The organism is Nemorincola caseinilytica (assembly GCF_039540515.1).
Lineage (GTDB): Bacteria > Bacteroidota > Bacteroidia > Chitinophagales > Chitinophagaceae > Nemorincola > Nemorincola caseinilytica.
On record NZ_BAABFA010000011.1, the window covers coordinates 230,687 to 288,357 of the forward strand.

The 57,671-nt window shown below is 51.7% G+C and carries 41 protein-coding genes (1 of these 41 cut by a window edge); 25 read left to right on the top strand and 16 right to left on the bottom strand.

The annotated features are described in order from the left end of the window. The 4 genes from ABD843_RS10355 to ABD843_RS10370 all read left to right on the top strand — a co-directional run. Positions 1 to 141, top strand: partial view of a tail fiber domain-containing protein gene (locus ABD843_RS10355; RefSeq protein ID WP_345082585.1) — the final stretch only. It extends 3,858 nt beyond the left edge of the window; the window shows 141 of its 3,999 coding nt (coding positions 3,859-3,999); the start codon falls outside the window, past its left edge; its stop codon occupies positions 139 to 141. An 83-nt stretch (positions 142 to 224) separates the two neighbouring features. After that, the gene (locus ABD843_RS10360) at positions 225 to 4,202 is read left to right on the top strand and encodes a tail fiber domain-containing protein (RefSeq protein WP_345082587.1); all 3,978 of its coding nucleotides are present in this window, start codon (positions 225 to 227) and stop codon (positions 4,200 to 4,202) included. A gap of 94 nt (positions 4,203 to 4,296) precedes the next feature. Beyond that, on the top strand, positions 4,297 to 7,734 hold the full coding sequence (locus tag ABD843_RS10365) for a tail fiber domain-containing protein (RefSeq protein ID WP_345082590.1): 3,438 nt from the start codon (positions 4,297 to 4,299) through the stop codon (positions 7,732 to 7,734). 44 nt (positions 7,735 to 7,778) lie between these two features. Beyond that, a complete protein-coding gene (locus ABD843_RS10370; protein WP_345082593.1) occupies positions 7,779 to 13,349 on the top strand; it encodes an Ig-like domain-containing protein in 5,571 nt (1,856 codons plus the stop codon). A gap of 72 nt (positions 13,350 to 13,421) precedes the next feature. Here ABD843_RS10370 and ABD843_RS10375 read toward each other — a convergent pair whose 3' ends face one another. Beyond that, positions 13,422 to 14,306, bottom strand: coding sequence for an NAD(P)H-binding protein (locus ABD843_RS10375; protein ID WP_345082596.1), 885 nt, complete (start codon positions 14,304 to 14,306; stop codon positions 13,422 to 13,424). A gap of 77 nt (positions 14,307 to 14,383) precedes the next feature. Here ABD843_RS10375 and ABD843_RS10380 point away from each other — a divergent pair, with 77 nt between their 5' ends. Further along, the gene (locus tag ABD843_RS10380; RefSeq protein ID WP_345082599.1) at positions 14,384 to 14,761 is read left to right on the top strand and encodes a winged helix-turn-helix transcriptional regulator; all 378 of its coding nucleotides are present in this window, start codon (positions 14,384 to 14,386) and stop codon (positions 14,759 to 14,761) included. Positions 14,762 to 14,788: 27 nt separating this feature from the next. Here the strand turns inward: ABD843_RS10380 and ABD843_RS10385 are convergent, their stop codons facing one another. Both ABD843_RS10385 and ABD843_RS10390 read right to left on the bottom strand, forming a co-directional pair. Then, the gene (locus ABD843_RS10385) at positions 14,789 to 16,444 is read right to left on the bottom strand and encodes a T9SS type A sorting domain-containing protein (RefSeq protein WP_345082602.1); all 1,656 of its coding nucleotides are present in this window, start codon (positions 16,442 to 16,444) and stop codon (positions 14,789 to 14,791) included. Positions 16,445 to 16,620: 176 nt separating this feature from the next. Then, positions 16,621 to 17,373, bottom strand: a complete 753-nt coding sequence (locus tag ABD843_RS10390; RefSeq protein WP_345082604.1) for an SDR family NAD(P)-dependent oxidoreductase — start codon at positions 17,371 to 17,373, stop codon at positions 16,621 to 16,623. A gap of 131 nt (positions 17,374 to 17,504) precedes the next feature. Between ABD843_RS10390 and ABD843_RS10395 the strand changes: the two genes are divergently transcribed. The 3 genes from ABD843_RS10395 to ABD843_RS10405 all read left to right on the top strand — a co-directional run bounded on the left by ABD843_RS10395 (position 17,505) and on the right by ABD843_RS10405 (position 22,027). After that, positions 17,505 to 18,887: an MBL fold metallo-hydrolase gene (locus tag ABD843_RS10395; RefSeq protein ID WP_345082607.1), complete on the top strand. Its 1,383-nt coding sequence runs from the start codon at positions 17,505 to 17,507 to the stop codon at positions 18,885 to 18,887. Between the two features lie 151 nt (positions 18,888 to 19,038). Then, positions 19,039 to 19,590 carry a hypothetical protein gene (locus tag ABD843_RS10400; protein WP_345082610.1) on the top strand — a complete coding sequence of 184 codons (552 nt, stop codon included), beginning with the start codon at positions 19,039 to 19,041 and terminating at the stop codon, positions 19,588 to 19,590. Continuing rightward, positions 19,574 to 22,027, top strand: a complete 2,454-nt coding sequence (locus ABD843_RS10405) for a heavy metal translocating P-type ATPase (protein ID WP_345082612.1) — start codon at positions 19,574 to 19,576, stop codon at positions 22,025 to 22,027. The genes ABD843_RS10400 and ABD843_RS10405 overlap by 17 nt, the downstream gene beginning before the upstream one ends. A 124-nt stretch (positions 22,028 to 22,151) precedes the next feature. Here ABD843_RS10405 and ABD843_RS10410 read toward each other — a convergent pair whose 3' ends face one another. Next, a complete protein-coding gene (locus ABD843_RS10410; RefSeq protein WP_345082614.1) occupies positions 22,152 to 22,532 on the bottom strand; it encodes a hypothetical protein in 381 nt (126 codons plus the stop codon). Between the two features lie 182 nt (positions 22,533 to 22,714). On the opposite strand from ABD843_RS10410, the gene ABD843_RS10415 reads away from it, so the two are divergent. After that, positions 22,715 to 22,939, top strand: coding sequence for a DUF2158 domain-containing protein (locus ABD843_RS10415; RefSeq protein ID WP_345082617.1), 225 nt, complete (start codon positions 22,715 to 22,717; stop codon positions 22,937 to 22,939). A gap of 3 nt (positions 22,940 to 22,942) precedes the next feature. On the opposite strand, the gene ABD843_RS10420 is transcribed toward ABD843_RS10415, so the two are convergent. Continuing rightward, entirely contained in the window at positions 22,943 to 24,271 is a 1,329-nt protein-coding gene (locus tag ABD843_RS10420) for an acetyl-CoA hydrolase/transferase family protein (protein ID WP_345082620.1), read from the bottom strand. 229 nt (positions 24,272 to 24,500) lie between these two features. Between ABD843_RS10420 and ccoS the strand changes: the two genes are divergently transcribed. From ccoS to ABD843_RS10465, 9 genes are all read left to right on the top strand, one after another. Beyond that, a complete protein-coding gene (gene ccoS / locus ABD843_RS10425) occupies positions 24,501 to 24,659 on the top strand; it encodes a cbb3-type cytochrome oxidase assembly protein CcoS (RefSeq protein ID WP_345082623.1) in 159 nt (52 codons plus the stop codon). Between the two features lie 11 nt (positions 24,660 to 24,670). After that, on the top strand, positions 24,671 to 26,824 hold the full coding sequence (ccoN, locus tag ABD843_RS10430) for a cytochrome-c oxidase, cbb3-type subunit I (protein WP_345082626.1): 2,154 nt from the start codon (positions 24,671 to 24,673) through the stop codon (positions 26,822 to 26,824). Positions 26,825 to 26,831: 7 nt separating this feature from the next. After that, on the top strand, positions 26,832 to 27,005 hold the full coding sequence (locus ABD843_RS10435; protein WP_345082629.1) for a CcoQ/FixQ family Cbb3-type cytochrome c oxidase assembly chaperone: 174 nt from the start codon (positions 26,832 to 26,834) through the stop codon (positions 27,003 to 27,005). 23 nt (positions 27,006 to 27,028) lie between these two features. Beyond that, positions 27,029 to 28,150 (top strand): cbb3-type cytochrome c oxidase N-terminal domain-containing protein, encoded by a 1,122-nt coding sequence (locus ABD843_RS10440; RefSeq protein WP_345082632.1) that lies wholly within the window; start codon positions 27,029 to 27,031, stop codon positions 28,148 to 28,150. A gap of 14 nt (positions 28,151 to 28,164) precedes the next feature. Beyond that, positions 28,165 to 29,571 carry a cytochrome c oxidase accessory protein CcoG gene (ccoG, locus tag ABD843_RS10445; protein WP_345082635.1) on the top strand — a complete coding sequence of 469 codons (1,407 nt, stop codon included), beginning with the start codon at positions 28,165 to 28,167 and terminating at the stop codon, positions 29,569 to 29,571. Between the two features lie 16 nt (positions 29,572 to 29,587). After that, positions 29,588 to 30,037 (top strand): FixH family protein, encoded by a 450-nt coding sequence (locus ABD843_RS10450; RefSeq protein WP_345082639.1) that lies wholly within the window; start codon positions 29,588 to 29,590, stop codon positions 30,035 to 30,037. Continuing rightward, on the top strand, positions 30,034 to 30,744 hold the full coding sequence (locus ABD843_RS10455) for a sulfite exporter TauE/SafE family protein (protein WP_345082642.1): 711 nt from the start codon (positions 30,034 to 30,036) through the stop codon (positions 30,742 to 30,744). Before ABD843_RS10450 ends, ABD843_RS10455 begins: the two co-directional genes overlap by 4 nt. Before the next feature lie 141 nt (positions 30,745 to 30,885). After that, positions 30,886 to 32,517 carry a sensor histidine kinase gene (locus ABD843_RS10460; protein WP_345082645.1) on the top strand — a complete coding sequence of 544 codons (1,632 nt, stop codon included), beginning with the start codon at positions 30,886 to 30,888 and terminating at the stop codon, positions 32,515 to 32,517. Positions 32,518 to 32,525: 8 nt separating this feature from the next. Continuing rightward, complete coding sequence (locus ABD843_RS10465) at positions 32,526 to 33,584, top strand: response regulator (protein WP_345082648.1); 1,059 nt, start codon at positions 32,526 to 32,528, stop codon at positions 33,582 to 33,584. Positions 33,585 to 33,614: 30 nt separating this feature from the next. Here the strand turns inward: ABD843_RS10465 and ABD843_RS10470 are convergent, their stop codons facing one another. Together ABD843_RS10470 and mnmE are read right to left on the bottom strand one after the other, a co-directional pair. Further along, the gene (locus ABD843_RS10470) at positions 33,615 to 34,361 is read right to left on the bottom strand and encodes a Fic family protein (RefSeq protein ID WP_345082651.1); all 747 of its coding nucleotides are present in this window, start codon (positions 34,359 to 34,361) and stop codon (positions 33,615 to 33,617) included. A gap of 62 nt (positions 34,362 to 34,423) precedes the next feature. Beyond that, complete coding sequence (gene mnmE, locus ABD843_RS10475) at positions 34,424 to 35,815, bottom strand: tRNA uridine-5-carboxymethylaminomethyl(34) synthesis GTPase MnmE (protein ID WP_345082654.1); 1,392 nt, start codon at positions 35,813 to 35,815, stop codon at positions 34,424 to 34,426. Between the two features lie 87 nt (positions 35,816 to 35,902). Here mnmE and ABD843_RS10480 point away from each other — a divergent pair, with 87 nt between their 5' ends. From ABD843_RS10480 to ABD843_RS10495, 4 genes are all read left to right on the top strand, one after another. Continuing rightward, a complete protein-coding gene (locus tag ABD843_RS10480) occupies positions 35,903 to 36,391 on the top strand; it encodes a hypothetical protein (RefSeq protein WP_345082657.1) in 489 nt (162 codons plus the stop codon). Positions 36,392 to 36,430: 39 nt separating this feature from the next. Beyond that, entirely contained in the window at positions 36,431 to 36,883 is a 453-nt protein-coding gene (gene dtd, locus ABD843_RS10485) for a D-aminoacyl-tRNA deacylase (protein WP_345082661.1), read from the top strand. 453 nt (positions 36,884 to 37,336) lie between these two features. Next, positions 37,337 to 46,024 (top strand): T9SS type A sorting domain-containing protein, encoded by an 8,688-nt coding sequence (locus ABD843_RS10490; protein WP_345082665.1) that lies wholly within the window; start codon positions 37,337 to 37,339, stop codon positions 46,022 to 46,024. 129 nt (positions 46,025 to 46,153) lie between these two features. Beyond that, positions 46,154 to 47,011, top strand: coding sequence for an MBL fold metallo-hydrolase (locus ABD843_RS10495; protein WP_345082667.1), 858 nt, complete (start codon positions 46,154 to 46,156; stop codon positions 47,009 to 47,011). A 5-nt stretch (positions 47,012 to 47,016) separates the two neighbouring features. Here the strand turns inward: ABD843_RS10495 and ABD843_RS10500 are convergent, their stop codons facing one another. From ABD843_RS10500 to ABD843_RS10510, 3 genes are all read right to left on the bottom strand, one after another. Then, positions 47,017 to 47,451 carry a hypothetical protein gene (locus tag ABD843_RS10500; RefSeq protein ID WP_345082670.1) on the bottom strand — a complete coding sequence of 145 codons (435 nt, stop codon included), beginning with the start codon at positions 47,449 to 47,451 and terminating at the stop codon, positions 47,017 to 47,019. Further along, complete coding sequence (locus tag ABD843_RS10505) at positions 47,448 to 47,882, bottom strand: hypothetical protein (RefSeq protein ID WP_345082673.1); 435 nt, start codon at positions 47,880 to 47,882, stop codon at positions 47,448 to 47,450. Before ABD843_RS10505 ends, ABD843_RS10500 begins: the two co-directional genes overlap by 4 nt. Before the next feature lie 131 nt (positions 47,883 to 48,013). Then, positions 48,014 to 48,985: a GlxA family transcriptional regulator gene (locus tag ABD843_RS10510; protein ID WP_345082676.1), complete on the bottom strand. Its 972-nt coding sequence runs from the start codon at positions 48,983 to 48,985 to the stop codon at positions 48,014 to 48,016. Between the two features lie 181 nt (positions 48,986 to 49,166). Here ABD843_RS10510 and ABD843_RS10515 point away from each other — a divergent pair, with 181 nt between their 5' ends. Together ABD843_RS10515 and ABD843_RS10520 are read left to right on the top strand one after the other, a co-directional pair. Continuing rightward, positions 49,167 to 49,598: a VOC family protein gene (locus ABD843_RS10515; RefSeq protein ID WP_345082679.1), complete on the top strand. Its 432-nt coding sequence runs from the start codon at positions 49,167 to 49,169 to the stop codon at positions 49,596 to 49,598. Beyond that, a complete protein-coding gene (locus ABD843_RS10520) occupies positions 49,595 to 49,819 on the top strand; it encodes a hypothetical protein (protein WP_345082682.1) in 225 nt (74 codons plus the stop codon). The genes ABD843_RS10515 and ABD843_RS10520 overlap by 4 nt, the downstream gene beginning before the upstream one ends. A gap of 8 nt (positions 49,820 to 49,827) precedes the next feature. On the opposite strand, the gene ispF is transcribed toward ABD843_RS10520, so the two are convergent. The 3 genes from ispF to hutU form a co-directional block, all read right to left on the bottom strand. Next, a complete protein-coding gene (gene ispF, locus ABD843_RS10525; protein WP_345082685.1) occupies positions 49,828 to 50,307 on the bottom strand; it encodes a 2-C-methyl-D-erythritol 2,4-cyclodiphosphate synthase in 480 nt (159 codons plus the stop codon). A gap of 8 nt (positions 50,308 to 50,315) precedes the next feature. Beyond that, positions 50,316 to 51,830 (bottom strand): T9SS type A sorting domain-containing protein, encoded by a 1,515-nt coding sequence (locus tag ABD843_RS10530; protein ID WP_345082688.1) that lies wholly within the window; start codon positions 51,828 to 51,830, stop codon positions 50,316 to 50,318. A gap of 95 nt (positions 51,831 to 51,925) precedes the next feature. Continuing rightward, on the bottom strand, positions 51,926 to 53,575 hold the full coding sequence (hutU, locus tag ABD843_RS10535; RefSeq protein WP_345082691.1) for a urocanate hydratase: 1,650 nt from the start codon (positions 53,573 to 53,575) through the stop codon (positions 51,926 to 51,928). 224 nt (positions 53,576 to 53,799) lie between these two features. Here hutU and ABD843_RS10540 point away from each other — a divergent pair, with 224 nt between their 5' ends. After that, positions 53,800 to 55,644: a sensor histidine kinase gene (locus ABD843_RS10540; protein WP_345082693.1), complete on the top strand. Its 1,845-nt coding sequence runs from the start codon at positions 53,800 to 53,802 to the stop codon at positions 55,642 to 55,644. Positions 55,645 to 56,196: 552 nt separating this feature from the next. Here ABD843_RS10540 and ABD843_RS10545 read toward each other — a convergent pair. The 3 genes from ABD843_RS10545 to ABD843_RS10555 are packed head-to-tail and all read right to left on the bottom strand — an operon-like array spanning position 56,197 to position 57,647. Beyond that, positions 56,197 to 56,676, bottom strand: coding sequence for a hypothetical protein (locus ABD843_RS10545; RefSeq protein WP_345082696.1), 480 nt, complete (start codon positions 56,674 to 56,676; stop codon positions 56,197 to 56,199). Then, complete coding sequence (locus ABD843_RS10550; RefSeq protein WP_345082699.1) at positions 56,676 to 57,131, bottom strand: hypothetical protein; 456 nt, start codon at positions 57,129 to 57,131, stop codon at positions 56,676 to 56,678. Before ABD843_RS10550 ends, ABD843_RS10545 begins: the two co-directional genes overlap by 1 nt. 48 nt (positions 57,132 to 57,179) lie before the next feature. Next, positions 57,180 to 57,647: a hypothetical protein gene (locus tag ABD843_RS10555; protein ID WP_345082703.1), complete on the bottom strand. Its 468-nt coding sequence runs from the start codon at positions 57,645 to 57,647 to the stop codon at positions 57,180 to 57,182. Between the last annotated feature and the right edge of the window lie 24 nt (positions 57,648 to 57,671).

The window sequence follows — 57,671 nt, forward strand, 5'->3', positions numbered from 1 at the left end:
GACCTGCGCAAAGAGAATAAGGTGATAGTGAACAATAACGAAGCTATACTAAAAGACAATGCGACCCTGAAGGCAGAGATAAATGACCGAATGCAGAACATGGAAGCACTGCTGCGTAAGGCCAATACTGCTACCCGGTAAGTGATGCGCGCCAGCATACCGGCAAAAGAAATAATTATAGTTACATAAAGAGAATATCGTTCCCAAAGTAGATCATACACGCTATGAAAATAAAATATACTCGTAAGATGCAGTTGTATGGCTGCATTTGCATGTTGGTGATGGCTGCCAATAAAGCCAATGCACAGGGCATAGCCATGAATAACGATGGTTCTGCAGCACATAGCTCTGCAATGCTGGACATCCAGTCTACCACGCGCGGTCTTTTGGCCCCGCGTATGACACAGGTCCAGCGCGATGCGATACCCGCACCCGCTACGGGCCTGCTTATATACCAGGTAGACGGTACTGCGGGTTTCTACTATTACAATGGTACCGGCTGGACCGCCTTTAGCAGCGGCGGCGGCGATCATTGGGGATCGGAGGCCGGTCACATATTCAATACCAATACCGGAAATGTGGGAATAGGTACGACCGAGCCCACTGCCAGGCTGCAGGTCTTTGGTAATGCGGCCTTTGGCCTGTATAGCCTGGCCGCAGGGTTTCATTCTACTGCCATGGCAGATGGTATAGCTTCGGGGGAGAACTCTGTGGCCATGACCGGTGGTACCACAAGCGGCGGGGCATTCCATGCTACAGCCATGAGCGATGGCGCGGCAAACGCAGCAGGTGCCGTAGCTATAGGACGTGCCGACTTTATGACACGTTCTGTTGCCAGCGGGGAAAACTCCTTTGCTGCAATGGGTGGGCAGGCTACGGGTCTTAGCGCGGTAGCCATAGGTAACCTGAGCGGTGCGTGGCCTTCTGTAGCCTCGGGCAGGGCTGCTACAGCCCTGGGTGGTGGCAATGCCACAGGTGATTATTCGGTGGCTATGGGTATGAGTGGCCCCTTTTCCACTGCATCGGGCATGTACTCAACTGCCTTTGGCGGTGGTAATGCCAGCGGTACAAGCGCTACCGCGTTCATGGATGGTACAGCCAGCGGCGACCGTTCATTTGCGGTGAATGGTATTGCCAGTGGCAATGGTGCATTTGCGTTAGGTGGTGCTGCCAGTGCCGATAATGCTATATCCATTGGTTCAGGATATACGGTCGCGACAATGGCATCTGCTCCATCGGCGGTGGCGATAGCAGGTGGTACTGCCAGTGGGCAAAGCTCTGTGGCCATAGGCCGAACTCCCGGCGGATGGGATGGCGCTACTGCTGGTGCTGATGGCGCAGTGGCCATAGGCACCAACGGTTCAATGTCATCGCGAGCCACAGGGCTCAATGCTACGGCTATGGGTGGTGGTAATGCCAGCGGTATAAATGCAGTGGCAATAGGTAGTATGGGGCCGGTATACTCTGCGGCATCGGGCGACTTTACTACTGCGCTGGGTGGTGGGTCGGCTATTGGTGCCGGCTCTATCGCAATAGGAAATTCAGGTGTGGAATTCGGAGGCTTTCCTGCTTATGCCAATGGCATACGATCGGTAGCGATAGGGGCCGGCACCGCTAATGGAACAGATGCGGTAGCATTGGGTAGCTATAGCCTGGCACAGGGAGATGTATCTTTCGCTACAGGATATAGCCGGACCGGCAGTACAGCATATGGGGCCACAGCATTGAGCGGTGGTATAGCCGATGGCGCCAACTCATTGGCAGCAGGCAGGTATGCAGCAACAATATCTTTCGCATCGGGCACAAGCTCCATAGCATTGGGCGGTGGAAATGCAATGGGAGAGGCATCTGTAGCGATAGGAACCACCCCTGATGGATTAATAGGATCTGCTGCAAATGGTACCTTTTCCACCGCTATAGGTGGTGGTATGGCAGAAGGAAGCAGTGCGGTGGCCATAGGTGTCGGTTCATTTGCTGGTTCGTTGACATATTCGAGGGCAACTGCAGAAAGGTCTTACGCTTTAGGTGGCGGTCATGCTTCCGGTGTTAATTCTCTTGCTTTTGGTCCTCTTGCTTATACTGTTGGAGAAGGGGCTGTAGGGCTTTGGGGCAATGCAAGCGGAGCAGGTTCTGCAGCGTTCAGCAATGGTATGACGGGAGGTGATGGTGCTACTGCAGCAAGTGCAGGGCAGGCATATGGAGAGTATTCAGTAGCTATGGGGCGCAGTAATGTGGCCGGAACAAGCGCTGCCTCGGTCGGCCCAGGTTCTTTGGCCCTGATAGGTGGATATGCTACGGGAGCAGATGCGGTGGCAGTAGGTAGTGATGGCATTTATACACAGTCGCGAGCATATGGTAATGGCGCTACGGCTCTGGGCGGCGGATATGCCATAGCGAATGGCTCACTGGCTGTGGGCAGTGATGGTGTGACCGAAGGAAATAATTCTGTGGGTATACATGGTATTGCGAACGGACCGTATTCTCTTGCTACCATGAATGGTGTCACAGGGCCAGATGCGTCATATGCAATGGCATTAGGCGGTAGTTTCGCCAATGGGCCGGCATCGGTGGCCATCGGCCAATCGGGCGGTTGGGGCTCTTTCGCCAATGGCGCTAGTTCTACAGCTATAGGCGGTGGCCAAGCCGATGGTTCTCAGGCGGTGGCCATAGGTAGTTATATCGGACGATCGTATGCCGCTGGAATGCTTTCACTGGCTATGATGGGCGGCTATGCCACCGGCGAGAATGCTGTGGCAATAGGGTCCGGCATGTGGTCGGGATCGCAGGCAAGTGGTAATAATGCCACTGCTATTGGAGGAGGCACTGCAGGTGGTGATAATTCATTTGCGGTAGGTAACAGCAGTAGTGCAGGTGGAAATGGTTCTACAGCGCTGGGTGGAAGTACTACGAGTGGCGACCTAGCTGTCGCTATGAGTGGCGGGTTTGCCAGTGGACCTTGGTCTACAGCTATGAGTGGGGGCAATGCCAGTGGCGAAAAGGCCGTGGCTATAGGCATCAATTGGTTCGGTCCGGCCAGTGCCAGCGGGCTGCATGCTATTTCTCTCGGCGGCAATGCCATAGGCTCTGATGCTATAGCTATGGGCACCCAGGGTGGATACATAGCGGCGGCCACAGGCAACAGCTCTATAGCAATTGGCGGTGGTCATGCAAGTGGTTTCGAGGCTATAGCTATCGGTGGTAGTGTTTATGGCTCATCCGGAGCTGCCGGCGACAACTCTATAGCTATGGGTGGAGCCACAGTCACAGGTTATAGGGCTTTTGGTGTGGGCTATGGCGCTTCTGTGAACGGAGAGAACTCGGTGGGATTATTTGGTTCTACAAATGCGCCGAATTCTGTAGCCATGAGCAGCGGCAGCATTATGACGGAGGCTTCTTATGCCACTGCTATGAGTGGCGGCCTGGCATACGGGCCATATAGCGTTGCCATTGGGCGCAGTTCAACATATATATCCAATACCGGTGGGGTCAATGCTTTTGCAGCAGTAGGGGGTGGCGCCGGTGGGCAGGATGCGATCGCAATGGGCGAACAGACCCAGGCGACAGGAAGAAGCTCTGTGGCCATAGGCAGCTTTGTATCGACCAATGACAGACCAGGCTCTTTTGCGCTGGGCGACTATTCTACCGGTATGTCTACCATCAACGATGCCGACAACCAGATGATGATGCGCTTTGCAGGCGGCTACAAGCTGTATAGCGATGCCGATGCTACCGTGGGTGCGCAAATGGCGCCGGGCGGCAATAGCTGGAGCACTATAAGCGACCGCAGGAAGAAGGAGAATTTCTCGGTGGTGAACGGTGAAGAGTTCCTTGATAAGATATCGAAATTCAGGCTGACAAGCTGGAACTATAAGGGGCAAGACCCCAAACTGCACCGCCACTATGGCCCTATGGCGCAGGACTTCTATGCGGCCTTTGGCCACGACAAATATGGTACTGTAGGTAATGATACCACCATCAACCAGGCCGATATGGAGGGCGTGAGCTTTGTGGCCATACAGGCACTGGAAAAACGCACCCGCGACCTGCAGGACCAGGTAGACCGCCTGACCAAGGAGAATACTGCGCTGAAGGAGAACAATAGCCAGGTGCTAAGAGCGAATGAAGAGCTAAAGGCAGAATTGGGTGGCCGTATAGAGGCCATAGAGAACGAACTAAGAAAGACGAAGACCACCGGTAAATAACGAAGAAAATAACTCTTACAAAAAAGGAAAGGATATAAAATAATTACTCCTAAAAAAATAATATTATATTTTAATTTTAATCCCCTTATAAAATATGAAAAAGTACAGATCGGTCTGCATGCTGGTAATGGCCATGGCTGCATATGAGACTCACGCCCAGGGCGTTGCCATTAATAATACAGGCGATCCCGCACATGCCTCGGCCATGCTGGATGTACAATCGACAACGCGCGGCTTGCTTGTGCCCCGTATGTCCACTGCCCAGCGCGATGCCATAACAGCACCCGCTACCGGCCTGATGATATTTCAGACAGATGGCACCGAAGGTTACTACTACTATAATGGCACCGTATGGACCGCCCTCGGCGGTGGCGGCAGCACCAGTAGCTTCTGGGATGCTATGGGGCCGGATATATATAACAACAATTCCGGCAATGTGGGTATAGGTACGTCAGTGCCTAGCGCTAAACTTCATGTAGATGGTACCTCGATCATTTCGGGAGGATATATAACTCCGGGTCGTTTCGGCTCTACGGCCATCAGTGGTGGTAGTGTCTTTGGCGATAACGCTACTGCCATAGGTATGTCGATGTCAGGACCGTCCTTTGCCGGTGTGCAGTATTCAACAGCACTTGGCGGTGGGCAGGCCACCGGTTTTGGCTCGTTGGCAGCAGGTAGCGATGGCTTCATACCTTCAGAGGCCAGTGGCCAGTATGCTACAGCTATGAGTGGTGGCGTTGCTACGGGCACTACTTCGGTAGCGCTGGGCGGCAGTGAATACTGGCGGTCGCGGGCTGAAGGTAATTATGCTACGGCGCTTGGCGGTGGCCAGGCAATGGGCAGCAACGCTACGTCCATAGGCGTCAATTCCAGCGCCTATGGTTATGGCAGTGTAGCTCTTGGCCAGTCTGCGGCACAGGGCGATTATTCTGTAGGCATCAATGGTTATGTAGGTTTCGGTGTTATGAGCGCTACGGCTATCAGCGGTGGCCAGGCGATGGCCAATAACTCTACTGCCATAGGCATGTCAATGGCCGGGCAGTCTACCAGCAATGCGCAGTATGCGGTAGCAATAGGCGGAGGCCAGGCCAATGGTATAAGTTCATTTGCGGTAGGTAATTATAACGGCTATACGCCATCAGAGGCCAATGGCCAGTCTGCAGTAGCTATGGGCGGTGGCCGTGCCACCGGCTATGGTTCGGTAGCTATGGGCGGCAGCGATTATTCGCGGTCGCTGGCTGAAGGTAATTATACTACGGCGCTTGGCGGTGGCCAGGCAATAGGCAGTAACGCTACGTCCATAGGTGTCAATTCCAGCGCCTATGGTTATGGCAGTGTAGCCCTTGGCCAGTCTGCGGCACAGGGCGATTATTCTGTAGGCATCAATGGTTATGTAGGTTTCGGTGTTATGAGCGCTACGGCTATCAGCGGTGGCCAGGCCATGGCCAATAACTCTACCGCCATAGGCATGTCGATGGCAGGGCAGTCTACCACTTCGGGGCAGTATGCGGTAGCACTCGCCGGTGGCCAGGCCTACGGTACGAGTTCATTTGCGGTAGGTAACTATAACAGCTATACGCCATCAGAGGCCAATGGCCAGTCTGCAGTAGCTATGGGCGGTGGCCGTGCCACCGGCTATGGTTCGATAGCTATGGGCGGCAGCGATTATTCGCGGTCGCTGGCTGAAGGAAACTATGCTACGGCACTTGGCGGTGGCCAGGCCATGGGCAGTAACGCTACGTCCATAGGTGTCAATTCCAGCGCCTATGGTTATGGCAGTGTGGCTCTTGGGCAGGCTGCGACACAGGGCGATTATTCTGTAGGCATCAATGGTTATGTAGGTTTCGGTATTATGAGCGCTGCGGCTATCAGCGGTGGCCAGGCAATGGCCAATAACTCTACTGCCATAGGCATGTCAACGGCAGGGCAGTCTACCACCAATGCGGAGTATGCGGTAGCAATAGGCGGAGGCCAGGCCAACGGTACGAGTTCATTTGCGGTAGGTAACTATAACGGCTATACGCCATCAGAGGCCAATGGCCAGTCTGCAGTAGCTATGGGCGGTGGCCGTGCCACCGGCTATGGTTCGATAGCTATGGGCGGCAGCGATTATTCGCGGTCGCTGGCTGAAGGAAACTATGCTACGGCGCTTGGCGGTGGCCAGGCAATAGGCAGTAACGCTACGTCCATAGGTGTCAATTCCAGCGCGTATGGTTATGGCAGTGTAGCCCTTGGCCAGTCTGCAGCACAGGGCGATTATTCTGTAGGCATCAATGGTTATGTAGGTTTCGGTGTTATGAGCGCTACGGCTATCAGCGGTGGCCAGGCAATGGCCAATAACTCTACTGCCATAGGCATGTCAACGGCAGGGCAGTCTACTACCAATGCGCAGTATGCGGTAGCTCTAGGCGGTGGCCAGGCCAATGGTACGAGTTCTTTTGCGGTAGGTAACTACAACGGTACTGCGCCATCAGAGGCCAGTGGCCAATCTTCTACCGCCCTGGGTGGTGGCCGTGCCTACGGTCATAATTCGGTAGCGCTGGGTGGCAGCGAATACTGGCAGTCGCAGGCCAACGGCAGCTATGCTACGGCGCTTGGCGGTGGCCAGGCTCTTGCCATGAGCTCTACAGCCATAGGCGCTTATGCTAATGCGAGCGGCAATAACAGTATAGCCCTTGGCCAGTCTGCTGCAGCACAAGGCGATAATTCGGTCGCCCTGAACGGGCAGGTAGCGCCCGGTGCTAACAACTCTACGGCTATCAGCGGCGGTCGAGCGGGGGCCAGCAGTTCTACGGCCATAGGCATAGGGAGCTCAACATGGTCTACTACCACAGGTGAATACGCGGTAGCTATAGGTGGCGCCCAAGCCGCGGGCACGAGCTCGTTCGCAGTAGGTAATACTACAGCAAGCGGCAACAATTCTAGCTCAATGGGTAACTCGGTATCTACAAACTTCATGAACGGCGCTTTTGCTATAGGCGATAATTCTGCTGTTGCTGCTTTTACCAACAACGATGCCGATAACCAGATGATGATGCGTTTTGCGGGTGGTTATAAGCTGTATTCTGATGCTTCTGCTACCGTGGGTGCCGAAATGATGCCCGGCAGCAATAGCTGGAGCACTATAAGCGACCGCAGGAAAAAGGAGAACTTTGCACCGGTGAATGGTGAGGAGTTCCTGAGCAAGATATCTCAGTTCAAGCTCACTAGCTGGAACTATAAAGGACAGGAAGTTGCCAAACACCGTCACTATGGCCCAATGGCGCAGGATTTCTATGCAGCCTTCGGCCATGATAGCTATGGTGCTGTGGGTAACGATACTACCATCAACCAGGCCGATATGGAAGGTGTAAGCTTCGTAGCCATACAGGCGCTTGAGAAGAGGACACGCGACCAGCAGGCAGAGATAGAAGAGCTGAGGAAAGAGAATGCCGCACTGAGGGCCCGCTCTGAAAAGGTAGCTGAACTGACCCAAAGGCTTGAGGTGATAGAAGCAAGCCTCTCTGGTTTCAACGGTATGACTAAAAAATAATTATGCATACCCACCAGGGAATGCTAACGCATAAAACAAATCATATGAAAAAAATATTATCTCTTGCCATTTGCCTGTGCAGTACCCTGTTGCTGCAAGCCCAGGTGAAAATGAACATAGAGAGTGGCGCCCACGTTGTTGCAACAGGTGCCCCCCATTTTGTGATGGAGGCGGGCAGCTTTGAGAACAACGGTTCGTATCATGATGATGCGGGCACGTTCAAGGCCAGTGGAGGTATCATCTTCACAGGGTCGGGCACTACGCAGCTCTATAAGCTGGTAGTGGACAATGCCGACCATAGTCTTATGAACAGCCTTATCTCGGTATACGACCTTACCACTCTCTTGTCGGGTTCGCTAGATGCGAATGCGAAGTTGCACGTCCGTTCGGATGTAAGCCCCACTGCCAGGATGGAAGTGACCGGCGTACTGACGAACGACGTTATCGGTATCATTACACGATCTACTGAGCCCATTGGTACATGCCCCAGCTATACTACCGACCTGAGCCTGAACATATCGGGCCCGGCCATGGTGTACCAGTGGCAGACGTCTCTGGATAACGTATCGTGGACAGATGTGCCGGGTGCTACATCTGCGACGTACACAGCTACCATCACCGGTAACTGTTATTACAGGTGCTATACTACTACCAACAATAGTAGCTATGGCCAGGCCACCTCTGTAGTGTTCCAGGAGTTCATCAACTCTGCCGCGCCTATATCAGCGCCACCCAGTGTGTGCGTGGGGCGTACCGAGGTATTGAGCAATCCTGTGCCGGGCGGTACATGGTCTTCATCTACACCGGCAGTAGGTTCTATCTCTGCTACAGGCGTAGTGAGAGGTCTGAGCGCCGGCACCACTACCATAGTATATACGAATCCGTACGGCTGCTCATCTTCTGCTGTTATGGAAGTGCTCGCGCCTCCGGCCTCTATAACCGGTACACTGTCGGTGAATATAGAAGCTACCACGACCCTCAGCAGTACTACTCCTGATGGTCTATGGAGTAGTTCCAACGAGGATGTCGCCCTGGCGGATGCTATGACAGGTGTGGTGACAGGTGTAAGCGCAGGTACTGCGAACATCACCTACAGTATGGTCACTGGCTGTTATACTACTGCGGTAGTGACAGTGAACAACACCACACCTATCACAGGCGCGTCGGCAGTATGTGCCGGTTCCAGCATCACACTTAGCAACGCCACTAGCGGCGGTACATGGTCTTCGCTGTCATCGAACGTGACGGTGAATGCAAGTACAGGTATGGTAACAGGTGTAACGGCGGGTTCGGCCACCATTACCTATACTGCTCCGGCAGGCTGGGCAGTAACTGCACCGATAATGGTAAATGCTCTGCCGGAGGCTATCACAGGTACACTGTCGATATGCGCCGGTACCAATACTACACTGACCAGCGCTACAGCAGGCCAGACATGGAGCAGTGCCAATGAGGCCATAGCTACCGTAGCTACGGGTACACCTACTACCGGCATAGTGACCGGTCTTGCTGCAGGCTCTGTGAACATCAGCTATACCAATGCTGCAGGCTGTTCCCGTTATGCGACAGTTACTGTGAACGCTATCCCGGCTCCCATATCGGGCAGCAGCGAGGTGTGTACAGGCAATACTGCTACATACACCAGCTCGGGCAGCGGTACATGGTCTTCATCTGCACCGGCTGTAGGTTCTATATCGGCCGGCGGTGTCCTGACGGCGCTTAGTTACGGAATGACCACTGTTGTTTACACCAACGCGGCTTCCTGTACGGCTTCAAAGCTCGTGTTAGTGAACGAGAGCCCAGCGCCTATAACCGGTACATTGCTGGTGAATATTGCAGCTACCACATCGCTCAACAGTACCACTACCGGCGGTACATGGTTCAGCAGCAATACTGATGTCGCAACGGTGAATACTACAGGTGTAGTGACCGGCCTGACCGGCGGTACTGCAACTATTACCTACAAGAAGCTGACCACAGGCTGCTATACTACCGCGATAGTTACTGTTAACAACAGTACGCCTATCACAGGTCCGTCGTCGGTGTGTGTTGGCTCTACCATCACACTTGGCAATGCCACTACCGGCGGTACATGGTCTTCACCATCATCGAACGTAACGGTGAACGCAAGTACAGGTGTGGTAGCAGGGTTAGCGTCAGGTACGGCCACCGTGAGCTATACTGCCCCCACAGGCTGGGTGGTAACCACCCCGATAGCAGTAAATGCTGCGCCGGGCACCATTGGAGGTACACTGTCGGTATGTGTGGGCGCTACTACTACGCTTAACAGCGCCACAGCGGGCCAGACATGGAGCAGTGCCAATGAGACCATAGCTACCGTAGCTACAGGTACATCTACTACCGGTATAGTGACCGGTGTAGCTCCAGGCTCTGTGGACATCAGCTATACCAATGCTGCGGGTTGTTCGCGTTATGCGACGGTCATAGTGAGCGAGACGCCAGCCGCTATAGAAGGTAGTAATACCGTTTGCGTTGGCAGTAATACATTGTATACGAACACTACGCCAGGTGGTACATGGGTGAGCTCTGTAACGACCTACGGAACTATCTCTGCAGGCGGCGTGCTGTCGGGGCTATCGGCGGGTAATACTACTCTGAGCTACAATATGCCCGGCGGCTGCCGTACCATAAAAGTAGTGAGTGTAAGTGCTGCGCCGGCTGCCATTGGAGGTACACTGTCGGCATGTGTGGGTACTACTACTACGCTTAACAGCGCTACTGCAGGCCAGACCTGGAGCAGCAGCAATGAAGCAGTAGCTACTGTAGTGTCTTCAGGCAGCTCTACTGCAATAGTTACCGGTGTAGCAGCAGGTACTGCCAGTATCAGCTACGCTAATGCAGCCGGTTGTGCAAGGGTAGTGACGGTCACTATCAATTCATCTCCCGATCCTATATCGGGTAGCAATGCTATATGCGTAGGCGACGTGTCTTCTTACACTTGTGCTACTCCCGGTGGTACATGGTCCAGTTCTGCAGGGGCTGTAGGTACTGTATCTGTTGATGGTGCGCTTAGAGGCATCGCTGCAGGTTCTCTCACGCTCAGCTACAACATGGCCGGTAGCTGCCGCTCTACCAAGGTAGTAAGCGTAAATGCGGTTCCGGGCGCTATATCGGGTACATTGTCGGTCTGTGAGGGCGCCAATACCACTTTGGGCAATGCTACCTCTGGCCTTACATGGAGCAGTGCTGACGACTCGAAGGCTACTGTAGTAACGGCCTCAGGCCTTACCGGTACAGTAACGGGTGTATCTGCCGGTACGGTAGATATCAGCTACACTACTGCCGGCGGTTGTGCTAGCGTTGTGAATGTGACGGTGAACACTACTCCTGCAGCCATCACCGGCAGCAATACCGCATGTGTGGGTCTCCCATCTAACTACGCCAATGCAACACCAGGAGGTACATGGGTAAGCTCTAACACCGCAGCAGGTACTATCACCGCAGCTGGTGTGCTCACCGGTGTAGCATCGGGTAATACCACTCTTAGCTACAATATGCCGGGTGGTTGCCGCGCTACCAAGGTAGTGACCGTGAATATAACTCCGAACGGTATCACAGGTACACTGTCGGTGTGCATTGGTGCCACAACTACGCTCACGTCTACTACGGCCGGCCAAACATGGAGCACCGCTGACGGCGGCATAGCTACAGTAACTACCGGTACTACTACCACAGGTATCGTTACGGGTATATCTGCCGGAGCGGTGAACATAAGCTATACCAATGCTTCAGGCTGTTACAGTTATGCGACAGTTGTTGTGAACGCGGTGCCCTCAACTGTGACCGGCAGCAATAGTGTTTGTATTGGCAATACGGCAATGTATACCAATACGACCTCAGGCGGTACATGGGTAAGCTCTACCGCTTCCGTAGGTACCATCACTACAGGTGGTGGTGCGCTTACGGGTGTTGCTGCAGGCACTACTACGGTGAGCTATGTAGCGCCCGGTGGCTGTGTATCAACGAAAGTGGTGAGTGTGGTAGCTGCACCAGCGGCCATCACCGGTACACTGGCTGCATGTACATCGCTGACCACTACACTGACCAGCACTACTGCCGGCCAGACATGGAGCAGCGCTGACGAGACAATAGCTACAGTAGCTACAGGTACCTCTACTACCGGTGTAGTTACCGGTGTAGCGCCCGGTACTGTAAACATCAGCTATACCAATGCTTCGGGTTGTGTGCGTATGGTCAATGTGACGATCAATTCGTCTCCTGCGGCTATATCGGGCCCTACAGGTGTTTGTTTGGGTAGTACAGCTACCTATACCAATACTACGCCCGGTGGTACATGGAGCAGCTCGACAGGTGCTGTAGGTACTATTACCCCCGGCGGTGGTGTCTTGTCGACCTTCAATGCGGGTAGCACTACCATCTACTATAATATACCCGGTGGTTGCCGTGCGGCACAAGTGGTGAGCGTAAATACAGCGCCTGCTGCTATAACCGGTACTACCGGATTGTGTGTGAACAACACAACTTCACTGGGTAGCACTACTGCCAGCCAGATATGGAGCAGTGGCGATGCGACCGTAGCTACAGTAGTAGCATCAGGCGCCAATAATGCTGTAGTTACAGGTGTTGCACCCGGTACGGCCGTTATCAGCTATGCGTTTTCCGGTGGCTGTGCGCGTACTACTACTGTAGTAGTAAGTCCTGCTGTATTGCCTATAGTCGGCGACAATCTGGTATGTATAAGCGGCGGTACGGTGACGCTGAGCAATGCTACCGGAGGTGGTACCTGGATAAGCAGTGTGACCAGTAGGGCCACGATAAATAGTACAACGGGTGCTATAACAGCACTCACGGCAGGTACTACTGTTATCACTTATCGTATCAGCAATACATGTTTCAACACTACAATAGTGACCGTGAATGCAGCAATGGCTACGACCACAGGGCCCACTGCGGTATGTGTAGGCAGCGACATCACACTGGCGAATACCACTACCGGTGGTACATGGACGAGCAGCAATGCTTCCCTGGGTTCTGTGGATGCCGGTACGGGTGTAGTGAGAGGTGTGGCTAACGGTACGGTGAATATCACTTACGCGCTCAGCACGGGTTGTGTCAGAACAAAACCTGTGACCATAAATGCGGTTCCGGCATCTATCACCGGCTCACTTAACCTTACAGTAGGACAGACCTCAACACTCGGCTGTGCTACTACAGGTGGTACATGGCTTAGCAGTAGCTCGGGTATCGCTTCCATAGGTTCGTCCACAGGTGTGATGACCGCCGTTAGTGCAGGTGCAGCAACAATAACCTACAGGCTCACTGCCACAGGTTGTTTCTCTACCGCACCGGCTAGTATATCTACATTAAGGCCGGCTGTGATAGGTGGTCCGTCCATTGCTCACATAAAGATCTATCCTAACCCCACATCGCGCTATGTATCGATAGAGGCTCCTGTAAATGGTACCTTCGTTGTATATGCGATGGATGGTAAGAGGGTAGGTGTTTACAATGTTGTTACTCCTGTTACCGCTATATCACTGCCCGGCGATCTGGCCGCTGGCATGTATACTTGCCGTTTCGAGGGCGAGGATGGCAGCAACAGTATGATAACGTTGGTGTATACGCCCCAGTAAAATGAGTAGTTAGTATAAAAAGGAAAGCCGTTCTCATCTTGGGAACGGCTTTCTTCATTTCAGATAATATCATTAGCTGTTATACGCCGCTGCGAATTCTTTTGCAAAATCCTCGAGCCTGGTAGGACTCATTGCGGGCCTGTTGGCCAGGTAGTCGCTTGCCATTTTGCCACTGGCCATGGCTGCGCCCATTTCTGTATAGTTGGCAGCTACCTCCTGCGAAAGCCCTGCCTGTATCATGCCGTTCAGTGCATCCTCATCACGAAAATTGACCCATGGCAGCCCGGGTCTACCTATAGCAGTGCCCAGTACGCGGGCTATGTCGTGGGTAGTGCGCTCATCACTTACTATATAGCGAACGCTCTTTCCTGTATGCGCCAGGCTTAGCAGCGCATCGCCGGCCACAGTAGCTATGTCGGCGGGGTGTACCAGTGCCATTGTGGTGTTCTCGCCATAGTTGCCACCAATGATGCCCATATGCTTTATCATGCCTATGTTGGCCAGCAGGTTGTAGTAGAAGAATGCCGGGCGCAGGTGCAGCACATCTGTGCCTTCCAGTGCATTCAGTTCGGCCTCTACTCCATATAGGCCGCTTACCGGGCCACAGCCCTCCGGCATATGAGCGCCTATGCTGCTCAGGTTCACTACTTTTTTTACCCCTGCCGCCTTTATGGCCGCTGCATAGTTCTTTCCTATGCTGTGAATGTGCTCTTTCCAGTTCTGCGCATCCCATTTTGGTGGAACCATTGTATATACGGCATCGACCCCGGTGAATGTGCGGGTAAGAAAGCCCGTGTCCTCTACGCGCCCTACGGCAGCTTTTGCGCCTAGCGCCTCTATCTCCTTTACCCTGTCGGCGCTGCTGGTTATGACGGTGACATCGTGTGCTGCCTTTACGAGGCGTGTAACGAGTGGTTTGCTGATGTGGCCCAGCGAGCCTGTGATAACATATCTCATTGTGTTTGTTTTTTTGATAAGGCAAAGGTATTTTTGTACTTACTTTTCAGCAAGTACTAACAAAAAAGTAAGTATATATGTACAGTGTTAAAACTTCCTCAACGAACCAGGCCAACAAGCAGGGGGAACTAAGTAAATGCCCTGTCACCTTTACGCTGGACCGTATAGGTGGCCGGTGGAAGGCGCTGATACTATACAATCTTACGGGCGGACCATTGCGGTATGGAGCGCTGAAGAAAGCCATGCCCGCCATAACCGAGAAGATGCTGATACAGCAACTGAAGGAACTGGAAGCAGATGCCCTTGTGCGGCGCGAGGTAAAGCCGGTAGTGCCACCACATGTTACATACAGTCTCACCACGGCCGGTATGGACCTGGCACCGGTGATGCAGGCTATGGCTGCCTGGGGCTTGAAATATACGCAGAGCGATGTATACCGACCGGCAGAGCTATGATGGCAGCCGATGTATGAGCTGCATCTATCAGCGACGCACTATCATTTTTCGTGCCTGTATATGGCCTTCGCTATCATGAAGGGAGCAGTTGTAGATGCCCGGGGGTATGCCGCCCATATCTATCGTAGTGGTCTGCTGCCGCAGGGTAGCGTGTAGTACAGGGCGCCCTGTCATGTCGTACATGTTCAGATACCATCCCTTTGTAGCGCTGGGGCAATGTATCGTTACGGTATTGCCTGCGGGCAGGGGATATATATGCACATCTGCGCTTGCAGTGGTGTGGGGCACTTTGGTCTCACACTCCTTTACGATAATATCTTTCGTGATAGCACAGCCGCCCTCGCCCATGGCATAAGTGATGGTGACGGTACCTGCACTTATACCATATACTTTGCCCGAAGAAAAGTCTATGGTGGCCACTGCGGGTGCGCTGCTGGTCCATATGGCGCCGGGCACGCTACTGAGGAGCGTTATGCTGTCGCCGGCACATACCTCGGCAGGGCCTGTTATCTCAGAGCCTACACCATGTACCTTCCATACCATGTTGGGCATGCCCAGCGATACAAAGCCGGGAGCTATGTTCACAGCTTTATGCTCGTAATTACATGCAAGCCCCGCAGCATCAGGGTCGGCTATGCGGTGAAGGAAAGTGTCTCCCATCTGCGATATATATATCTTGCCATCAGGGCCCAGCCTCATGTCGCCATACACACTATATGTGCCCGTTATCTTCTTCTTCGATGCTATCTGTGCAGCGGTAGAGGGTAATGAGAGATCGTACTGAAATATGGCAGATGAGTCTACATTGAATGCATATAACTTGCTGCTATTGGCAGAGAATTCGCAGTAGTGGTGCGCGAGATTGTTCGTCATTTCGCGGCAGTTGCTCACGGCTCCTGTTGCAGGGTCGAAGTCATAAAGCTCGCCTGCACCGCGTATGGGCGGTGTATAAAAGGCGAGTAAACAAGTAAGGAATAACTTGCTCCTGTCGGGGCTGCACTTCATTGCCCCCAGGTGATAGCCATTTCCATAGGTCGCCATTCCGTAAGGTGTGGAGAAGAACCCTGTATTGTATGTATCAGGCCCGCTGATGCCTCCGGGGGTAACATTAAAAACATGGAACAGTGAAGTGTCCGACCGGTGAACAATGAGCCATACATTACAGTCATTACCTGCTACAGTTGTCATTTTTTCACTGAGGCTGTCTGCAAGCTCTATACCTGCGCTATCGGGCATTATATCGCCAAGGCCGCCGTTAAGGGTCATGTCTACTACAGAGTAGAACAAATGGCACATAGTATACGCGCCAATGGACTCATACGCAAGGGAAAAGATATAGTATTTGCTTGTGTCGTTGATGAATGGCACTATAGCTGCGGCCTGTGTAGTGCTGGATACATCGTAAGGTACGATAGCGCTTCCCGAGGGCATAATGGAGCCAGTATGTGTATATACCGTCTTGCCATCGGTATAGAATAGCAGACCGCCCATGGCGTTGCATACGCTGGCATTACCTTCCAGTGTACTGAGCGAAGAAGTGCCGCCTACAGGTGTGCCCGAATTGAAATTCACAAGCCCGCCGCCGCCAAGCGCCCAGACCTTGTTCTCGGCAATATGATATTGTGCATGCGCACCGGCGCAGCAGAGTAGCAATGCGCCCACCCAAAGTATCAGTGTTCTCATGGTATATCGGAGTGAAGGTGTATGTAAATATACCGAAATATGGGGTGCGAACCCGTATGTGCACCGCCACGCCCGGGGCGTGAGCTGTGTGGCAGATACCCGTACCGTTATAACACGGTCATTTTCAGAGAGAAGGGAAATACAGGGGTGCGAAAAATAAATTTGGGAATATTCTGTCATCGGGCGGTGAGGCCGCCATCTATGACCAGTTCTGTACCCGTTACATACGATGAGTCTGCACCGGCAAGGTATAATGCGCCATAGGCTATCTCTACGGCATTTGCCATTCGCTCCATGGGGCATATGTTCTTTATCATAGCCCGGGCGCTTTCGTTACTGATGAAAGCCTCGGTCATAGGTGTTATCACGCCGCCGGGGTGTATGGAGTTGACCCTTATGTGGTCTTTGGCGAACTCTACGGCATTGTCTTTTGTAAGCAGCCTGAGCCCGCCCTTGGATGCCGAGTATGCTGCCCCATTGCCACCTACTATACCCGCTATAGATGATATGTTGACTATGGCGCCGCCACCTACGGCCCGCATATGTGGTACACATAATTGGGTGCCAATGAAAGGGCCCGTGAGGTTGATGCCTATCACCTTATCCCATAGCTCCTTTGATGTGGCCTCTGTGGTGACACCCGGTGGGTATATGCCCGCATTGTTGATGAGTATATCTATTTTTCCATATAGGGCTAGGGTCGTCTTCACTACATTCTGCCAGCTATCCCAGCTGGCTACATCATGTTGCAGGTGGGCTATCACAAGCCCTGTATGCCCGGCAGCATCTGCCCATGTGGCCATCTTTTCCTGTTGCAGGTCTGTGGCCATTACATTGGCGCCTTCTTCGGCAAATAGCAGGGCTATGGCAGCGCCTATTCCGCCGGCCGCACCGGTAACAATGGCTACTTTGTTCTGTAGTTTTTTCATACGATGGTCCTTTGCTGCAAAAGTACCTATCGGCTGAGCCTGCACTATGACCATATACATCTTCATGGCTGACGCTGGTCATGCCGGGCCGCACCTGTGGCATATAGTTTTGTTGGGCAAACATCAGCCATATGTACGTTCAGCAATTATATACCAACTGCCTTGCCCATGCGGCATACTATATAGAGTGCGATAAGGAAGCGGCTATAGTAGACCCGCTGAGAGACCCTAAGCCATACATGGAACTGGCAACGAAACGCGGGGCCCGGATAAAATATATACTGGAGACACACTTCCATGCCGACTTCGTATCGGGCCACATAGACCTGGCCAATGAGACAGGGGCTACTATCGTCTTCGGGCCCGATGCCGTACCCGAATACAGGGCATATATAGCAACGGATGGGGAAACGCTAAAACTGGGAAGCGCTGTGCTGGAAGTATTGCATACGCCGGGTCATACCATAGAATCGACCTGTTTTCTTCTAAAGGCTAAAAATGAACATGTCGGCTGCCTGTTCTCGGGCGATACACTTTTTGTAGGCGATGTAGGCCGCCCCGACCTGCTAAGCGGCAATTTGCCGAAAGAGGCACTGGCCGCTATGCTGTACGAATCTCTGCAACGAAAGATAAAGATCCTGCCCAATGATACGCTGGTATATCCCGGCCATGGGGCAGGATCGGCATGTGGCAAGAACATAGGTGTATCGTCTTTCTCTACCATAGGCGATGAGCGTGCGCGGAACTATGCGTTGCTGATAACGGATAAAGACGAATTCATAAGGGCCGTTACTACGGGCTTGCCTGTGGCGCCGGTATATTTCTTCAAAGATGCGGCGCTCAATAAGAAAGGGGCCGGAGTATATAAGGATGTGCTGCAGCGGTCGCTGAGGCCCCTTTCTTTCACCGAGTTCAAGGGGCTGCAGCGGCCGGGTACCCTGGCGCTGGATACACGCGACGCCATGGAATTTGCGGCAGGCTCCATAACGGGTTCGCTGAACATAGGTCTCAATGGCGACTTCGCTGTATGGGCAGGGCATTTCATACCTGCCGATGCATCTATATTGCTGGTGGCCGACCCCGGCCGGGAGGCCGAGGCCATAGAGCGGTTGGCACGCATAGGGTTCGATAATGTGGTGGGATACCTGTTCGGCGGTATGCATACATGGTACTCGCTGGGAGGCGAATACCAACGCATCATGACCGTGACCGGCGAAGAAATGCACGAGCTGGTACTGGCAGGCGAATATGAGCTGCTGGATGTGAGGAATCGCCTTGAAGTGTCGAAAGACCATATACCAGGCGCGACCCACATACCGCTGAACGAACTGAAAGACCGCCGGGAGACCTTGGATAAGGACCGGAAGTGGCTGGTATACTGTGCAGGAGGCTATAGGTCTATGATAGCTGCATCGTTCCTGTTAGCTGTGGGCTGCCATTTCGTTGCCAGCCTGGAAGGGGGTATCAATGCCCTCAGGAAGATAAGACCTGAGATAGTAGAGGCAGGGCAGTAGACCGAGTAAGATGATAGCGATCGTGTATCGGGCTGATCATGGTCAGCTATCTCCATTTCCCGATGCCTGATCTTGCACCGTATTTCGAACAGGCCTGCACCGGCTACTTCGGAACTATGTAAAATGAATGATAGATAGAAACAAGCAATTTATGAGGGATGTAAAAGGCCAGCATTCTAATTCGCCCTTGTCCGACCTTACGGAAAAGCTTCGGATAGAATATTACGAGAGTATAGAAAGACTCTGTACCGATGCGCGCGAACAGGTGGAGAAGATAAGAACGCTCGACCCGACGAGGATAGACCCGGTATACCTGAGGCAGTGTCATTCGGTAATGGATAGTGTAGCGGCATCGCTGGCAGAGCGGAGGGACCGCTTTGTGCCATACCTGCAGCGCCTGTGGGAAAAGGTGGCCACAGAGCACAACTGCACCAATTGCTCGGGCAGTTGCAAGCTCGATCATGATATTCAGTTGTTCGATCTTTCGGCCGCTACCAAAAAACTGAAGAGCATACAGGGAGAGCTTCAGCTGCTATCGCTTCCCCTCTATTCCGAAACACTTTTCCCCGATCAGTACAGGGTGCTGCGCAATCTGCTGGCATTGATAGAGAGTGATATAGTGGAACTGTTCTTCTTGGAGGAGAATTATCTTATTCCGAAGGTGATAGCAGCGCAAAAAGCAATAAATGTATCTGGTAGGTAACGACATAGCAGAAGAGAAAAGAAAGAAGAAGGAAGCGGCGCCGGTCTGTTACCATTGCGGTACCGTATGCATCACCAGCAGGATAAGGATAGAAGATAAATTCTTCTGCTGCCAGGGATGCAAGCTGGTATACGAGCTGCTGAATGAAAAAGGCCTGTGCGACTACTACACCCTGGGGGCGCACCCCGGGCTGGGGCAGATAAAGCCGGTAAGGAACGACAAGTTCGCCTACCTGGATGATTATAGCATAGCTGAGCGGCTATGTAATTTTCGCAGCAAGAGTTATTGTGTAGTTACGTTCTATATCCCATCTATACATTGCAGCTCGTGTATGTGGCTGCTGGAACACCTGGACAGGATAGACCCTGCCGTAACAGAGAGCCGCATAAATTTCTCGGCAAAGGAGCTTACTGTTCATTTCTCTCCCGCGCGTACATCGTTGAGGAAGATAGTGGAATTGCTGGCCACCATAGGGTACGAACCCTACATAAGCCTGGATGATGTAGGAGAGAAGAAGGTAGCTGCCGGTAACAAGCAGCGCATCACAAAGCTGGGTATAGCTGGGTTCTGCTTCGGCAACATAATGATGATGAGCCTGCCCGAGTATTTCGCCGGAGAGATGGACCTTGGGCACGGCCTTAATAACTTGTTCCGCTACCTCGACCTTTTGCTGTCGTTACCGGTGTTCTTCTATAGCGCTACAGAGTTCTATAGCGCTGCCTGGGCCGGGCTTAAACAAAAGATACTGAATATAGATGCACCTATAGTGTTGGCCTTGTTCATCACCTTTGGCCGCAGTGTGTACGAGATACTGTCGGGTACGGGTGCCGGGTACCTGGATAGTATGAGCGGTATCGTTTTCTTTATGCTTGTAGGCAGGGTGATACAGGAGCGTACTTACAGGTCGCTCACCTTCACCCGTGACTATAAGGCGTATTTCCCTATAGCCATAAGCGTGCAGACGCAGGGTGGGGTAGTGAAGAAACAACTGAAGGACCTGCGGAAGGACGATGTAGTGATATTACATCATGAAGAGATAGTGCCTGCCGATTCGGTAGTGCTGGGCGAAGGTGGTAAGATAGACTATAGCTTTGTGACGGGCGAGGCAGAACCGGTATTTGTGGGGAAAGACGAGCTCATATATGCCGGTGGCAAATTGCAGGGACAGGAGCTGATCATAAAGGTCGTAAAGCCTATAACGGCCAGTTACCTCACATCGCTGTGGAACCACCGAGCCTTCAATAAGGACAAGGCTGAAAGCAACGATAAGATGAGCGTTGTGCATGTACTGAGCAGGTATTTCACGCTTATTCTTTTCACGCTGGCCATCATCACTGCGGTGTACTGGGCCATGCACGATGCATCGAAGATCGTTACCAGTGTTTCGGCCATGCTTATAGTGGCATGCCCCTGTGCATTGCTGCTGGCCGCTACATTTACCAATAGCAATACGCTGCGTATATTCAGCCTCAATGGTTTTTACCTGCGCGATGCAAGTGTGGTAGAGCCGCTTACCAACATCGATACGATAGTTTTCGATAAGACAGGTACCATCACCACCAATACTGATGTAAGGGTATCGACCTCGGGTGATACCCTTAGTGATGCAGAACTGGACCTACTATATACTGCTGTGAGCCCTAGCCTGCATCCTAATAGTGTAGCCATAAAAAAATGGCTGGGTAGCAGAGTAGTGGCTGAGCTGGATGAATGGGAGGAGATACCGGGAGAAGGAGTGCAGGCGGTGATGGGGAAAGATGTGCTGCGTATAGGTAATGCCCACTTCGTAGGGGTTGCTGCTGCAGAACACAATAAGAACAAGGCCGCATCGTATGTAAGTGTGAATGGCAAGACAATTGCTTTTTATTTTGAGCCTGCGCTGCGGCCCGGCATTAAAGATGCCATAGCAAAGCTGTCGAAAAGGTTCAGGCTGTCCGTTCTCTCCGGCGATCATGACAAGCAGCGGGGAATGATGCAGGCGGTATTCGGTAGGAATGATGCATTGTTGTTCGAGCAGAAGCCTCTTGATAAGCTGAGATACATAGAAGGCCTGCAAAAGAAGGGTGATACTGTGGCAATGATAGGCGATGGACTGAACGATGCAGGCGCCCTGCAGCAGAGCAATGTAGGCATAGCCCTTGCCGACAATATCAACAACTTCACCCCGGCATGCGATGTGATACTCGATGCTGAAAAGGTATCGGCGTTGCCGGAATTGCTGAGTATGGCGCGCTGGTCGGCGGCTATCATAAAACTCAGCTTTTTCATCTCCGTTATCTACAACGTGATAGGGCTGTATCATGCCATGAGCGGCTCTATGCGGCCGGTCGTTGCGGCCATACTTATGCCATGTAGCACGCTGAGTATAGTTATTATTTCCAGTGGACTCAGCAACCTGGTGGCATGGAAGAAGCAGTTGAATATAAGGTCTCTTTAGCGCAGGTCCTGTAGCTTCATTTTGCCCGGTCTCTTTTTAAGGTCCGGGCATAAAAATGGGGAGTCGCGACCGGCTCCCCACGGACCGGGGGCATATGTCCCCGGTGTGATCCCACTCACTCTCTTTACATCCAGCGTTCGGCGAACTTGCGGAACTCGTGTACCAGCGCTGACGATATCTTTTCCTGGTCATCTGTTCTTGTGCCCAATGCTGCATGCTCTGTCTGCAGGGCCCCGTCTATATACCCGGCAGATGATGCCTGCGCCTGCTGCGCTATTTTGCTGATGTTGGCATGTATGTCATGAGACAGTATGTCTATGTTGTTGTTCTGTACCCTGAACTGGTTCTCGAAGTGTTCTACTTCCTTCATTACACCGGTGTCGGTGTATTTGCCGGCTATCTCTGTCAGTATGCTTTTCAGTATGGCTATCTCTGTTCTGTAAAAGCCCAGCGTACGCAACCACTGACCGTGTGTGTTGTTGATGTGTCCTATATTGACCTTCATGTGCTTGGTTATTTTATGCAAACATACTTGTAGCAGGCGGGGGCAGATATGACAATGGTCATAGGTAATGCCTGATAGATGTCACTTCAGGGGCTTGGGAGGGCTATGATGAGAAGCATTGCGGGTAATGACCCGCATCACGCCATCCGCCTTGCCGGTGTCGGATATTTGAAGAAAAAAGTATGAACACCAGATTTGTGACCGGCGATAAAGTAAGGCTTGTATCGGGCGGGCCGGAAATGACCGTTCGCGGCCAGCACTACGATGTATTTGCCAATGAATACCTGAAGAACATGTTCGATTGCGTATGGTTCGCCAGGAATAAGGATGGCAAGGAAGAGGTACACTATTGCCCTTTCAATGAAGAAGAACTGGAGAAAGTGAATAGAGATCTAAGACCTGCATAACGCTTAACGGCCTTCTAATGGCACCGTACGATAACCGGTAAGGAGTTTGCCGAAACGCGTGTGGTATTCGCGTTCCAGCATGTCTTTGTGTGTGGGATGGGCTATTTCTATGAGCAGCTTTGCGCGCTGTTCCAGGTTCTTGCCATAGAGGTCTACTATGCCGTATTCGGTGGCCACATAGTGTATATGGCCCCTGGTGGTCACCACACCGGCTCCTTGTTTCAAATTGGCGACTATGCGCGAATTGCCACTCCTAGCTATAGATGGCAATGCTATTATGGGCTTCCCATTCCCGGACAGGGCCGCGCCGCGCATAAAGTCCATTTGCCCGCCTATACCTGAATATTGGTATGTGCCCATAGAGTCGGCGCATACCTGACCTGTTATGTCTATCTCTATGGCGCTGTTTATAGCGGTGACCCTGGGATTCTGGGCTATCACATTCGTGTCGTTCACAAAGCCTGCATTAAGGCAGTTGACCAATGGGTTATTGTCTACGAAGTCGTATATCTTCTTTGTTCCCAGTATGAAGGTGCTTACTGTTTTTCCCGGCAGCACTTTTTTGCGGCTATTATTTATTACCCCGCTTTCTATGAGCGGTATCACGCCGTCCGATAGCATCTCTGTATGGATGCCGAGATCCTTATGGCCTATGAGCGAGTTCAGTACCGCATCGGGTATGGTGCCTATGCCCATTTGCAGGGTAGCCCCATCTTCTATTACTGATGCCAAATGAGCGGCCACGCCATTCGTTATAGCATCTCCTTTTCCGGATGCCTTTATCTCCGGTAGTGCAGCTTCCTCCCATACCATGGCATGCAGGCGGGATGTGTGTATGACCCCTTCTCCCATCACTCTTGGCATTCCTGGGTTCACTTGCGCTATTACCAGCCTGGCATTCCTCACAGCGCTCAGAGCTATATCTACCGATGTGCCCAGCGTGCAGTAGCCGTTCACATCAGGCGGCGACACCTGTATGAGCGCTACATCTATAGGCATTGTTCTGCTATCGAACAGCCTTGTTATCTCGCTAAGGAATACAGGTACATAATCTCCATAAGGAGAGTTGGCCCATCCGCGCACGTTCTCCGATACAAAGAGCGAATTGAGGAAGAAACTGTTCTTTACCTCGGGCCTGTCCCAGTTGATGTGGCCGTAAGTACTTATAGATACCAATTCTACATTGTGTATGCTCCCGCCACGGTCCAGCAGCGCATTTACCAGCTTCAGCGGAGTAGCCGCACCGCCATGTATGAATACCCTTTGGTCGTTCTGTACAAGTTTTACCGCATCGGCGGCAGATATATAGTTGAGGTCTTGTTGCATTTTCATTTTTCAAAATTACCTGTCATGCCCTGCTACACAGTTGACGCTGAGCAGAGCTGCACATGACCATCGTCATGTATGCGCGCCCTGCTCGCTGTTCTTATCCATTTGCGGGCTATGCATAATGTGTGTCGGTGCTTTTAAGAGGCGGATAACTGACCATGATCAGCCGGCGTATTGAGCCACGTCATAGAGCCCCCGTTCTGCCACAGGTAGTTTTGTTAAAAATTTAGAAATGAGTGCATTCTTCATATTGGTATCGGTCAGTATCCTGGTGGCGGCCACCTTTCTCGGCGCATTTATCTGGAGCGTTCACAACGATCAGTATAGTGATATAAAAGGCTCTTCAATGCGCATTCTGTTCGACGACGACTCTGTAAAAAATAACCAATAATAATAGCAAGTATGATAATTGGAATAGATCCATCAGCAACGCAAAACGAGAAGTTCTATTACGACAATAAGATCGTGAAGTGGTTCGCCTACGCTACTATCATCTGGGGCGTTGTGGGGATGCTGGCCGGTATCCTTGCCGCATTTCAGCTGGTATACCCCGGCCTGAACTTTAGCTCGGCACCTACATCTTTCGGTCGTGTAAGGCCCATACACACCAATGCGGTCATTTTTGCCTTTGTGGGCAATGGTATCTTCATGGGTGTATATTATTCGCTGCAGCGTCTCTGCAAGGCACGCATGTTCAGCGACAGGCTGAGCAAGTTCCATTTCTGGGGGTGGCAATCCATCATCGTGCTTGCGGCGCTTACGCTGTTGTTCGGTTATACCACGGGTAAGGAATATGCCGAGCTGGAGTGGCCTATAGATATACTCATAGCCCTGGTATGGGTGGCCTTCGGATGGAATATGTTCGGCACTATACTCAAGCGCAGGGAAAGACACCTGTATGTGGCCATCTGGTTCTACATAGCCACTTTCATTACGGTGGCCATGCTGCACATAGTGAACTCTGTAGAGATCCCGGTCACTTTATTCAAGTCATACTCGTGGTATGCAGGTGTGCAGGATGCCCTTGTACAGTGGTGGTATGGGCACAATGCAGTGGCTTTCTTCCTTACTACGCCCTACCTGGGTCTTATGTATTACTTTATGCCCAAGGCGGCCGACAGGCCTGTGTATTCTTATCGTCTTTCTATTATTCACTTCTGGGCGCTTATCTTCATCTATATATGGGCCGGTCCGCACCACCTGCTTTATACCGCGCTACCTGACTGGGCACAGTCGCTGGGTACTGTGTTCTCCATAATGCTCCTGGCGCCATCGTGGGGTGGTATGCTCAATGGCCTGCTGACATTGAGGGGGGCATGGGATAAGGTGCGTGTCGATCCTGTGCTCAAGTTCATGGTGGTGGCGGTAACGGCATATGGTATGGCCACTTTCGAAGGCCCCATGCTGAGCCTGAAGAGTGTGAACGCTATCAGCCACTTTACCGACTGGACCATAGCGCATGTGCATGTAGGCGCACTGGGCTGGAACGGCTTCCTCACATTCGGTATCCTTTACTATCTCATTCCCAGGATATTCCGTACGAAGCTCTATTCTGTACAGCTTGCCAACAGGCACTTCTGGATAGGTACACTGGGTATAGTGCTATATGTGGTGCCTATGTACTGGGCCGGATTCATGCAGAGCCTTGCATGGAAAGAGTTCACACCGGAAGGTACACTGAAGTACCAGTTCATGGACACCGTGAAGCAAATGGCGCCTTTCTATGCCATGCGCGGTGTGGGTGGTGTGCTGTTCCTGATAGGTGCGCTCATAATGTGCTACAACTTGTACAAGACCATAAAGACAGGTAATGTACTGAACGAAGAGGCAGCAGAAGCGCCTGTACTGACCAGGGAGTATGTGCCACATGGCAAGCAGCACTGGCATAGCTGGATAGAGCGCAGGCCTGTACACCTGCTGGTATGGAGCCTAATAGTGGTAGCCATAGGCGGCATCATAGAAATGATACCCACCTTCATGGTGAGCTCTAACATACCCACTATAGCCAGCGTGAGACCATATACTCCGCTGGAGCTGCAGGGTAGGGACATATATGTGCGCGAGGGGTGCTACCTATGCCACAGCCAGATGGTGAGACCGTTCAGGAGCGAGGTGGTAAGGTATGGCGAATACTCCAAGGCAGGCGAATTCGTTTATGACCATCCGTTCCAGTGGGGGAGCAAGCGTACCGGCCCCGACCTGGCGCGTATAGGCGGTAAATACCCCGATAGCTGGCACTTCAACCATATGTACGAGCCATCCAGCATATCTCCGGGGTCTATAATGCCCAATTACCCGTGGCTGTTCGCCGATGAGATAGATACTGCGGCTACTGCTGCCAAGATACGCGCCATGATAGCCATGGGTGTACCCTACGAAAAAGGTTATGACCAGCGTGCGAACGCCGACCTGGCAAAACAGGCCGATGGTATAGTAAAGAACCTGGCCAACGATAAGATAAAAATAAAGAGCAATAAAGAGATAGTAGCGCTTATAGCCTATCTGCAGCGTGTAGGTACAGACATAAAATTATCGGAAAAGACAACCTCTAAATAACAGGCACATGAAATTCATACATTATCTCGAGACCATCACAGGTGTGGGCATATTTCCCCTGGCATCTCTTATGATATTCTTCCTCTTCTTCGCTGCCGTGGCCACATGGGCTTTTAAGGCAGACAAGTCTTACATAGACTCTATGAGTGCCATTCCTTTTCCTGAGAACAACAACCAATAATATCACAGCCAATACTGCATAGTATGCGAAATACGACCATCAAAGCATTTCTTGCCATAGCGGGGACGATATTGTTCCTGGCGCCGGCCAGCGCAGCCGACGGAGACACAGCGGCGAAAGCTGTAAATATCAATACCACATTCTACACGCTTGTGTCGCTGATGATAATACTGCTATTCATCATAGGCGTGCTGGCTTATACGCTGAGGCAGGTGACCGCAGTAGTAAGAGAAAAGAACAGGAAGACAAAACAGGGTAAAGCAGGTATACTTGCTATTCTGCTACTGGTAGCCACACTGCCTGCATCGGCCCAAATGGCGGATACCTCTAAGGCATACCATTTCCCGGAGCTGATAGATGGTATACCCTTTGCCGACTTCTGCCTGCTGGTGGCGGTCATTGTTCTGGAGCTGCTGGTCATCTTTTTTCTTGCCACCTATGTCCAGACACTACTGAGAGCGCTGAAGGGACAGGGTGCGGATGTTACCAGGGCCGTTGCTGAGCCGAAAGTGTCTTTCTGGGACAGGTTCAACAAGGCCAAGGCGCTGGAGGAGGAGAAGGAGATACTGCTGGATCATAACTATGATGGCATCATGGAACTGGATAACAGCCTGCCGCCCTGGTGGAAGTACGGCTTCTATCTTACCATACTGGTAAGTGTCATCTATATCTACCGTTTTCATTTCTCTCATGATGGTCTTAGCCAGGAAGAGGAGTTCGTGGCAGAGATGCAGAAGGGTGAGGAAGAGAAGGCTGCCTACCTGGCCAGGTCGGCCAATAATGTGGATGAGACCAACGTGAAATATCTTACCGATGCGGGTTCGCTGGTAGCAGGCAGGGAGGTATTCGTAAAGAACTGTGCTGCATGCCATGTGGCTGATGGCGGAGGTAGCGTAGGCCCCAACCTTGCCGATGAATACTGGCTGCATGGTGGTAGTGTACAGGATGTTTTCAAGTCTGTAAAGTATGGCTGGCAGGACAAGGGTATGAAGAGCTGGAAGGACGACCTGTCGCCGATGCAGATACAGCAGGTGGCCAGCTTCATCATGTCTCTGAAGGGCACGCATCCGGCAGCGCCGAAGGCGCCACAAGGAGATATATACATAGAAGTGGCAAAGGCAGATAGCGCAGTAGCAGCAAAATAAGAAACAGGCACATCATGACGAGTGTAAATGGCAATAAAGAGGCGTTCAGGGACAAGATAGCTACCGTAGATAAGAAAGGTAAACGGATATGGATATTCCCACAGAAGCCGAACGGCAGGCTCTATAATTTGAGGAAGCTATTTACTGTTGCATACCTCCTCATTTTCTTCTCGCTGCCATTCATCAAGGTAGATGGGCATCCTGTATTCCTGGTGAATATACTGGAGCGTAAGTTCATCCTGTTCGGGCAGATATTCTGGCCCCAGGACTTTTTCATATTCGCAATGGGCATGATAGTTTTTATCGTGTTCGTTGCACTGTTCACGGTCGTTTTCGGAAGGGTATTCTGCGGATGGGCCTGTCCGCAGACCATCTTCATGGAAATGATGTTCAGAAAGGTGGAGTACTGGATAGAGGGCAATGCTGCACAACAGAAGATGCTGGCCGCAGCATCCTGGAACACTGACAAGATCATCAAGAAGACGGCAAAGGTGGCGGCGTTCTGGCTGCTCAGTTTCATCATAGCCAATACCTTCCTTGCCTATATCATAGGTGTGGACGAGCTTTATAAGCTCATATCAGAGCCTGTCTCCCGGAACCTTGGCACATTCATAGGTCTCGCCACTTTCACCACGGTCTTTTTCTTTGTTTACCTATGGCTGCGGGAGCAGGTGTGTACCGTCATTTGTCCATATGGTCGTATGCAGGGTGTGCTGCTCGATCGTAATTCTGTTATCGTTGCCTACGACCATGTGCGCGGCGAGCCCAGGGGGAAATTCAAAAAGAACGAAGAGCGTACGCTGGGAGACTGTATAGATTGCAGCCAGTGTGTAAAGGTGTGCCCCACAGGTATAGACATACGCAATGGTACGCAGCTGGAATGCATCAATTGCACAGCCTGCATAGATGCCTGCGACCATATGATGGAGTCGGTAGGACTGCCCAAGGGGCTTGTGCGGTATGCCTCTGAACATAATATAGCCAGGAACAGGCCCTGGATGTTCACGGTGAAGATGAAGGCATATACACTGGTGATGTGCCTGCTGCTGGGTGTGCTGGTATGGCTGCTGGCCAGCCGTACCGATGTGGGCGTGACATTGTTGCGCACATCGGGCCAACTGTACCAGGAGCAGCCCAATAACGAGATGAGCAACCTGTATAACTATAAGGTGCTCAACAAGACCTTCAAGAAAAAGATCATTACGCTGAGACCCGAGAACTTCACCGGGCGCATAGTGCTGGTAGGGGAGAAGGACCTTGTAGTGCCCAAAGATGGCACGGTGGCAGGTACTATGTTCATCTACCTGAGCAAGGATGCTATAACAAAGAGAAAAACACAATTGAAAATAGGTGTGTACGAGAATGGCGAAAAGCTCATGACCATAAGCACATCGTTCCTCGGCCCGTTCGCCGGTAACTAAAAAAACTTTCGTTCGTATGACAATAAAATTCGGTTGGGGGTGGAAGATAGCATTGCTTTATTCTTCTTTCGTGGTGATGATGCTGGTGCTGGTATTTGCCAGCACCAGGCAGAAGTTCGATCTCGTTTCTAAAGACTATTACAAAGAAGAAATAGAATACCAGAAGGTAATAGATGCAGGCCGCAACCAGGCGGGCCTTAGTGGTATAATGACCATCAAGGCCAGCGACCTGTCGGTAGAGATAGGTTTTCCTTCGGATCTCGCAGGCAAGCCGGTCGCCGGCACAGTTGTCTTTTATTCTGCTGTGAGCAAAGACATGGACAGAAAATACCCTATAGAGACACAGGAGAATAAAATGACCATAGACAGAAGTGCCTTGCAGCATACCATATACAAAGTAAAGGTGTCTTACACGGTGGATGGAACGAACTACTACAACGAACACGATCTGGACCTTTCGAAATGAGCGCCGATACTATATTCATAGCCCTGCTGATGGGACTGACAGGCAGCCTGCATTGCGCGGGTATGTGTGGCGCCATCATGTGGGCCATGCCGTTCTATTCCTTCAAAGGAGGTAAACGAATGCTGGCATTCGGCCTTTACCATCTCCTGCGCATCACGGCATATGCCGTGATGGCAATGGTGCTGTTCTCCTTCCGCGATCTGTTCAATCCCGGTCTGCAGCGTATCATCTCTATCGTACTGGGTGTGCTATTGCTGGTCGCCGGAATGATCTCTTTCTTCCCCGGCCGCATATTGAAAGGTGTTTCCCTGCCCTGGGCCGGTATTATAGAAAGACAACTGAGTGCTTTCGTAGGTCACCCCCATATGGGTAAGATAGCCGTTTCCGGTCTGCTGAACGGCCTATTGCCTTGTGGCCTTGTATACATGGCCTTGTCGGCCAGTATGTCGCTGTCGTCGCCCTTGCAGGTGCTGTCGTTCATGTATGCTTTCGGGGCAGGTACGGTACCCATTCTTGCCGCTATCGTTTTTCTAAGGAGCAGGCCATCATTGCAATGGCCCGGTATGCGCAGGCTGGCGCCGGTAGTGGTGCTGTTCTTCGGCTGTGTCTTTGTGTTGCGTGGGCTGAACCTGGGCATACCCTACCTGAGCCCTAAGCTGGGCACGGTAAAAGGCGAATTGGTGCATTCATGTTGTCATAAGAAATAAAATGTATGGTGAATGACCAAGGTCAGGCCATTTTCAATAACAGGTAAGGAATTTTATAACATGCATCACTCCAGGCAAGAAAGCGCGGGGGCTATTCATTTTCGTGATTTCGAACTAAATTTGAACATGCCTTTCACTACTTTGAATAACGAAACGTTCCAGGCGTTATTTAACTATGCCAGTATCGGTATCCTCATCGCCAATTCCACAGGTAGTATCCAGATGGCCAATAAATACATCGAACAGCAGTTCGGGTATGAGCCCGGAGAACTCATAGGACAGAAGGTAGAGATACTGATACCCGCGCGTTATGGGACCAAGCATGTAAAGCACCGGGAGCATTATAGCGGCAACCCGCACAGCCGGCCTATGGGATTGGGCATGGAGTTGTGGGGGGTAAAGAAAAGTGGTGTGGAGTTTCCTGTAGAAGTGAGCCTTGGGCACTACAAGATAGAAGAAGAGAATTACTCGCTTGCTTTCATCAACGATATCACGCAACGAAAAGAGACGGAACAGGCCATAATAAAGCTGAATGCCCACCTGGAGCAGAAGGTGAAGGAGGGGTCGCACTCGCTGGCGATGACCGTAGAAAAACTGGGCGACCAGATAAAGGAGACCGAACGGAAAGATGCAGAGCTGGAGCGTGTGAACGCATTTCTGAACAATATATGGAACCATGCGGGCGCCATCATCTTTGTGTGTGATACTAATGGTGTCATTCAATATTTCAACCCGGAGGCCGAAAGGTGTTTGGGCTATACCTCGGACGAGGTAGTGAACAAGAAGAACGCTACCGGTCTTCTTATTGATAGTGAATTGGAGAACAGGTGGGAAGAGCTGCAGATGCTTGCCGGAAAGCCGGTAGGGAAAGGATTCGAGGTATTGAAGGCCATGTCTCTGCTGCACAGGGATAAGAACCAGGAATGGCACTATGTACGGAAGAACGGGTCGAGGTTCTTCGTGTCTCTGAATGTGGCCGAGCTGAAAGATGCCAATGGCGGGGTGTCGGGCTACCTGGGCATTGCCATAGATATATCGGAGAAAAAACATGCCGAGACAGAACTGCTGGCTGCGCTTGAAAAAGAAAAAGAGCTGAACGAGCTGAAATCGAGGTTCGTTTCCATGGCCTCGCACGAGTTCAGAACGCCACTGAGCGCAGTACTCTCATCGGTATACCTGCTGTCGCGGTACATAAATGTAGCAGAGCAGCCTCAGGTAGAAAAGCATATACAGCGCATCATTTCGTCCGTCACCTCGCTGACCGAGATACTGAACGACTTCCTTTCTGTAGGGAAGATAGACGAAGGCAATATACAAGTGAACTTTAAGGAGTACGACATCACAACGCAGATAAGGGATATACTGCAGGATGTGAACCACCTGCTGAAGAAAGGGCAGCAGATAAAGTACGAGCATACAGGCAAAAGCCCCCTGGTGACGCTGGACCCTTCCATGATGAAGCACATTATATCCAACCTGCTTTCTAACGCTATGAAATTCTCGTTCGAGGACTCTACCATACATCTTTCTACCAAGGTGGCAGGCAAGAAGCTCACCATCTCGGTACAGGACCATGGTATGGGTATACCGAAGGAGGACATAGATAGCCTCTTCAAACGTTTCTTCCGGTCATCGAACGCGACCAATATACAGGGTACGGGCCTGGGCCTGCATATAGTGAGCAAATACACAGAGCTGATGAAAGGCACCGTGAAGTGCGACAGCAAGCTGGGCGAGGGCACGAAGTTCACCATTATCTTCACAAGCAATTGATACCATCCATGAAAAAGATACTTGTAATAGAGGACAATGAGGCCATAAGGGAGAATGTGGCCGAGATACTGGAGCTTTCGGGCTACAGTGTGCTGCAGGCACCCAATGGCAAGGCCGGTATAGAGGTAGCGCAGAAAGAGATACCCGACCTTATCATTTGCGATATAATGATGCCGGGCGTGGATGGCTATGGTGTGCTGCATATACTGCACAAGGACGAGGCCACCCAGAACATTCCCTTTATATTCCTGACCTCTAAAAGTGAGCGCAGCGACTTTCGCGTGGCAATGGAAATGGGTGCGGATGATTACATTACCAAACCCTTTGCCGGTAACGAACTGCTGAACGCTATAGAAAGCAGGCTAAGGAAGAACGAACTACTGAAAAAGACCCTGAATGCCGACCTGGAAGGACTGAACGAACTACGCTCCATAGCTACCTCCAGCAAGACGCTGGAAGAGCTGACCGAGGAAAGCAACACCAACAGCTACAATAAAAAGCAGGTGATATATAAGCAAGGCAGTCATCCGCATTACCTGTTCTATATAGTGAGTGGTAAAGTGAAGACCTTCAAGACGCATGATGATGGGAAGGACCTAGTAATAGACCTGTATAATGCCGGGGATTTCTTTGGGTATATACCACTGCTGGAGAATACAGTGTACAAGGACACCGCAGAGGCCATAGAACGTTGTGAGATAGCACTGGTGCCGCGCAAAGAGTTCGAGGCGCTGCTGAACTGCAACCCTGCCATAGGCCGCAAGCTGGTGGCTCTTCTTGCTAAAAATGTTTCGGTAAAGGAAGAGCAACTGCTGGGGATAGCATACAATACGCTGCGCAAAAAAGTGGCCGAGGCACTGGTAAGCATGCAGAAGAAATACCACACCAACAAGAACCAACCCTTTATGGTAGATATAAGCAGGGAAGAGCTGGCCTCTATAGCAGGTACTGCTACGGAATCGCTGATACGGACGCTGAGCGATTTCAAGAGCGAGCACCTGATAGATATACAGAACGGGAAAGTGCTGATAAGCGACGAAAAGAAGCTGGCAAATTTGATACGGTAGGAGATGAGGTGTTTTGTCTGATCACAAAGGCTATCTTAAGATGGATAGATATTTGTTTAAGGATCCCTTTTCTGTTTCCGCTATCAATTGTATAAAATCACTTTTATCATTTTGCGTTTGTGCTTTCTCAAGCGAGGCATAGTACGCCTTCCTTGATGCGGCATCGCCTTTGATATTGGCAATAGGATAGTCATTCTGTAACAGTATGAGATTCATGACCAATCGTGCGGTACGCCCGTTGCCATCGATAAAGGGATGAATGGTCGCCAACTGCTCGTGCATTTCGGCCGCCAGAACTACGGGGTGTAAGGTTGTTTTATTTTCATTGTAGAAGATAAAATAGTCTTCCATCAGCTTTGATAGAAGATATGGCTGCGGAGGTAAAAAAGTACTACCCGATATCATAACGGGTACTTTTCTGTAGATCCCTGCATTTTCTTTATCTATACTCCTTAGTACTATGGAGTGTATCTGCTTCAAGTCGTACTCTGTTAACGTAGCACCGCTTTGGGCGAGCTGTTTTATATACTCTATCGCTTCTTTATGATTAATGGCCTCCAGGTGTTCTCTAAGGGGTTTTCCGCTGATGGTCAGTCCTTTCTCAATAATAAGTTGTGTTTCCTGTAGAGTGAGGGTATTGCCTTCTATCCTGTTACTTTCATAAGTATACTCAATAGCTAGTGCCTCCTGAATTCTTACATTATCCAGGTCGCGATGCCGGTCGAGTTCTTCTTTAAGAACATCTATTTCATGAAGTATGTTATTTTCTGACGACATCAGTTCGTGTCAAATTTATTGCTATCCAAAATTATTGAATGATGAGCATAATGTTTACTCTGTTACTTCCCGATACAGAACTTAGAAAAGATATGGTCCAGCATGTCTTCGGTGGTGACGGTGCCGGTTATCTCTCCGAGGTAGTGCAGGCAGCGGCGTATGTCGGGGGCCAGGAGGTCGCCGGGCAGGTTATTGTCCATGCCGTTCTTTATATCGGACAGTGAGCGCAGCATTTCCTCCAGGGCGGCATAGTGGCGGGCATTGGTCACTATGGTACCCTCGTGTTTTACCTTGCCGCCTGCCACATGTGTATACAGCGCATCTTTCAGGCCCTGTATGTTGTCTTTGTCGCGGGCAGATAGGAGTATCACCTCTTCGCCCGTAAGGCGCTGTACCTCTTCGGCAGCACCGGGCGCAGCCTCATCTACCTTGTTGCCTACCAGCAGGTGAGTGATCCCCAGGCGTTGCAGTTCTTCTGTCTGCCGCAGCAGCTCGGTACGCACATAGTCTGATGTGAGCCATTCGGCCACGTCGAAGAGGTATATCACTATATCGGCCTTCTTCATGGCATCGCGGCTGCGGGCTATGCCCTGCTGCTCTATGGCATCGGTGGTATGGGCGCGTATGCCTGCAGTATCTATAAGGCGGAAGACAATGCCGTTTATGTTCAGCAGCTCTTCTATGGTATCGCGGGTAGTCCCTGCTATATCGCTTACAATGGCCCGCTCCTCGTTGAGCAGTGCATTGAGCAGGGTGCTTTTGCCTGCATTGGGCTTACCTGCTATGGCTACACTTACGCCATTCTTTATGGCATTGCCCAGGCTGAAGGAAGCTGCCAGTTGCTGTGCGGCTGCAGTGATGCGCTCTATAAGCGCATAGAACTGTGTGCGGTCTGCGAATTCCACATCTTCCTGGCTGAAGTCGAGCTCGAGCTCTATGAGGGCAGCGAACTGAATGAGCTGTTCGCGCATTGCGGCAAGATCGTGGCTGAAGCCGCCCCGCAGGTTGTGCATGGCCGCCTTGTGCGCGCTGCTGCTGTTGCTGGCTATGAGGTCGGCAACGGCCTCGGCCTGTGTGAGGTCGAGCTTGCCGGCCAGGAATGCCCGCATAGTGAATTCGCCCGCCTGTGCGGGGCGTGCACCTGCGCCAACGCACAGGGTCACTACCTTTTGCAAGATGTATGCCGACCCATGACAGCTTATCTCTGCCACTTCTTCGCCAGTATAGCTGCGCGGCGCACGGTATAGGCTTACCACTACCTCGTCCACGGCCACTTCCGCATCCATAATACGCCCGAAGTGCAATGTGTGTGTAGGCTGGATGGTGAGGTCCTTTCCGTGGAAAATGGAGGCTACTATCTCTATGGCCCTGGTGCCGCTGAGGCGTATGATGCCTATGGCGCCCTCACCGGGCGGTGTGGCTATGGCTACTATGGTATCGGAATTGTGGTACACCGTGCAAAAGTAACGGCTATATATGAGGTGGCAATACGGTGATGCAATAAACAAATGGCATATGCGTTATATGTAAAAACGCACTTTATGAGACCTGTGATAACTGTACTCCTTGCATTGGTAGCAATAACTACTGCATGCAGGAAGCAGAAGGATGATGCCTCTGCGGCGAACAGTGCATCGCAGGTAGCGGCCAAACAGGACCCTACCACGGTAGCGCAGGGAGATATACTGCGGGTGGACACATTCACCGGGAGCTGTTTGCACTACTCCAGGATAGGATGGCCCAGACTGCCGCTGCAGGTATATGTGCAGCGTGCGCGCAAGGGTGGGCTATGCATAACCGCCAGCGATAAGGTGCGCCAGCGTGAGAACGATACGGCAGATACAGAGGTGCGCTTCTGCTCGCTACCAGGAGCAGGGGAGTATATGGCGTACCTGGAATCGAGCCACCCGGTGTATATCTCTATGCGGAACGATAGCCTGTATATGCTATGGTACTGGGTAGACGAGTTCAAGCGCGCGGGTAAACGTATAGAATTCCCCATATCGGATTTTGCCGGGAGGAAAAAATAATAGAGCGGCGTTCGCTATTTTTGGCGCACAACAGAAAGTATGCGCGCCGTTATACAAAGAGTATCTACCGCCAGTGTGACCATAGATGGCCATGTGCACGCACAGATAGGGCATGGCTATATGGTACTGCTGGGCATAGAGACAGGAGATACTACCGATGATGCCGACCGCCTTGCCGCCAAGATAGCTCAACTACGCGTAATGGGTGACGAGAACGGCCTGATGAACAAGGACGTGGTGGAGACCGGCGGCGATATACTGGTGGTGAGCCAGTTCACCCTGCATGCATCTTACAAAAAGGGCAACAGGCCTTCCTTCATTCGCGCCGCCCGGCCCGAACAGGCAATACCGCTTTACGAATATTTCAACACGATACTTTCCGGCAGAACAGGCAGGCCCATAGCCACAGGTGTCTTTGGTGCCGATATGAAAGTGGCCCTTGTGAACGATGGCCCGGTGACCATAGTGATGGACACAAAGAACATGGAATAGAAAAAATGTGCGCTACCATGCGCATATTGTAGCATAACTTCCTCATATGCTTGCAACCGCACCTCATCTTTCTCCCGGCAGGTTCTGTTATTACACTCCTTCCTGTAGTTTTTAACATTTTTATTAACGTAGAGTTATACTTATAAGGCGATAAGTGTACTATGCATTTCTTACTGATAGTTAATGCTTTCCTGCATGCTCATCTTTGTGCATTTAAATATGTGGCTAATGGGTGGATGTGTTCTTATTAATTCATAATTCATTTTTTAACAGTGTATAGCAATTATTGGCCTGAAATTTTCGGTGTAAAAAAGTAAGGCATGGTGTGCATAGCCGACACACCTGCCCTGCAAAGTAAATAGCCCGGAAAAGCAGTTTACTGATCATTACCCCTTGTGAAAGAAAGTACCGGTGAAAATGAAAGAGTAATAACCAGTAAAACAAACTAATGCTATGAAAGGCACTTTGCTTCGCTATGTAAGGAACCAGATCTCTTTTTTTTATTCCTTCTCCCTCTTATTGCTTTCTGCCATCACTGCTACTGCGCAGGTAACGGGCACGCGTACCATAGGTGTAGAATATCCTACACTGGCCAGCGCCATCACCGACCTGAACACGATGGGTATAGCAGGCGCGGTGACCATAAATGTGCCTGCGGGTCATACCGAGGTAGCCCCTGCAGGTGGTTATGTGCTGGGCAGCGCTGTGCTGAACGCTTCTATATCGGCCACGGCAACGCTTACCATACAGAAGAGCGGTACGGGTGCCAATCCGCTGCTGACGGCGCCTGTGGGTACATCTACATCTGCCGATGGTATCTTCATCATAGCAGGTACCGACAGAGTGACCATAAGCGGTATAGACCTTACAGAGTCTGCAGCCAATACTACAGCCACTACGCGTATGGAGTGGGGATATGCCCTGGTGAAACGCCAGAACACAGCCCCATTCGATGGGTGCCAGTTCGTGACGATACAGGGATGCACCATAACCCTGAACCGGCTGAACACCCCTACAGTGGGTATTTACGCAGGCAACCATATCGCCACATCTACCACGGCACTTTCTATAACCGCTACAAGTGATGCGATGAACGATTGTGCGTTTTACAGCAATACCATACAGAACACCGTTACAGGTATATCGCTGCGCGGCTATGCCGGCGCGGCCAGCCCCTACAGCCTGTACGACCAGAACAATAAAGTGGGCGGCACTACCGCGATAAGCGGTAATACCATACAGAACTATGCAGGCGCTACATCGGGCTCGGGCATAAACCTGCAGTACCAGAACAACCCCGCCGTTGCCTACAACAATATAAATAATATAGCCGGTGGTGGTATGGCCAGCACGGTGACACTATATGGTGTGTATGTGCAGAACGGCACCAATGTATCGGCCGGTATTACGAACAATACCATACTGCTTACACAGGGATCGACCGGCAGCGCCAGCTATGATGTGCATGTGAACTGCTCGGGCACCGGTACTATAAATGTGAACAACAATGTATTATCGGCAGCGGGTGGCTCATCGGGTTCTATGTACATGATATACTTTGGTGGGGCCAATACATATGTCAGTACCGACCAGAACACTTTTTACAACATCAATGTGGGTACGACCGGTACATTGGCATTCGTATATCACAATACGGCCACGTCGCCGGAATATATAACCTGCAACAACAACCGTACAGGTGGCCCCGCCGTGCCGTATGTGAACAAAACCGGTGCAGGTGGCAGTGTATATGGTTACTACAACAATTCAGGATCTACCAGTGGCTATGCCATTCTTAACGATAATGACCTTTCCAACATCATAATGGCGGGTTCGCCTACATTCTATGGCCTCAGCGAGACGAACGGTGGCAGCGGCCAGTACAAGTTGATGAACAATAATACCATTTCTAACATCTCTGCAGCAGGCGGCAGCTTGTATGCATTGCGTATGGGATGGGCGGCATCGGCATCATTCACCAACAATACCGTCACGAATATAGATGCGGGATCGGGCAGCGCCTATGGCCTGTATGTGGTGTCGGGCACTACCGATACGTTGCAGGCCAACAGGGTACGCAACCTTATCTCTGCAGGCGGCAATGTATATGGTATATATGTGAATGGCGGTACCACTGTGAACGTGGTAGGCGATACCATAAATGCACTCTCCACATCGGCCACTACAGGGCAGGCCAACGGTATCTACCAGGCCGGTGGTACTACTGTGAACATTGGCCATAACAAGATGTACGATATAGAGGCCATAGGTACGGGAGGCATAGCCAGGGGTATATACCTGGGCACCAATACCACCATGGTGTACAACAACTATATAGGCGATATACGCACACCGGCATATACGGGTGCAGGCGGTACGCAGCTATCGGGTATCTACATCAATGGCGGTACGGCGCACGACATCTATTACAATACCGTATACCTGAGCGGCGGCAGCACGGGTGCCGACTTCGGTTCGTCGGGTATATACAGCAGTACCTCGCCTACGGTGACGCTGCGCAACAATATCTTTGCCAACTTATGTACGCCCGCAGGTACGGGGCAGACGGTAGCCTATCGCAGAGGAAGCACCACACTTACATCATATGGCAGCGCCTCTAACAATAACTTGTTCTATGCCGGTGTTCCCGGCCCGGCGAACGTGATATTCCATGATGGTACCGCTGCGTATGAGACCATTGGCGACTTCAAGACCCTGGTAGCGCCAAGGGATGTGAACTCGGTATCGGAGAACCCGCCATTCATTAGTACTACAGGCGCTTCTGCTACCTTCCTGCATATAAGCCCTTCGATGCCTACGCAAATAGAGGGTGGGGCAGCGAACATAACGGGCATAACTACCGACTGGGATGGCAACATACGCGCGGGCAACCCGGGATATGCAGGCTCTGGTACAGCGCCTGATATAGGCGCAGATGAGGGGGCATACATGCCCACCGACCTTTCTGCACCGGCCATAGTATATACCGACCTTACCAATACCTGCGCCACTGGCGACAGAACACTGACCGCCACCATTACCGATGCCAGCGGTATACCCACAACAGGTACGCTGGTGCCAAGGATATATTTCAGGAAGAACGCCGGCCCGTGGTCTTCTGCGGCAGGTGTGCTCACATCGGGTACGGCTACCGGCAGCAACTGGAGCTTTACTATATCTACCGCAGCTATGGGCGGCCTTACCATCGCTGATACCGTGAAATACTTCGTGATAGCGCAGGATATAGCGCCCGCGGTGAACATAGGTTCCAACCCGTTCTCGGGGCTTGTGGCCACGAATGTGAACACCATTACCACATACCCTGCCGCGCCTAACAGCTACATGATATTGCCTACGCTATCGGGCACATACAATGTGGGTGTGGGTATGGTATATGCTACCATTACCGATGCAGTGGCCGCTTATAATTCGTCCTGCATTTCAGGCGCTGTTACTTTTCAGTTGATGGATGCCACATATCCTTCGGAGACATTCCCCATAACTATCCACCATAATATCAGCGCCAGCGCTGCCAATACCCTTACCATAAGGCCTGCCACAGGCGTGTCGCCAACTGTGACAGGCGCTGCTACGGCCATCTTCCTGCTGAATGGTGCGGACCATGTGACCATAGACGGCTCGAATGCGCCGGTGACGAACAGTGTTTGCCCTCCGGTGGCCTCTAGCCGCAATTTGACCATAGCCAACACCAGCACCAGTACATCGAGCGCAGTAGTATGGCTGCAGACATCTGCAGATGGGGATTCGGCCACCAATAACATCATTCGCAACTGTAACATAACGGGTAATGCCCCCAACCAGACACTTGCAGGTATAGGGTCGGGTAGCGCTACTATATCGAACAGCAGCACGGGTACGGGCAACCATAACAACCATTATGAGAACAACAATATCTCGCGCGTGCAGATAGGCATCTACTCGCAGGGCAGGAGCGCAGCGCTGAAGAACAATGGTACCATCATCAACCAGAACGTGATGACGACCCCATCGCCTAATGGCATTGGCAGGTATGGCATACTGACGGGCTATGAGAACAATATAACGGTATCGGGCAACAGCATAGGAAAGGTATTGTATACGGGTACGGGCGATGTGAGCGCCATAAGTATGGGCATCACATTCGCTTCGCTGGGCAATAGTGTGACCACGGGCAATGAGGTGACGAACGCAACGATAACCTATAACACCATAGACAGTTTCATTGCCGACAATGCATGGTCTGATGCCGGTATAGCCGTAGCAGGCGCAGCAAGCGGCACCACTACCATAGCCAATAATATGATAAGCCGTGTGCTGGGCCATGGTACGGGTGGTGATATCACTGCGGGTATATTCGTAGGTGGTGTAGCTGGCTCTGTTGTCAATGTGTACTACAATACCGTGAGCCTGTCGGGTACGCTTACAGGCGCTACCTATCCATCGTTCGCTATATGCATTACAGGTAGCGATCCTGCGGTGAATATCCGTGATAATATCTTTGTCAATACCTCGTCTAACGGCTCTTCGTTCTCGCCCTATGCCATAGGGATAGCGGGGTCTGCTTTTACGAACCTTGCCTCTAATAACAATAATTTCTTCAGCTCGGGCAGCGCGCTTGCGGCCACAGGGTCGCTTTCTGGCACCGGGGCATTGGCCACACTGGCAGACTGGCAGACCACCACGGGCGAGGATGCAGCATCGAAGAACATCTTACCGGCATTCATATCGGCAGGTGATATGCACCTGCAACCCATAGTGGCGAATGCACCGCTGCACAACACTGGTGCGGTATTGCCGGTAACTACCGACCATGATTGCGAGAGCAGGAGTGCAACGCCCGATATAGGCGCTGATGAATTTGTGATACCACTGTGCAGTGGCGCTGTAGCAGGTACTGTCACTCCGGCCACGGCTACTTTTTGTGGAGTGGGTACTACTACCATCACAGCCACGGGTTACTCTACTACCCTCGGTATCGCCTATCAATGGCTATCGTCTGCAGATGGTACCTCATGGACCACGATAGCAGGCGCCACAGGCACAACTTATGTAATAAGCCCTGCCATTACCGATACTACTTATTACAGGTTCAGGGCGACATGTACTGTATCGGGTGTATCTGATTCTGCAAGCACTACCGTGATAGTGAACCCACTGCCTGCCATAACAGTAACGCCTGATGGCGGCGGCTATTGCAGCGGTACCTACAGCAGCGTTACCATGACAGCCTCAGGTGCAACCAGCTACACATGGGCTCCGGGTACTGGCCTGTCGGGAGTGACCGGGGCTACCGTTGTGGCAAGTCCTGCATCTACTACAGCATATACGGTAACAGGTACCGATGCCGCAGGCTGTACCAATACACATGTTTCCACAGTTACAGTAACAGCTACACCGCCTGCCGTGGTGGTAACCCCCGCTGCCGATACCATTTGTGCCGGAACGGGTGTGGCGCTTACCGGCAGCTCTATGTTGCCGGATACGGCCTTCCTGGAGAATTTCAATTCCGGCATTGGTGCATGGGTGGTAGAGAATACAGGTACATCATCGCCTGCGCTGACGCAATGGACCAGCAGAGCGGATGGCTATATGTATGGCACTACCACCTTCCACAGTCCCGATGCTACGGCCTTTGTAATGACCAACTCTGATGCGGGTGGCAGCGGCATGACCACACGCACCAGCCTTACATCGCCTGCCTTCTCACTGGCGGGGTATACCAGCGCCACGCTGAACTTCCGCCATTACTACCGCTACATTGCAAGCGATGTGTTCGCAAGGGTAGAGATATCGACAGATGGCGGCGCAACGTGGGCCACGGTACGCGACTACAGGACAGCAGCGGCGACCGTAGGCGGCGCAGCCTCGTTCGGCACAGCTACGCTGGATGTGACGCCATATGCAGGCGCTGCCAATTGCAAGATACGGTTCAACTATAGCGCGGGCTATGGATGGTACTGGGCCGTAGATGCAGTGTCCGTGACAGGTACGGGCAGCTATACCAATATCACATGGTCGCCCATGACGGGGCTGTATACAGATGCGAGCCTTGAGGCCATCTATACCGGTGGCCCTGCAACTACCGTATATGCATCGCCCGCTCCGGGTGTTACCATCTACACCGCTACGGCTACCAATGGAGCCTGTACCAATACGGGCACTACTACCATCACTGTATTGCCACAGCCTGTGCCATTCGTAGTGACAGGTGGCGGCTCTTACTGTACAGGTGGTACGGGCGTTGCCATAGGGCTTAGTGGCTCTGCGATGGGGGTAAATTATCAGTTGTATAACGGAGCAACTGCTGTAGGTAGCCCTGTGCCCGGTACAGGCGCAGCATTGAGCTTCGGTCTGCAGACGGCCGCAGGCACTTATTCTGTGCTGGCTACCAATATGTCCACATCTTGTACCAGCGGCATGACGGGTAGTGCCAGCATTATAGTAGCACCATTGCCAGTAGCGTATGATGTGACCGGCAGTGGCAGTTTCTGCGCAGACGATAGCGGTCTGCATGTAGGTCTCAGTGGTTCCGATACTGGTGTTCTCTACCAGCTTTATAATGGTGCTACTGCAATAGGAGGCCCCATTGCGGGTACAGGCGCTGCGCTTGACCTTGGAGTGCAAACGGCGGCCGGTACTTATACCGTACGCGCCACAAGCGCAGGTACTAGCTGTACCAATACCATGAGCGGCACTGCTACTATAGTAGTGGATCCTTTGCCTGCTGCATATACTATGACGGTGACAGGTGGCGGTAGCTATTGCGCGGGCGATACTGGTGTGCATATAGGTCTTAGTGGCTCACAAGTAGGCGTGTCTTACCAGTTGTACCTCGGCTCATCACCATCGGGCGGAGCTGTGATGGGTACAGGCGCTCCGTTGGATCTGGGTCTGGTCTCTGCCGTAGGTACCTACTCGGTATACGCTACGAATACAGCAACATCTTGCAGTGCCGCAATGACCGGTTCCATACCTGTGTTCATCAACCCGCTGCCTTCTGCATATGCAGTAACAGGCGGTGGTAGCCTTTGCGCAGGTGATACAGGCGTACATATAGGTCTTAGCGGGTCTGAGACAGCCATTACTTATCAACTGATGCTGGGCGGTGTGCCTGTAGGCAGCCCTGTTGCCGGTACCGGAACATTCATCGACTTTGGTGCGGTAACAGTGGGCGGTACATACTCTGTTATAGCCACTACAGGTGCATCTTGCAGTACCACCATGACAGGCAGTGCCACAGTAGTGGTGAACGCTGCTCCGGTAGTGTATACGTTAACGGGTGGCGGTGCATATTGTGTGGGTAGTTCCGGCGCATCTATCGGCCTCAGCAACTCAGAGGTAGGGGTGTCTTACCAGCTATACAATGGCGGTACACCCGTAGGGTCGCCGGTTACGGGTACGGGTGCGCCGCTTGGTCTTGGTACGCATAGTGCGCCCGGCACATACAGTATATCGGCCACCAATGTCTCTACAGGTTGCAGCAGCGCCATGTCAGGTACTACTAGCGTATTCGCTGCTCCTTTGCCTGCCACATTCGCTGTTACGGGTGGTGGTGCATACTGTATGGGTGGCAGTGGGGTAGTGGTAGGCCTTGCAGGTTCCGAGACCGGTGTGAACTACCAATTGTATATAGGCACTACTGCAATGGGCGGACCGGTAGCGGGCACAGGTGGGGCCATACCCTTTGGTCTGCAGACCGTAGCAGGTACATATACCGCTGTAGCCACTAACGCATCTACAGGTTGTACGTCTGCCATGACGGGTAGCGCTACTGTAAGCGAGATACCGCCACCTACTACATATATAGTGACCGGCGGCGGCGCCTACTGTGCCGGTGGTGCAGGGGTAGATGTGGGGCTTAATAGTTCCGATCCCGGTGTGTCTTACCAATTATACCATGGCGGCACAGCCATAGGTGGTCCTGTTATGGGTACGGGTGCGCCCCTCAGCTTTGGCCTGCAAACGCTGGCGGGTACTTATACGGTGCTGGCTATAAGCGGCACTACATCTTGTACCGCTGTCATGATGGGTACTGCTACCGTATTCATAAACCCGACAGTACCCCCAACGGTGAGTATTACCACGGGCGCTACAGGGCCTGTATGTGTGGGTACTACGGTAACATTTACCGCAGTGCCTGTGAATGGCGGTTATAGTCCTGCCTACCAGTGGTATGTGAACGGCATAGCTGCGGGTACGGGTATTGCCTATAGCTATGTACCTGCCAATGGCGATATAGTGCGGGTAGTGATAACCAGCAGCTCTTGCGCTGTGCCTGATACAGGTAGTGCCGCTATTACGATGTCTGTGACCAGTGGTCTTACGCCATCTGTAAGTATAGCCGCATCGCCGGGCCTTACCGTATGCGAGGGCAGCAATGTCACTCTGTCGGCAGTGCCGGTGAATGGCGGTGCTGCACCTGCATATCTATGGACAAAGAACGGCATCAATGTAGCTACGGGCCCTACCTATACCTATGTGCCCGACAGTGGCGATGTAGTGCGTGTAACACTCTATAGCTCTCACCCATGCCGCACGGCAGATAGTGTGGTGAGCAGCGATGCTACTATAGCCGTAGTGCCATTGGTATCGCCATCGGTAACGCTTACAGCCAGCCCGGGTACCACCATCAGCCCGGGCCAAACGGTGACCCTTACTGCTACGGCCGCAGGTGCGGGTCCTGCGCCTGTATACCAGTGGAGCCTCAATTCCGTTCCCATGCCGGGTGCTACAACAAATACACTTGTAAGAAGCTCGTTCGTGAATGGCGACCTGGTGACCGTGCGTGTTACCAGCAGTGGCTCTTGCGCGGGTCTTATAGCTGCACGCTCTGTTACCATCACCGTAGGTGTGGGTGTAAATAATACGGTAAGCGGTAAAATGGATCTGAGGTTGATGCCGAACCCCAACAGAGGTACGTTCAGCATAAGGGGTACTGCCAATAATGGGCTGAGCAACGAAGCTACTGTAGAGGTAGTGGACATACTGGGACAGGTAGTGTACAAGGGCAGCGCGGACATACGCGACGGACAGGTGGATAAACAGATAGTACTGGACAATTCGCTGGCCAATGGTATGTACCTGCTCAGGTTCGCGCTGGGTGGCGAAACGACCACCTTCCATTTCACATTGGAACGCTAGTGACGAATAGCATTTTGCATGACGAGGGGCGCCGGGGATGGCGCCTCTCGTTCATATAGCCTTGTACATCGTCCATAATTCATCATTCATAATTCATCATTCATAATTACTATCCCCTACTTTTGCTACATGAGATTATATTCTGTAAATGCCGGTCATTTCAAGCTGGATGGTGGTGCCATGCATGGCGTGGTACCTAAGTCTATGTGGAGCAAAGCCAACCCTGCCGATGAGAACAATATGTGCTCATGGGCCATGCGCTGCCTGCTGATAGAACATGGGCTGCGCCGCATACTCATAGACAATGGTATGGGCAATAAGCAGGATGCCAAGTTCTTTGGTCACTATTACCTGCATGGCGATGATACGCTGGATAAAAGCCTTGCGCAGCATGGCTTCACCCGCAACGATATCACAGATGTATTTCTCACACACCTGCATTTCGACCATTGCGGCGGCTCTATAGAGCGCGATGGCGATAAGCTGGTACCTGCCTTCCGCAATGCTACCTACTGGAGCAACAAGGTGCATTGGGGGTCTGCAGTGAACCCGAATGAGCGCGAAAAGGCATCGTTCCTGAAAGAGAACATACTGCCTATACAGGAGAGCGGGCAGCTAAAATTCGTAGAGATGGAGGACAATACCGAGTGGATGCCGGATATACGCATACGCTTTGTGAAAGGCCATACCGATGCCATGATGCTGCCGCAGATACGCTGCAACGACCGTACACTGCTATATTGCGCCGACCTGCTGCCAAGTGCCGCTCATATATCGCTGCCATGGGTGATGGCGTACGATATGCGCCCGCTGGATACACTGGCCGAAAAGAAAAAGATATTCAACGAGGCCGTGGCGGGCGACTGGCTGCTGTTCTTCGAGCATGACCCTGTGAACGAATGCTGCTCGCTGCAGCAGACAGACCGTGGTGTGCGCGTGAAAGATGTGATGACCCTTGAGGCATCGGGTATCAATATAGTGAAGTAGGCAGCTTACTCATCGTACTGCACATATACGGGGTTGGCATCCATGGTCTCGCCGCGATACAGCATATGTATCTCATCGAAGTACAGCTTTACGCCGGGGCCGTCGGTCGCTCTTATGAGGCTCTTTATAGAGTCGGTAAGGTCGCCGCCCTGTATATAGAAGGGGCCATAGAAGGGACGTCCCGGCGCTATCATAGAGAATTTATATTCCGTCACCCTGCAGTTGTTCAGGTCGGCAGTGAGCATGGGTAGCTTCAGCACATTGTTGCGGGTAGTAAGTGTAGGTACGGGCTTGCCGTTCTTTACCTCGGGCGGGTGTATACGCCCCAGGCTTATGACAGGTATGCGCATCTTCAGGTCCTCCTGTGCGTTGCCGCTATAGGACAAGGCTAGCAGCAGGGCTATAGCCCCCAATATCCATGCAGTGGTCTTATGCATCATTTGCCGGGTGCAGGGTCTGTATTATAGGTGTACTTCAGCGCAGGCGATGTGGCATCTGTCTCGTGGCAGTTCAGGTGAATGTCCTGTACATGCAGGGTTATGTTCTTCTTATCCTTCCAGCGTTCTATGGCCGCACGCTGTGTTTCGTTCATGGTATTGCCTACACAGTGCATGGGCCCGTAGAAGGTGCCGTCGGGAATGCTCATGGATATGGAGAAGAGCGATACTTTGCAGCCCGGCGAATCGGTGGTGAGCAGGGGATTGGCCATTATCATGTCATAGCTGGTGGCGTAAGCAGGTATATTGGCTATCCATACCCGTGGTGGCGGTAATACATTAGCCTCTGCATCCTTTTTGCTTTTTTTCTTCTGTGCGCTCACTGCCAGCGCGGGCAGCGACAAGATGGCCAGCAGAAATATCCTTTGTATCATATGGCAATATACATAAAGGTAGAGAATGTGCCTTGATGGCGGTATTCATGCCGGGGATATTGGCAGGCATTTAACACATGCCCCGCTTGATGTAGCATGTAGGCCATGTTTCTTTTTCGGTGGGTATAGTGTTATGCCGAGCGGCGGTATTTATTGCGGTATTCTACCGGCGAGAGCCCCGTCACTTTTCTGAATATGGAGCGGAATGCCTTGGGGTCGGTATAGCCCACCGAGTACATTACCTCGTTTATATTGTCCCTCCTCGTCTCGAAGCTCTTCTTGGCAGCCTCCATCTTCACACGCTGTATATATTCTGCTACAGTATTGGTAGTAGCCGCCTTGAAGCGGCGTTCCAGGCTGCGCCTGCCTGTGGCCAGCATATCGGCCAGTTGCTCTACACTTATACGGTCCATATAGTGCTGCTCTATGTACTCCTGTGCCTTGCGTATGGTCTCGTCCTTATGCGTCTTCTGCGACTTGAAGATGATGAATGGCGACTGGCTGTTGCGCATGGTCTCTATCACAAAGTACTTCGATGCCAGTATGGCCATCTCGCGGTCGGTATGTTTCTCTACCAGGTACAGCAGCAGGTTCCAGTAAGAGTTGGCGCCGCCGCTGGAATACAGGCGGTTCTGCTCGGTGATTATCTTATCATCCACCAGTTGCACCTCGGGGAACATCTCCCTGAACAGGTCGGCATAGAGCCAGTGGGTAGAGCAGGCCTTGCCATCCATCAGCCCGGTCGCCGCCAGCAGAAAGGCACCTATGCACAGGCTGGCCACCTCGGCCCCGCCATGGTACTGGTCCACTATCCATGGCAGCAACTCCTCGTTCACGTCCAGTGCCGCATCCACATCGCCGCTTATGGCGGGTACTATCACCAGGTCGGTCTTTTTCACGTCTTTTACCAGCACATCGGGACGTATGGTGAACAGCCCATCATTGAGCGAAACCTCGCGCGCAAGGCCTACAAGCTGCACATGGAAGAGCGGCTCTTTACCCGCATTGACAAGGAAACCATTCACCGCAGTGAACATATACCTGGGGTCTACTATGGCCGCAGGCACCGCAGTATAAGGAACGAGTATGGAGATGTGTACCATAATGTCAAATTTAAATAAAAAGTGTCGGAATAAGCCTTGCAAATGTCGTTGTGTCACCCTATACCTCGTATGCCCAAGACCTAATTTTGTGGATATCTCTTTCGCCTATAAAGAGGTATGCCGGGAGAGTTATATTTTCTTTGACCCACGAAATATTCATTCATCTATAAAAACAAACAACATGGCACAATTAAGTCCTTATCTCACATTCAATGGCAATTGTATGGAGGCTTTCGAATTCTACAGGTCGGTATTCGGTGGCGAATTCTCCGCTATCATGAAGAATAGCGACATACCTGAGGGTGTACCCTCCATGCCCGGCACCGATCCTGAAAAACTGCTGCACATATCGCTACCCATAAGCGCCGAGACAGTGCTGATGGGCTGCGACATGCCTGCCGCTTATGGCCAGGCAGTGTTCGGTACCAATTTCGCCATATCTATCAACACTGCAGGCGAGGAAGAGACCACAAAGCTGTTCAATGGCCTGTCGGCCGGGGGCAAGATAACCATGCCCCTGGGCGATACCTTCTGGGGTGCGTTCTTCGGTATGTTCATAGATAAGTTCGGCATACACTGGATGGTGAGCTACAACAAGAACCCGCAAAAATGATACTGCGAAAAATGATAGAGGTATTCAGAACGAACGTAAGCAGCGAGGAGCAGGCAAGAATGCTGGGCTCCTTGCTTGCCGAACGTTTCGGGCTATCCCGCATCAGCTTCGACCTGGAGGACCATGAGCGCGTACTGCGCGTGGAAGGCCCTGCCGTATACCATGAAAAGGTGAGCGACCTGCTGTACGAGCATGGGTATGAGTGCAGTGTGATGGAGTAAAGTGATGCTTACATACCCTTCTGCAGCAGCACATTGGCAGTAGCCACTATGCCCTCTTCGCGGCCTATGAAACTAAGCTGCTCGGTAGTGGTGGCCTTTATAGATACATCGTCCACTTCCAGGCCCAGTATGCCTGCTATGGTAGTGCGCATGCTGTCCACATATTTCCTGATCTTCGGGGCCTGCAGCAGTACCGTACTGTCTATGTTCACCAGCTTGTAGCCTTTGCTGTTCACCAGCTCATAGGTCTTTTGCAGCAGTATCTTGCTATCTATGCCCTTGTATGCCGCATCGGTATCGGGGAAGTGCTGGCCTATATCGCCCAGGCTCAGGGCGCCCAGCATGGCATCGCATATGGCATGCAGCAGCACATCGGCATCAGAGTGTCCCAGTGCGCCCTTTGTGTGCGGTATCAGCACACCACCCAGCCAGAATTCGCGGCCCTCTACCAGCTTATGAAAATCTATTCCCTGCCCTATGCGATACATATGCGTGTCTATTGTTTGGTTATCTCTATGGTGGTCTCGTATGTGTCCGATATGTTCATTACCGCCTCGTACCGGCCCCTGGGCAGCTCTGCGGGTAAATTGATGGGCAATGTGTTGTCGCCCTCCTGTTTCATCCTTTTGTTGATTATGCCCACTTCCTTGCCTGCCTGGTCATATATCCTTACGGTCACATTCTGGCTGTCCACCAGCTCGTACAGGAGCTTTATCTTCTCCTTTACGGGCATGGGGTATACCAGGCGCTGCTTCTTTTTGTCTGCCATATCCAGTATGCCCAGGTCGGCATCCTGCAAAAAGGTGGTCAGGTTCACTATGGTCTCAATGGCGCCGGGTGTTATGGTCTCGCTCACGCAGTATACCCTGCCATCCAGCGGAGATGTGACGATGCTCTGCCCCGCAGAGAATGCCCCCTTCCGCACCAATGGCGCCTTTATACCGGCCTTGCTGCCATAGCCCCATATGCTGTCCACTTTTCCTTCGTTAGACAGGCGCAGCAATACCTGGCGGCTACCGTCCAGCTCTCCGGTCATTGCTCCCGCTCCCGATAGCACTATGCCACCCTCATCGGGCAGCAGGGCCATATCATCGGCACGGTCGTTACCCGTTACGCTCAGCCGCAGCATCCCGCCGTTGCCAAATGCCGTATCGGCCTTGCCATCCCAGGTATACCTCGCTACAAATAGTTCCTGCCCCTGTCCCTTGGCAGCATAGGTGCCTGCTACCAGCAACTTGTCGCCGGGCAGAGCTATTATCTTCTTTGGCAGTATATAGGCGCCTGTCCCCGGTGTTACCGTAAGCATTGCATCTTTGCCATAGCTCTGGTCTCGGCCGCCATCTGTATTGTAGCGAATGAGTATCATTTCGCCGCCATCATCTATAGCATGGTAGCCACATACCACTATTTTGCCATCCCATTGCGTTACCGCGCCTATGGCCTTGCTGCCGGCGGGCATATCGCTGTCCACACGCACACCATTGCTGCCAAAGCTATTGTCGCGCGCGCCATTGTACATGTGCTTCGAGAGGAAGAACCGCGACTCGCCGCTTGCATAGTAGGTGCCGGCGGCCATCATCCTCTCATCGCGCAGCTGGCAGAGGGCATTCACCTCTGCCGAGTCGCCCACTACGGTCTGTACCGGCCCTTCGAATTCCGCATCCGGGTCACCGTTCTTCGTCAGGCGCACTATAGTGGCCATCTTCTTGCCATCCCGGCTGCAGTGGCCCGCTATCAGTACCCGGTTCCATTTGTCCAATTCTGCAGTGCGTGTGCGGCATTTTGCTGCACCCGAATACAGTGTTTTGGATGTTCTGATGCCATTGTACACATCGTCCTTATCGCCATCGGCAAATAACCGCTCTGAATAAAAGCCACCACCACTGGCAGTGAAGAATATGAGCCTGCTATCGGGCTGGCGCAATACGCGGGCCACACTTGCGGTGTCCTGCATGCGCAGCACGGCAGGTGCCTGCTGGCCATATGCGGTGGCAGCGAATAAGGAGAGCACAAAGCCTCTCCCCAGGCCCTGCCGGCAGGCAGGCAGGCCTCTACAAAGGAGAGGGAGGTGATATGTGAGTGCTGTGATATATTTTTTTATGTGTGTCAAATGTTGAGGCCGTATTTATTTGCTGTATCGATAGCTTCCTCATATCCTGCATCGGCATGGCGTATCACGCCCATGGCGGGGTCGTTGTGCAGTACGCGGCGCAGGCGCTCTTCGGCATCCTGTGTACCATCGGCCACTATCACCATGCCCGCATGCAGGCTGTAGCCCATGCCCACACCACCACCATGGTGAAATGACACCCAACTGGCGCCACCCGCTGTATTTATGAGTGCGTTCAGTATGGGCCAGTCGGCTACGGCATCGCTGCCGTCCTTCATGGCCTCGGTCTCCCTGTTGGGCGATGCCACCGAACCTGTGTCCAGGTGGTCGCGGCCTATCACTATCGGGGCCTTTACCTTGCCGGTACGCACCAGTTCGTTGAAGAGCAGGCCGGCCTTTTCCCTGTCGCCCATGCCCAGCCAGCATATGCGTGCGGGCAGGCCCTGGAAGGCTATGCGCTCGCGTGCCATATGCAGCCAGCGGTGCAGGCCTTTATTGTCGGGGAAAAGTTCCATCAGTGCCTTGTCGGTGGTATATATATCCTCGGGGTCGCCGCTCAGTGCCACCCAGCGGAAGGGTCCCTTACCCTCGCAGAACAGGGGGCGTATATAGGCAGGCACAAAGCCCGGGAAATCGAATGCGTTCGTCACGCCGCGCTTATCGTGTGCCTGGCCGCGCAGGTTATTGCCGTAGTCGAAGGTGATGGCGCCACGCTGCTGCAGTTCCAGCATCTGGCGTACATGCTTTGCCATGGTATCCAGCGACCGGCTTTCGTATTCTTTGGGGTCGGCCTCGCGCAGGGTATTGGCCTCGGCCACGCTCAGCCCCTCGGGGAAGTAGCCTATCAGTGCATCGTGTGCCGATGTCTGGTCGGTAAGCGTATCGGGAGTGATGTTGCGGTCTATGAGGCGCTGCAGCAGGTCTACCACATTGCAGCATACCCCTATCGATACACGTTCGCCATTTGCTTTTGCTTCCAGCGACCGGTCTATAGCTTTATCTATATCGCTGGTCCATTCGTCCAGGTAGCGGGTCTCTATGCGTTTCAGTATGCGCCATTCCTCCATTTCGGCAGCCAGGCATACGCCCTCGTTCATGGTGATGGCCAGTGGCTGTGCGCCACCCATGCCACCCAGCCCGGCGGTCACGTTCAGCGTGCCTTTCAGGGTGCCGCCATAGTGTTTGTCGGCCAGGCTCAGGTAGGTCTCGTAGGTACCCTGTACTATGCCCTGCGATCCTATATATATCCAGCTACCGGCTGTCATCTGGCCATACATCATCAGGCCCTTGGCCTCCAGCTCGCGAAAGTGTTCCCAGTTGGCCCACTTGCCCACCAGGTTGCTGTTGGCTATGAGCACACGCGGCGCATGCTTGTGCGACCGCAGCACGCCTACAGGCTTGCCGCTCTGCACCATCAGGGTCTGGTCCTCTTCCAGGTCGCGCAGGCAGGCCAGTATCTTGTCAAAGCTCTCCCAGTTGCGGGCCGCCTTGCCTATGCCGCCATATACCACCAGGTCCTCGGGACGCTCAGCCACTTCGGGGTCCAGGTTGTTCTGTATCATTCTGTAGGCGGCCTCTGTCACCCAGTTCTTGCAGGTGAGCTCTGCGCCGCGCGGGGCCCTTATAACACGATGCTGCGTATTCATATATGTATATAGCTATTTATTTTTACCGAGTGCCAAAATTAGCCATTATTCGGCAGGTGAACATGGTATTTTCACTATCCCCGGCATGTGGACATAGAACGCTTTTTGCCATTGCATCCCCATATATCAGGGAAACTCATTAGATCGCTCTTTACATTTATCGGTATCAAGAGATATATTATTGTATATACTTTTGCGCTCCCATTTTTGTATATTACATATCAATGACATCCGGCACTTCCGACCCCATACAGAACATAGTAGACATTCTATTGCATGTAGGCGAAAGAATAGTAGAAGTATCGCGCGGGCAGGTAATGACCCGTATTTGGGACCGTGAAGGTTCTCCACTGGCCGCATACCGCAGCTATTACGAAGGCAAGCGCCTGGATGAAGTGCGCAACGACAGTACCATAGCGCAGTGCAGGAGCAGTGTGGAAGAGGCATTTGCCACCGGCCGCAACAGCTATACCGAATACATATCGTACAGCAATGACAACAATAAGGTAGTAGCCTACTCGCTGCGGGTACTGGCCTGCCACCCCGATAAGGAGAACTATGTCTTCCTGGTAATAGACAATATAAGCACAGGCAAGGAGAACCTGCTGATAGAAGATAAATGGAAAATGGCCCTCGATGCCTCTGACCAGGGCGTATGGGATGCCAACATGGCCGCCCGCACTATCTTTTTCTCCGAAAAATGGGAACGGCTGTTCGGCTATAGCGCCAAAGAGATAGTGGACCTGGACGAGTGGGCCGCACTGATATATCCCGACGATGTGACGGTGGCCCAGCAGCGCGTGCAGGACTACCTGGACGGCAAAACACCTATATATAGTGCCGAGGTGCGCTACCGCTGCAAGGATGGCTCTTACAAATGGATACTGAGCCGTGGCGTGGTCGTAGACCGCAGGGCAGATGGTGTACCTGTAAGGTTCATAGGTACACATACCGACATAAGCGAGCAGAAGGAGGTGGAGGAAGAACTGAGGCATACGAAGGAGACCTTTGCCAATTCGTTCAACTACTCAGGCATACCCAAGGCCATCATAGCGCCGGGCGGTACATGGGTAGAGGTGAACGATGCCCTGTGCAAAGTGACGGGCTATACCCGCGAAGACCTGGAACTGCTTGACTACCGGGATATTACCTTCCCCGACGATGTGGATATAGATGTGCCCTACATACAGCAGTTGGTAACACGCGAGATACCATCGTATACGCTGGAGAAAAGGTTCGTTACCAAGACGCGTAATGTACTTACTACTATAGTGAACGTATCGCTGGTGTGGAACAAGGACGATACCCCGAAGTATTTTGTCTGCGACATAATGGACATGAGCGACAAGAAGGCCCTGAGCGATGAGCTGAACCGCAGGAACGCACAACTGGAGGCCACTACCGTGAGTCTGAAGCATAAAATAGACCAACTGGAAGAGCTGAACCACATGATAGCACACAACCTGCGCGGGCCTGTGGGTAATATAAAAATGCTATCGGAAGGAGGGTCGGACATATTTCCGGACAAAGAGGCGCTGGAGATGATACACATCAGCAGCGAATCGCTGCTGGACAGCCTGGACACCATGATGGAAGTGGCCCGCATAAGGCTGGAAAAAGATATAGAATACGACAACTGCGATGTGGCCGAGATAGTACATTCTATCTGCGACCAGATGCGGGGCATCATTTATCAGAACCATGTAGAGGTGGTACTGGACCTGGAAGTACCCACTATACGCTATCCCAGGGCATACCTGGAGAGCATACTGTACAATCTCATCAGCAATTCCATAAAGTACCGGCGGGAAGATGTTCGTCCCTGTATAAGAGTAAGTACACACGCAGAAAATGGTGTGGTGCAGCTATCGGTAAAGGACAATGGGTTGGGTATAGATATGGACAGGTATGCGAACCGTGTCTTCAAGCTGAACCAGGTATTCCACCCGGGCCACGACAGCAAGGGCATAGGCCTCTTTATCACCAAGACCCGCATAGAATCACTGGGTGGCAGCATCATCGTGCGCAGCAAGCTCATGAAGGGGTGTGAGTTCGTGATAACGCTGTGAGATAACCGTTACAGGCCTCTTCATCCTAGCCCAAAACAGGCAAAAAACTGGTCGAAGCGAGACGCTTCGACCAGTGGGGAGATATATTTGCTATTCATGGTCATTATTCGGTATGCAGTATTTCCTCGTACCTGCAAAAAGTTGAAGTGCCATAAGAGCGTGATGCAATGCTATCTGCATGAAAATAATAGTATATAACGTCTATAACATAATTTGTTGAGCGAAGTCTTCTGAATTCCAAATACTTGCTTGAGTCAAATGACAATAATCTGCACTTATATTCACTACCCCCCGATTCTTTTACATAAAATTCACTGTCATTTACTACGGAAATATTGTAATATATTTCTCTTTCCTCAGTAGTATCTGTACGAGGATAACCGGGAACAGAACAACTATAATGGTATTGACCTGTCATTCTGTGATCTCCTGCCATTTTAAGTATATGGTCTTTAGGCATAAATGGTCGTGATAATATATCTTCTTTTTTACAGGATATGAAGCCTATAAATAGCAAAAAAAAGCAGAAGATACATTTGCTATTCATGGTCATTATTCTGTGTGTAATATCTCTTCTGTTCTACAGAAAGTCGATTTTTCGAGCATATATGATACAATGCTATCTTGTTTATAATAATAGTCGATAGCATCCTCAAAATACCTTGTTGAACGTATTTTTTGAAAGTATAAGACTCCATTTATTGTATCAGATAATCGGACACGATAATTACATACATATTCTTCTCCTGTCGATTCTTTTATAAAAATATCAGAATCATTCAATAGCGAGATGTCGTAATACAGTTCTTTGGCGATGGTAGTATCGTCACTTGGATAACCAGGAACAGAACATCCATGATAATATTCTCCTACCATTTTGTGCTTGCCTACCATTTTAGGTATGTGGTCTTTGGGAGTTAATGGGCGTGGCGGATCTACTTCTTTCTTTTTACAGGATATGAGGCATGCTGTGAAAATGAAGAATAGACAAGAAAGGGATAGAGGATTAAAATCCATTGCAGATATATTCATTATTCGGTATGCAGGGTCTCTTCATATCTGCAAAAGGTTGACATATTGTAAGCATAATACAATATGCTGTCTTCATTAAAATAATAGTACAGATATTCTATGTCATAAGCATTTTTATCTGTTATAAATCTCAATCTTTCATTAACGGTATCATAAGACCTGTAAAAACAATTAAAAGTCCCTCTTGATGATGTGTTAACAGTAAGAGTAACTGAGTCGCCTAGAACAGTAATGTCGAAGTCTAATTCTTCGAATACTGTTGTATCTGTACTAGGTTGGCCTGGAACAGAACATCCATAATAATACTTGCCTACCATTTTATGTATCCCCGCCATTGTAGGAATATATTCTTTCGGCAACGAAAGACGTGGCTGTACCTTTTCTTTTTTGCATGACAAATATCCTATTGCAAGGAAAAGAAAAAGATAAAAAAAACATGTAAAGCTCGTTTTCATATTTGCATATTTTTTAGTACAAAAATCATACCATTTTCGCATATTTAATTACGGAAAGTGCTCTAGCGCCGGATTGTTGCAATAGTAATCTTCAAATTTTATCTGGTGAATAAAATGCTCGGTCCATCTATCTGTATAGAATATATCGTTGCCCCGGAACTGCAGGCTGTTATCGCCCTTTCGTGACCGGGCGGGGTAGGTACCCTCATATTTGTACCGTTCCCCATCAATATTGCGGAATAAGCATACGAAAGAGAATGGCAAGCCAAAATAAGCTATCAGTTGCCCGTCGGGGCTTACGGCTATCTCTCCATCGAAGCCCGAAATGGGCTGGTCGCTCATGCTTTGCCCGTAGAAATGCTGGGCCGAGTAGGAGAGGCTGAGGAGCTGCCAGTCGCCACCGCCATGGTCTATAAGGCAGTTCACACGGTCTTGCCGGGTGTGTATGTCGTACCCGGCATCAAGGTTGTGGCTTACAAAATACACCCTGTTGCCATGCACGGCCAGCTTGCCCACTATGGGCAGGTGATAGCTGTGCAG

Coding starts and splice junctions, on each gene's coding strand:
- ABD843_RS10360 (WP_345082587.1), top strand. CDS start 225: ATGAAAATAAAATATACTCGTAAGATGCAGTTGTATGGCTGCATTTGC.
- ABD843_RS10365 (WP_345082590.1), top strand. CDS start 4,297: ATGAAAAAGTACAGATCGGTCTGCATGCTGGTAATGGCCATGGCTGCA.
- ABD843_RS10370 (WP_345082593.1), top strand. CDS start 7,779: ATGAAAAAAATATTATCTCTTGCCATTTGCCTGTGCAGTACCCTGTTG.
- ABD843_RS10375 (WP_345082596.1), bottom strand. CDS start 14,306: ATGAGATATGTTATCACAGGCTCGCTGGGCCACATCAGCAAACCACTC.
- ABD843_RS10380 (WP_345082599.1), top strand. CDS start 14,384: ATGTACAGTGTTAAAACTTCCTCAACGAACCAGGCCAACAAGCAGGGG.
- ABD843_RS10385 (WP_345082602.1), bottom strand. CDS start 16,444: ATGAGAACACTGATACTTTGGGTGGGCGCATTGCTACTCTGCTGCGCC.
- ABD843_RS10390 (WP_345082604.1), bottom strand. CDS start 17,373: ATGAAAAAACTACAGAACAAAGTAGCCATTGTTACCGGTGCGGCCGGC.
- ABD843_RS10395 (WP_345082607.1), top strand. CDS start 17,505: ATGTACGTTCAGCAATTATATACCAACTGCCTTGCCCATGCGGCATAC.
- ABD843_RS10400 (WP_345082610.1), top strand. CDS start 19,039: ATGAGGGATGTAAAAGGCCAGCATTCTAATTCGCCCTTGTCCGACCTT.
- ABD843_RS10405 (WP_345082612.1), top strand. CDS start 19,574: ATGTATCTGGTAGGTAACGACATAGCAGAAGAGAAAAGAAAGAAGAAG.
- ABD843_RS10410 (WP_345082614.1), bottom strand. CDS start 22,532: ATGAAGGTCAATATAGGACACATCAACAACACACACGGTCAGTGGTTG.
- ABD843_RS10415 (WP_345082617.1), top strand. CDS start 22,715: ATGAACACCAGATTTGTGACCGGCGATAAAGTAAGGCTTGTATCGGGC.
- ABD843_RS10420 (WP_345082620.1), bottom strand. CDS start 24,271: ATGAAAATGCAACAAGACCTCAACTATATATCTGCCGCCGATGCGGTA.
- ccoS (WP_345082623.1), top strand. CDS start 24,501: ATGAGTGCATTCTTCATATTGGTATCGGTCAGTATCCTGGTGGCGGCC.
- ccoN (WP_345082626.1), top strand. CDS start 24,671: ATGATAATTGGAATAGATCCATCAGCAACGCAAAACGAGAAGTTCTAT.
- ABD843_RS10435 (WP_345082629.1), top strand. CDS start 26,832: ATGAAATTCATACATTATCTCGAGACCATCACAGGTGTGGGCATATTT.
- ABD843_RS10440 (WP_345082632.1), top strand. CDS start 27,029: ATGCGAAATACGACCATCAAAGCATTTCTTGCCATAGCGGGGACGATA.
- ccoG (WP_345082635.1), top strand. CDS start 28,165: ATGACGAGTGTAAATGGCAATAAAGAGGCGTTCAGGGACAAGATAGCT.
- ABD843_RS10450 (WP_345082639.1), top strand. CDS start 29,588: ATGACAATAAAATTCGGTTGGGGGTGGAAGATAGCATTGCTTTATTCT.
- ABD843_RS10455 (WP_345082642.1), top strand. CDS start 30,034: ATGAGCGCCGATACTATATTCATAGCCCTGCTGATGGGACTGACAGGC.
- ABD843_RS10465 (WP_345082648.1), top strand. CDS start 32,526: ATGAAAAAGATACTTGTAATAGAGGACAATGAGGCCATAAGGGAGAAT.
- ABD843_RS10470 (WP_345082651.1), bottom strand. CDS start 34,361: ATGTCGTCAGAAAATAACATACTTCATGAAATAGATGTTCTTAAAGAA.
- ABD843_RS10480 (WP_345082657.1), top strand. CDS start 35,903: ATGAGACCTGTGATAACTGTACTCCTTGCATTGGTAGCAATAACTACT.
- dtd (WP_345082661.1), top strand. CDS start 36,431: ATGCGCGCCGTTATACAAAGAGTATCTACCGCCAGTGTGACCATAGAT.
- ABD843_RS10490 (WP_345082665.1), top strand. CDS start 37,337: ATGAAAGGCACTTTGCTTCGCTATGTAAGGAACCAGATCTCTTTTTTT.
- ABD843_RS10495 (WP_345082667.1), top strand. CDS start 46,154: ATGAGATTATATTCTGTAAATGCCGGTCATTTCAAGCTGGATGGTGGT.
- ABD843_RS10500 (WP_345082670.1), bottom strand. CDS start 47,451: ATGATGCATAAGACCACTGCATGGATATTGGGGGCTATAGCCCTGCTG.
- ABD843_RS10505 (WP_345082673.1), bottom strand. CDS start 47,882: ATGATACAAAGGATATTTCTGCTGGCCATCTTGTCGCTGCCCGCGCTG.
- ABD843_RS10510 (WP_345082676.1), bottom strand. CDS start 48,985: ATGGTACACATCTCCATACTCGTTCCTTATACTGCGGTGCCTGCGGCC.
- ABD843_RS10515 (WP_345082679.1), top strand. CDS start 49,167: ATGGCACAATTAAGTCCTTATCTCACATTCAATGGCAATTGTATGGAG.
- ABD843_RS10520 (WP_345082682.1), top strand. CDS start 49,595: ATGATACTGCGAAAAATGATAGAGGTATTCAGAACGAACGTAAGCAGC.
- ispF (WP_345082685.1), bottom strand. CDS start 50,307: ATGTATCGCATAGGGCAGGGAATAGATTTTCATAAGCTGGTAGAGGGC.
- hutU (WP_345082691.1), bottom strand. CDS start 53,575: ATGAATACGCAGCATCGTGTTATAAGGGCCCCGCGCGGCGCAGAGCTC.
- ABD843_RS10540 (WP_345082693.1), top strand. CDS start 53,800: ATGACATCCGGCACTTCCGACCCCATACAGAACATAGTAGACATTCTA.
- ABD843_RS10545 (WP_345082696.1), bottom strand. CDS start 56,676: ATGAATATATCTGCAATGGATTTTAATCCTCTATCCCTTTCTTGTCTA.
- ABD843_RS10550 (WP_345082699.1), bottom strand. CDS start 57,131: ATGAAAACGAGCTTTACATGTTTTTTTTATCTTTTTCTTTTCCTTGCA.